The following is a 57,671-nucleotide window of genomic DNA, read 5'->3' as shown; positions in this document are numbered from 1 at the left end:
CGCAACTCATCAAAGCGCTTGAACAAGGTGGCAGTCAAGTATACACGCATGTCCTCAAAGGCATTACGGGTGGATTTCATGCCAGAAATAAAGAAGATCTAACTCCCATAGATTTAAAAGCAAAAGATGCTTTTCCGAAACAAATAAACAATGCACTAAGTATGCTGGCATTTGCTGAAGCAGCACCACTCAAACCCATTAAAGAATACACGGTCGTTAAAACCCAAAAGCGCTTGAACATGCTAAAAAAAGTAACACTTACTACTCCATCACTTGTATTAACCGACCTGAGTGGCAAGCCACACAATCTCACTGACTATCACGATAAAATCATTGTCGTCAGTTTCTGGGCTAGCTGGTGTCGTCCCTGTATCGAAGAGATGCCATCACTGGTAAAACTCAAAGAAAAATACAAACAGGATCTGGAAATACTCGCCGTCAACGTTCGCGAAGACACCGAGGTGATACAGGCATTTACCCAAACGATGGGAATCAACTTTCCTATTTTAAAAGACAGCGACTCGTCAGTAACAGAAGCCTGGAAAGTTTATGTCTATCCGAGTAATTTCATCGTCGATAAAACCGGAAAGCTCAGCTTCGCCGCAACGGGAGCAATGGATTGGCAAGAGCCTGAAATAGAGAGCGTAATAAATGGCTTAATTAAAATATCAGATAATTAGCACTGGCAAAGATTCCTTTAAGTTAAAGAATAATTAATCATTGAATACACCCCCCTACTTGGGAGGCTTTTTTTAGAACGTGGATAAACCACAAACACACAAAGCCAATCCAAAAACAAACTCTTGATTTGGCTTTTTCGACTTTTTATTCTATAAACTCTAGGTAAGGAATAAAAGAGCCACCAATTGAAACGTTTCTTAATTACTTTCGTTCTCCCTATGTGTTTGCTGTTTCACAGCAATCTTAACGCTGATGCTGCCGAAAATAATAGAAACCTGGTTGGTCATGGTGGTCCGGTTAATACCGTAGCAATTAGCCCTGATGGCAAATCTGCACTTTCTGGCAGCCTCGATTATGCTGTAATGCTGTGGGATCTAGACGCATCCCTGAACGCATCCACAGACGCATCCACAGACGCATCAAAAGATGCTAAAAAAACCAAACCAAATAGCCAACACCACCGTTTTATTGCACACAAAGGCGCAGTAAGTGCGATTCAGTTTTTCCCATCAGGTGACAAAGCCATATCATCTGGCGATCATGGCAATGTGTACGTTTGGGACTTGAAAGAAAAGAAGGTCATCGCTCAGCTAGAAGGACATCTCGCCAAAGTCGTTTCCATCGATATCTCCAATGATGCCAAAGTTGCCGCAACTTCCAGCTGGGATGGTCATGTGATTTTATGGGATTTAGCGACTCATAAGCTGATCCATAAAATCCATGTGCAGAATCATCCTGTCAATGCTGTGTTGATTTCAGAGGATGCAAAAACACTTTATTCCGCAGGTTACGATGGCAAGATTCGCTCGTGGGATGCAACCACAGGAGATTTCATTAAAGTACTCCATTCTCACGGCTGGCCGATCAATATCATGCGTTGGTTACCGGAGCAAAAACAACTCATCTTTGGCACTACCAATGGCGATGTTCAAATATTCGATCCTACCGCAGAAAAAATCGTCAAGGTGTTGATTCCGCATGAAAAACCTGTCCTTGGCTTAGCCGTATCTAAACAGCATAATTTGATTGCCAGCGGTGGAAATGACGGAATAATTCGGGTCTGGGATATTACTAATTGGGAGTTAAAAGGACAAACCATAACCATCCTGGGTCCTGTCTGGGCATTGGCATTTAATCATGATGGTAAATCGCTCTATTATGGTTCACTCGATGACGAAGTGAAATATTGGAAAATCACCGATAAAGACGATGAAAACCTATGGATAGACCACAAGCCCAGACGCTTTCAGGTTAAAACAGGTTTGCCATTGGGAGAATTACAATTCGCACGCAAGTGCAGTGTCTGTCACACCTTGAATGAAGATGATGCAAATCGTGCTGGACCTACATTGCATAATGTATTTGGGCGTAAGGCAGGTAGTCTTGCAGGGTACAATTACTCGGACAGTTTGAAGGATTCCCCCATTATATGGGATGAAAAAACCATCGATGAATTATTTGTGGAAGGGCCAGCGAAAGTGGTACCTGGTACTAAAATGCCACTGCAAAAAGTAGCGGATGATAAACAAAGAAAAGCGTTAATTGCTTTTTTAAAGAAAGCGACACAATAACAACAGAGTAATTAGTTAGCAGTTAGCAGGTTTTTACGATTTCTTATTTGCGAATTCTTATTTACGATCTCTTATAACGACTTGAAGACTAAAGTCTTTGCCATCACGACTGCATCTTCACGGCCATTATCCGCAGGGTAATAACCTTTTCTTAAACCAATTTCATTATAACCTTCGCTTTGGTAAAGATTGATTCCCGCTTTATTCGAGGGCCTGACTTCTAAAAATACAGTTTCTGCGTCGTGCTTTTCAGCGATAGCTTCAGCTTCTGCAAGTAACTTTCTTCCCCACCCTTTTCCCTGTAATTCTGGGTAAACGCAGATATTCAAGATATGCGCTTCTTTGACCACCGCGGAAATTACGACATGTCCGTTGAGCTGTTTACCCTGTTGAAACACCCAGCAAGAATATGCCTTATTATCGATACAGTCTTTAAAGTTACCCAGAGTCCATGGGTATGGATAAGAGGCAAGTTCACCCTCCATAACCTCTGTTAAATCCTCATGTTGCATGGGGCGAAGGTATTGAAGTTGAGTGGGTTGAGTAGATTGTTTCATTCCGTAATCAAACTCATTTTAATCAATCAAACTGATTGCCAGCTTCAAGTCTTCCCAGGCTTTACGCTTATCCGAGGGTTTACTCAATAAGTAACTTGGGTAGTAAGTAACGACAATGTGTATATTTGTTTCTGGCAAGGTAAACGGTTTGCCCCTTAAACGTGCTAAAGGCTCATCGCTATGTAATATATTCTGCGCTGCCAACTGCCCGACAATGACTATGATTTCTGGCTGCACTTGCTTGATACATTCTTGAAGAATGACGTTCAGTTCTGCTTTCGAGACTTTAGCATCAGTTTCATTCTGCTGTGAATTTCGTAATACGTTGACTAAATAGGCATCGTTTCTCGGGTTTGGAATTCCTACTGCTCGCAGCATGTTTTCCATCAACACACCTTCTTCTTTATTATACGGCTGCCCGTGTTCGTGCTCTATAAACTCGGGATTTTGCCCAATAATCATCCACTTAGCGTCTAAACTTCCTTCTGCGTAAACAGTATGTTCGACGGTTTTATTGAAAACATTGGGGAGATTTGTTGGTGCTTGCTTAGAGGCTGTTGGCTCAGACTCAAGTGTTTCAGTGATCTGTCTTATGGTTTCACTGGCCGCCTGTGATGCCTCACTAGTTCTAGCTCTCGCGGTTCTGCTTTTGTCTTCTTTTTGCTCCAGATCTTGCAGAATATTTTCTATGGCATTTGAGCCACTAGAAGAATTATCCGCAGTACGTTCTGCAGACTGACTAGGTACTGCATTGCTTGATGCTGAGCTAGTTGATGCTGATCGCCCTTCATCAATCACCAATGCTTCATCAATGACTAGCTCACGGGAAACCCAAACAGGGATTCCCATGGCATTTAGATAGTTTAATTGTGCAGGACTAGTCATAGATTATGTGTGACATTATTTATAATGCTGTCTGTTAAGCAATGTCTGTTAAACACTGTGCTGAGGGTGAGCTCGGCTTTCGTCACTTGCTAACTTGTTCAGCGCATCAAGGTAAGAATAAGCAGACGCTATGACTATATCAGGATCAGACCCATTTCCATAAAACTGGCGCCCTGCTTTCTCAATGCGTACTGTCACTTCACCCTGTGCATCGGTTCCGCTAGTGATGCTATTGACAGAATACAGTTCAAGTGTGCCATGGTCTTCAACAATGGTTTTAATTGCAGAGAATACCGCATCAACTGACCCACCGCCTTCTGCTTCGCCAGCGACTTCTTTACCATCAATATTTAACACGACTTTAGCTCTTGGTGTTTCACCTGTTTCAGAGCAGACAAAAGAAGAGACTAGATGGTAACGAGTATGTTCCAAAGCAGCCTGTGATTCAGATGCAATTGCAATTAAATCTTCATCAAAAATTTCATGTTTGCGATCTGCAACATCCTTAAAGCGCGAAAATGCAGCATTCAAAGCTTCTTCATTATCAAGAATGATACCGATCTCTTCTAAACGCGATTTCAAAGCGTTGCGACCTGAGTGTTTACCCAAGACGATTTTATTGTCTGACCAGCCTACATCCTGTGCACGCATGATTTCATAGGTTTCTCTTGATTTAAGAACGCCATCCTGATGAATGCCAGACTCATGTGCAAAAGCATTCTTACCGACAATGGCTTTATTCGGTTGAACAGGAAAACCTGTAACAGAAGACACTAAGCGTGATGCCGGAACGATAAAGGAAGTATCGATATTAGTATGACAATCGAATACATCATGACGGGTACGAATAGCCATTACGATTTCTTCTAAAGACGCATTCCCTGCTCTCTCGCCCAAACCATTGATAGTACATTCAACCTGACGCGCACCATTTAACACCGAAGACAAAGAATTACTTACTGCCAAACCTAAATCATTATGACAATGAACTGAAATAACAGCTTTATCAGCATTAGGGACTGCTTCGATTAAACGACGAATCAAATCACCAAATTGATGCGGAATATTATATCCAACAGTATCAGGGATGTTGATGGTAGTTGCGCCTGCATCGATGGCGGCTTCTACAACACGGCATAAAAAATCGAACTCTGTTCTGCCCGCATCTTCTGCTGAAAACTCAACGTTATCTGTGTATTGGCGCGCTTTTTTAACGGCACGAATAGCTTGCGCGAGTACATCATCCGGCTGCATACGAAGCTTTTCTTTCATATGTATCGGTGATGTCGCAATAAAGGTATGAATACGACCCGAGTTAGCTGGCTTTAGCGCTTCGCCAGCGCGTTCGATATCTGCATCCAACGATCTAGCCAGACCACAGACAGTACTGTCTTTTACAGCAGTAGCCACGGCTTTTACTGACTCAAAATCACCGGGACTGGCAATCGGGAAACCCGCTTCGATAACATCTACACGCATTTGTTCCAGCATTTTGCCTATACGCACCTTTTCTTCCAACGTCATGGAAGCCCCTGGGCTTTGCTCGCCATCGCGCAAAGTTGTATCAAAAACGATCAAACGATCGTTAGAATTAGTATTAGTTGTCATTGGTATTTACTCCATTCTCTGGGCGCGAATAATAGCCAATTATAGGTCTAAAGAAGGCTTCAGAGAAAGTTTACAAAAAAATAAATGGAAGTTGCGTTTAGCCTCGCAAAGGCAATTATCAGCTGCCCAAAGGCAGAAGGAGTAACAAACTGAGCAGTAGAAGTGAAACAAGCGTTGCTAACACGATCAAATCCGAAGATTGATTTTTTGTAATTGCCTTGGCTTTTGACGCAATAATGTTATTGGTCTTGGCAAAATGAACTCTATTATGTCGTTGCTTCATGTTTCGAATATAATTTCATTTCTTAATTTATTCAAGCAAATCACATTTAATGATGTGCTTTTACGCATCATCACCCGTTTTTTTACTTTGTGTTTCAGATAAACGCTTCAATGCTTTCCTTCTGGTTTGTAACCAGTTGAAAGGTCCAGATAAGGCATAGATAAAAAACACAAAAAACAGCACTATTGGAGGTGCAACCTGCACTAAAGCAAAGATCAAAATAATGACTAATATCGCCAGATGCGGCACTTTACTTTTCAAGTCAAAGTCTTTGAAACTATTGTATTTAACATTACTTACCATCAATAATCCTGCGAAGATGGTTATCAGCAATGCCGGAATCTGAAGTGCTTTACCTTCAAATTCCAAATCGTGAAGCATCCATACCATTCCTACAACAATCGCTGCAGATGCTGGACTTGGTAAACCGATGAAATGTCTTTTATCGACTTCATGTATTTGAGAATTAAAACGAGCCAATCTTAATGCCGCACAAGCCACATAGATAAACGCAGCCATCCAGCCTAGTTTGCCCCACGATACACTCGTGTCTCGCATGAAAATTAATGACCATTGATAGATGACCAATGCAGGTGCCAAACCAAATGAAACCAGATCTGATAGGCTATCGTATTGCTCACCGAATTCGGAAGAAGTATTGGTCCAGCGTGCAACTCTGCCGTCCAGTCCGTCTAGGATCATGGCCACAAAAACAGCGATACAGGCTTTTTCGAATTGACCATTCATCGCAGCTAGAATGGCAAAGAATCCGCTGAATAAAGCCGCTGTAGTGACCAAATTAGGTAAGAGATAAATACCTTTACGAGGAGATGGTTTGGTTGTTTCATTCATGGACGCATTCTTACATAGTTTTAGAGAGTGTCACAGAAATCTTACAAATTTTAGGCGAAAAAAAACGGGCACTAGGCCCGTTGAATGTGATCGCTCAAGCGATTTCTTGTTGTTAGCGTCGTCTATAATACCGAGGTTTAGCTGTCTAAAAGCTGAACCACATAATTTATTTATGATTTTTTATTCATTCTAATCTAAATAATAAGGTGAGACTTTTGCAAACCACTTGTAAAAAAGCATAAGTAACCGCATTTTAAGAAAAACCACAATGAGCAAGTAATCATTTACCAATAAATTTAACGGCGTATTAAATTCTTATGAATAATGAAGTACAAACAAAAAAACCAGAAACAAATATGGAACCACTGCAAAAGCAGGTTCGTATTGTAGGCAACCTTCTTGGTGAGGTTTTGAAAGAACAAGAAGGTGAAGCGATTTTTGATACGGTTGAATACTTAAGAACAGGTTATATCAGCTTGCGTCATAAAGATGATCCGCAAAAACGTTTGGATCTCATGGCATATATCGAAACACTTGACGAACACACACTGAAACAAGTGACCCGTGCTTTCAATACCTTTTATGTACTTTCCAATATTGTTGAAGAAGATTATTTGCACCGCGAACGGCGTAACCTCTATAAACAAGACGATCGAAAACTCTGGCAAGGCTCATTCCTGAGAACGGTCGATGAAATTGCAGAATCTGGAATCTCTGCAGAAGATATGCAAAGAATTATCGATGAGTTACGTTACACCCCGGTTTTTACGGCCCACCCTACTGAAGCGCGCCGAAGAACGATGATGACATTACAGCGTCGTATCTTTCTTATAATTGATCAACTGAATAGAGACGAACTCACTTCAGAAGAAAGAGGCTCACTGCAAAACCAGCTCAAATCGCAAATTCAATTATTATGGCGCACTAAAGAAGTCAGGTTAAACAAACCAACGGTAGAAGATGAAGTGCGCTACGGGCTGTTTTATTTTCAGGCAAGCCTGTTTGAAGCAATACCCATGGTTTATCGTTATTTTGAACGAGCAACGCGTAAAGTGTATGGCTCTGGAAAAATTAACATACCCAGCCTATTAAAATTCGGTTCCTGGATTGGTGGTGATAGAGATGGCAACCCTTTTGTAACCCCTGCCGTCACTCGAAATGCCATTCGCCTGCATATGCAAGAAGCACTCAATGAATATCATTGTCGTATTGTGAAACTGCGTAGTATTTTATCTCACGATATAGAATACATAACACCAAGTGCAGAATTTATAACTTCACTGAAAGCGGATGAAGCAGAACTAAAAGAATTTATTTCTAAACGAAAAACCGAGCTGTTTGAAAATGAGCCCTATAGACAGAAACTTGACTATATGGCGCATAGGTTAAATGCAAACTTTCTCATCGTAAGAAGTTATATCAGTGGAGAAAAAGCTGATATGTCCTCTGGCGCGTTAAAAGGCGCCTACAAAGAAGTTACTGAGTTTCTCAATGAGCTCTATTTAATACGCGACTCACTAATCAGTCACAACGATCAGTATATTGCTAACAGAGAACTTAAAGATTTAATCCGCTTAGTAGAAACCTGTGGTTTCACCTTGTATAAATTAGATCTTCGACAAGAATCAACCGTGCATACACGAACGGTTACCGAAGTGCTTAAGCAATTTACCCCAGATCAGGATTACGAGACATTATCTGAAACACAACGCGTTGAAACTCTGGCAAATTTAATATCGCGGGTTAATTTACCAAAACCCAATCCGGAATCACTATCTGCAGAATCTATCGAGGCATTAGAATTATTTGATACGATGGAGGAAATGCGCGCCGAAACAGGCGATAGCATTTTTGGTACGTATGTCATTTCAATGACGCATACCGCCAGCCATGTTTTAGAAGTGATGTTCCTGGCGAGACTGGCAGGCATCGTTGGCACAGATGCCGATGGCAAACCATTCTGTAATATTCAAATCTCCCCCCTATTTGAAACTATTGAAGATTTACGTCACATCAGTGAAGTACTCACCAATCTATTCGAAAACCCGGTGTATATGGAATTACTTAAAGCGTCGGGGAATTTACAGGAAGTCATGCTGGGCTATTCAGATTCCTGTAAAGACGGAGGCATCCTCGCGTCGCAATGGAATTTATACAATGCCCAGAAACAGGTTATCGCACTAACAGATTCCTATGGCGTTAAATGCCGTATGTTCCATGGTCGTGGAGGGACTGTAGGACGTGGCGGCGGTCCAACGCATGAAGCGATAATTTCGCAACCGCCTGATACCGTTCATGGTCAAATCAAATTCACCGAGCAAGGTGAAGTCTTATCAAACAAATACAGTAATACCGAAACCGCAGTGTATGAATTGGGTGTGGGAATCACAGGGCTGTTAAAAGCGAGTCAATCTATCGTCAAAAAGCATGGGAAATATGCAGATAATTATCTTCAGGCAATGGCAGATATCGCCATTTCAGGAGAGGAAAGTTATCGAGACTTGACGGATAACACCGAAGGTTTTCAGGATTATTTCTACGAAAATACGCCCGTTACCGAAATTGGGCAGATGAATATCGGATCACGCCCTTCACACCGTAAAACAGATCGCTCCAAATCATCTATTCGCGCTATTCCCTGGGTATTTGGCTGGTCCCTATCACGACACACGCTACCTGCCTGGTATGGTATTGGAACAGCCCTCGAAACATTCCGTAAAGAACATGGCGAGTTATTGTTAAGAGAAATGTACCAGAAATGGCCATTCTTCAAAGCGTTGTTGAGTAATGTGCAAATGTCTTTATTCAAAGCGCAAATGGATATCGCCAAGGAATATTCAAACCTGTGGAAAGACAAGAAACGCTCAGCCTTTATCTACGACAAAATAGCCGCTGAATATCACCTAACCGTTAGAGAATTATTATCCGTTGCACAGATCGATAATCTTCTTCAAGAAACACCATTGTTGCAATATTCACTGGAACGTCGCGAACCTTATCTTGATCCATTAAACCATATCCAGATAACGGTACTAGGAAGACACCGGGAATTTATCAGCAAGTCCGATGAAGAATCACCCTGGATTGATGAGCTATTGCTAACAATTAATGCCATTGCGGCGGGTATGCGTAATACAGGATAAAGTATTACAGTATGAATAGTTCTGAAAAAAACGCCTGTAAGTAGGGGGGTGTGTTTTGGTTTTTGATTATTGGCGTTAGCTAAAAATATTAGTGCTATTAATCATAAATCGAACCACCCTGCTCCAACTGAATAAGCATCAAACGCATTTCAAATTCCAATTGATGATAATCAGGCAGCATGTGTAAACACAGTCTATAAAATGCTTTGTTATGCTCTTTCTCTTTCAAATGGGCTAGCTCGTGCACGACAATCATATTTAATAATGCTTCGGATGATTGCTTAAACACCGCACTAACGCGCAATTCGTTTTTTGCCTTAAGCTTACTCCCTTGTTTGCGCGAGACATAACTGTGCAAACCCAAAGCATTGTGTACCACATGAATTTTGCTGTCATAAATCACCTTGCTCAACGGTGAAGATTTCTTCATATGCTGATTTTTCAACCCTATTGCATACTCACGTAACTCGTGATCATTATAAATAGTATGTGGCACAGGATGCCGCTGTAATAAAAATTCAGTCAACTTGTCATTGGCCACCAATGACCTAACTTGTTGAACAACTGTAGCGGGATAACTACCAAGATATTTTTGAATCGAGGCATCGATCCCCGTAGCTGATGATAATTTAGACATGGTTTACAAAATATCAGAAAGGTATAAATATGACATCCTTTCTATTACTAAATGACACCCCCCTACTTTGAGCCACTTTTTTCATCAATTGATTTTCCAATAATTAAAATTGCTTTTCCAGTATGAAAACGATCTGAATTGACATCACTTAACAGGAAAGATAATTTGTATCTGGTTCATAATTGAAACTTTTGCTGTGATTGTCAGCTTTTTTTCCTATTATGATGGTAGTATCCCTCCTGAAATAAATTTTCAGTTTTTAATCATTAATTCAAGAACACTCTATAAATATGGATAATTCTTTAATAGAACAAGGGTTTAATCTCATGCTTTTTGGCATGGGGACAGTATTTATTTTCCTTACGATACTTATTTTCGCTACCGCGGGCATGTCTAAAACGATATTACGCTGGTTTCCTGAAAAAATTATTGAACCACCTACCCCAAAAAAGAGAGCTACGGCAGCTAGTGGGGCCAGTATTGCTCCTGCTACCTTAAAAATACTTCAAGCAGCCATAGACCAACACCGTAAAGGTAAATAAACGAATTCCCATTTTTTGTTGGGGTAAACGATAACCTAAATGAAATAGTTAAAGCACTATGAGTCAAAAACAAAATACAAGCAACAACCCCAATAAACTTCAAATCACTGATGTGGTTTTACGTGATGGGCATCAATCTTTATTCGCGACTAGAATGAGACTTGCAGACATGTTACCTATTGCTGAAAAGCTAGATAATGTGGGTTATTGGTCAGTTGAAACATGGGGCGGAGCGACGTTTGACTCTTGCATACGCTTCCTCGGTGAAGATCCATGGGATCGTATTCGCCAACTTAAAGCAGCAATGCCTAAAACGCCTCAACAAATGCTGTTTCGTGCTCAAAATATCCTCGGTTACCGTCATTATGCAGACGATGTTGTTAATAAATTCGTAGAACGAGCAGCCATAAACGGCGTAGATGTTTTCCGTGTTTTTGATGCGATGAATGATACCCGCAATATGGAAACAGCGTTAAAAGCGGTCAAGGAAACAGGTAAACACGCTCAAGCTACCATGTCTTATACAGTTAGCCCTGTTCACGATCTACAAGGCTGGCTCGATATGGCTAAACGCCTTGAAGACATCGGCAGTGATTCACTCTGTATCAAAGATATGGCGGGATTACTAAAACCTTATGCTGGCTTTGAATTAGTTTCTGAATTAAAGAAGGTTGTTGATTTAGACATTCACGTGCATTGTCATGCCACGACTGGCTTATCTTGCATGACCAATCTTAAATGTGCTGAAGCTGGTGCGGCTCGCGTTGATACGTCAATATCTTCAATGTCGATGACCTACGGCCATTCTTCTACAGAATCAATGGTTGCGACCATGCAAGGCACAGACCGCGATACGGGTCTTGATTTAGTCCTTATTGAAGAAATTTCTGCTTACTTCCGTGAAGTTCGTAAAAAATATGCAAAGTGGGAAGGTTCCTTAAAAGGTATCGATTCACGTATATTACTGGCTCAAGTTCCTGGTGGCATGCTTACCAATATGGAAGGTCAACTCAAAGAACAAGGTGCTGGCGACAAGCTAGACGAAGTATTAGCGGAAATTCCTAGAGTACGAAAGGATCTAGGTTATATTCCACTGGTTACACCGACTTCTCAAATCGTTGGAACACAGGCTGTTCTCAATGTATTAACAGGTGAGCGTTATAAAAAGCTTACCGGTGAGGCTGCCGGTGTTCTTCGTGGCGAATATGGCGCAACGCCTTCTAATGTGAATGAAGAGTTACAAAAGGAGGCTTTAGCTGGAGACGAACTAGTCACTTGCCGACCTGCTGATTTACTCGAATCTGAATTAGATAAGATCAAAGACGAACTTGTCGCAATAGCAAAAGAGAAGTCCATAGAACTTACTGAAGGCGAAGGTTTGATCGATGATGTTCTGACCTATGCTCTATTCCCTCAGGTGGGATTGAAATTCCTTGAAAACAGAAACAACCCTGATGCATTTGAGCCTATCCCAACAGGTAAAGAAGGTTCAACAGTAACATCAGCGACGGGCGAAGAGGTTTATACCGTAACCGTTGATGGTGTTGATCATGTCGTTACCGTAGGCAATGGTGGTGATATCACGGGTGTAGTTCCTACTTCTGGCGGATCTGCTGCAGGCGCATCAGCAGCTGGCGCGGGTGCCGCACCAAGCTCTTCGGAAGGGGAAGGTTTCCCAGCACCGATGGCAGGAAACGTATTTAAGGTTCAGGTCGCTCCGGGAGATCTCGTTGATGAAGGTGATGTAATGATCATTCTTGAGGCAATGAAAATGGAGATTACGGTGATCGCACCTAAGTCCGCTACTGTCGTAGATGTCGCAGTAAAAGAAGGCGACGATGTAGCCCTCGGCGATATATTAGTGACACTGGCCTAGGACTCGCTCATGGAAACTCTATTAAAATTATGGGGCGATTCTGGTATCGCTCAATTACAATTTGGCCAGGCAGCTATGATGCTTGTTGCCTTGGTGTTGCTCTATCTTGCGATTAAAAAGGGGTTTGAACCTCTACTTTTAGTGCCTATCGCTATTGGTACACTTCTGGTTAATGTGCCAGGTGGCGGTTTTGAAGCGGCCCCCGTTTATGATTCGCTTGGACACATGACGAGTCCTGGCGGCATGATGTATTACATCTATAACGTTGGTATCGCCTCAGGTATGTTCCCGCTTATTATCTTTATGGGCGTGGGCGCGATGACTGATTTTGGTCCGCTACTTGCTAATCCTAAAACCTTATTATTAGGCGCTGCAGCTCAGTTCGGCATCTTCGCAACGGTCATAGGCGCAGTAAGCTTAAGCTACTTTGGTATCCTTGATTTTAGTCTGAATGATGCTGCAGCTATTGGTATTATCGGTGGTGCAGATGGCCCAACAGCTATCTTCGTAACCAGTAAACTGGCCCCGGATATTCTCGGACCTGTAGCGGTTGCTGCTTATTCATATATGGCATTGGTTCCGATTATTCAGCCGCCTATTATGCGTGCATTAACCACTGAAAAAGAACGTTCTATTCAAATGGTTCAGTTACGCCATGTAACGAAAACAGAAAAAATCGTATTCCCATTATTACTACTTGGACTTGTCGCAATGGTATTACCTAGCGCGGCTCCTCTTTTAGGGATGTTCTGTTTTGGTAACTTAATGCGTGAAGCGGGTGTGGTAGATCGCTTGAGTGATACTGCTCAAAACTCATTGATCAATATTGTCACAATCTTCCTTGGTCTGGGTGTTGGATCAAAAATGAGCGCAGATAAATTCCTTAACTGGGAAACACTGGGTATTCTTGCATTAGGCGCAGTTGCTTTCTGTATTGGTACTGCTTCGGGTATCTTACTCGCTAAACTAATGAATAAATTCAGCGAGAATCCAATCAACCCATTGATCGGTTCTGCAGGTGTTTCTGCTGTGCCTATGGCGGCTCGTGTATCGAATAAAGTTGGACTAGAATCAAACCCACACAACCATTTACTTATGCACGCTATGGGACCAAATGTTGCTGGTGTTATTGGATCTGCTATTGCAGCAGGTGTGATGATTAGTATGGTTAGCTAAGCAAAAACACGACTATTACTTCATTTTAATCAGAAGCTAACTTCAACGAATAGCTTCTGATTAAAATGACACCCCCTACTTTGAGGCAGTTTTTCTGCTGTCTTTTACGCCAAACGCTTAGTTCACTATAGATTTAATCTTAATCTAGTTCTCTCTTTGATTATTGGCTTCGCTTGTCCTCTAGTTGTGAAGTGATAAGTCGTTTCGTATCGTTTACTTTAATCAGCTTCTCATCCTTTTCTGAATGAACTCCAGTCTTACATAGTGAATTCATATCTAGATAACAAAATAAATGATTGTAAATTGAGGTCTTCAACTCAAATTATCTGACGAGATACAATGCATTTCTTAAGGCAAAAACAGATGTTAGATTGATGGAATCTCAGAGATGCGAGACTGGATATTTTCAATACAAAGAGACTGTTGTTTTTGATGAAAGGCACCCCCCTACTTTGGGGCACTTTTTTACAGGGTTTTACAGAGATTAAAATATCTTTGAATTAATTCATTGTGAGTTTAATTTTGACTAGATGGAGTTCTACATAGCTCTCAATACATAGCTCTCAATACATAGCTCTCAATACATGACTAAACACTAACTAATAAACTATTAACTCAGATCATTACCTAGTGAATACTAAGTAATGAGTTTTTAAGAATGATCTGGGTCTACACTCGCATCTGCCAACGTCGTTGGTAACAACCGGAAGATTTTCATTCCGATAATCAGGAAACAAATGGCAAGACCTACTCCACCTATACCTAAAAGATATTCTGGCAAGGTAGCTGAGTATGCATTGAAAACACCATCAGAGAATGTACTACTGGTTTCCGAGTTTGGGAACAACACCAATGGATACGATTGTCCGCCAATCAAGATCACATAAATCTGGGCAAGACCGCCAAAAACAGCTAATGCTGCGGCCACAGCCAATGCCGTTCTATTATTTCTAAGGAAGGTACACCAAACCAGAAACATAGGTACCAAGCTCCCAAAAAGGATTTGGCCGTACCAGAATAGATTAGAGAACGGACCACCATTAAGGATATAGGACTCAACACCATGATGTTCTGTGGCATAGAGATTGGTTAAGTGCCTCACTAATTCCAGGAACAATACCAAGGCAATAAAAATCGCCAAGCTATAACGTAAACGATTTAATACGGCATCACCTAATTCACGACCCGTCATTTTGAAACTTGCCATCAGCACTAATGTGTAGATCGCAGTACCATATACGTAGGATGCTACGATAAATAATGGCGCTAGAATTGCGGCATCGTAATACTGTCTCGCAACCAGAAAACCGAAGATTGAGCCAGTACCCATAGTCAGCACAAAGCGCCAGATCATATTGATGATACCAACAGGCTTATACAGTTTTTTAGACGCTTTACTGCGATCCATCATCGTCCATAGATAGACGGCAATAATTGCTATGAAACCGGAATAAAGGATAATGTTCCACGCAAATATCGATTTAAAATTAATATAACCAAATGCCATTTCGATAACGTGTCCTATGCTTCCTAAATCAAGCAATAAAACGACCAAACCACCAATCAGTAGCGCTACTGCGAGAAAAGCAGATAAACGCCCTAATGGCTGATATATTTTTTTACCAAAGACCGTACCAACAGTCGCCACGTTAGCAGCACCTGATGCAGCAACGATTAAGAATATCGCAAACACATGAGGCATCCCCCATACGATTTGATTATTCATCCCGGTAACATAATGACCATGATGATGTATGTAGTAAAACGCAGCGATACCAGCCAAAGCCAATAAACCAAAGAAACCCAAAACAGCCCAGTAGCCGAAACCACTGTTTTTAACTTCACTGAATACGGTATTTGTAGCCATTTTATATACCCCAGTAACGCACGCCAGTATTCAACTCGAGATCAGCACGAATCTGCGTTCCACCATATTGTTTTAATACTTTGCTGATTTGGCTGTTTTCGTCGTTTAAATCACCGAATAACATTGCCTCAGGCGCTGCATCAACACACGCTGGATTCTTTCCTGCATCGACGCGATTAACACACATATTGCAAGATTCAACCGTACCCTTACCACGTGGAGTGCCTGGTCGTTGATCTACCAGAGTTTCATGAACGAAACTTCTGGCTTTGTAAGGACACGCCATCATGCAGTAACGACAACCAATACAGATGTGCTTATTCACCTGGACGATTCCATCAGCACGCTTCATTGATGCGCCAGTAGGGCATACATCGACGCAAGGCGCAGTCTCACAATGTTGACACATAACGGGTAAACTCATTGTTTTACCTGTCATTTTTTCTGTGACTTTTACTTTACGTACCCATTGTGCATCTTGTTGATCGTTTGAGTGTTTTTCATCACCCCAACCATGTTCTTTTTTACAGGCTTCAATACAGGCATCACCGCCATCGCTCAGCTTATTAATATCTATCAGCATGCCCCAACGTACTTTATCGCTGATTGGCTCATCGGCAGGTTTAGCCTGCACTTCGCGCAAGAATACACCCGGCGCAATTGTTACAGCTGCTGCTGTACCTGCTAGACCAGAGAGAAAATTTCGGCGGTATGAATCTATCTTACTCACTGATCACTCCCTTTTTTAGAGCTCGCTTTATTACTTTGATCTGTTTTTACATCTGAAATTTCATGGGTTTCAACAGTGACGTTTTTAGCCAATGACAGTGTTGCAATTTCATCGCTTACATTTGCCTGAATATAACTATTAATTTCAGTATGTCCTTTAGAATTATGATAATTCTGTATTGAATTGGATATTGCTGTCGCTTGTTGCTTTACAGGGTGATCAACATGACATTCAAAACAATCTAATTTAGCAGCTACATAGCCATGACACGTCGAGCAGAAATGCTCGGGGTTGGTATGCCGTAAAACTTCACCATTATGCTGTTCTGGCACATGACAATTAATGCAGGCATTCAAACTATACTTTTGCGTTCGAATTCCATTGTAGACAGTTTCATCTCGCTTATGCATAAGCTCGTCCATGTGATTCTTACGCATGTGAGCTACATGTTTATCGCGGATTTCATCAGAATCAAACTGCTTTGATGCTTTCATCAATGCAGGCGGCTCACTATCACAGGCACTTAAGCTTAGAAGTGTTACCGATAAAAACGATAATAAAACAGCCAAACGTACTGACTGTTTTAAAAACCGTGTAAATGTAGATTGAATTCTCAACATATTGTTCTCTGAAAATTGCTGATATCCAGCATTAACCGCCTAGGCCCATTTCAATGTAGCCTGTAGGACAAACATCAGAACAGATATGACAACCAATGCATTTGTTGTAATCAGTATCAACATATCTTCCCGTAGTAGATTGGTCTTTTTTGACTCTGAAGACAGCATCTTGAGGGCAGTAAATAACACAGTTATCGCACTCAAAACACATACCACAACTCATGCAACGTTCCGCTTCATCGACAACTTGTTGCTCTTCAAGTGCGTTCATACGCTCTACAAAGTGACCAAGTACCTGATTCTCATTTGGCACATCTTCAGTACGTTTATTTCGCTCTACATTTTCGAAATGACCCAGGAATAGTTCGCTGGAAGCGACAATTTCATGCTCAGAACGATCATCAAAGTTATGTACTGCAAAATCGTCTTTATCTGTACCACGAAGATCTTCTTCTTTACCCTCTTCATAAGAAACCGGGCTCAAGTTAAATTCTTTTAGTTTGTCTAATAAGTCAAAATGGTGTTTATCGACTTTTGGACGTTTGCTTAACTTTTCTTCGTTATGAACAAGATAGTGATCAATGGTTTCAGCAGCTATTGAAGCCTGACCGATTGCAGTCGTTAATAAGTGAGGACGAACAATATCACCAGCAACGAAGTGACCTTCTTTTCCAGGAACCTGATAAAAGTTATCAGCATCGATAGCGTTACGGTCATTACCGTACTCCTCAACACCTTCTAAGTCACCAAACTGTCCGATAGCAGAAACGATAAGATCAGCTTCGATTAGTGTCTCTTTACCGCCCTCTTTTGGCTTAGGCATATTGCCTTCCATAACAGCTTCAACCACTTTAAGTCCAATGGCTCTGCCATTTTCGTCAACAACGATTTCAGAAGGCATTACTTCGGTTAAAATTGTGACGCCTTCGATTAGTGCGTCTTGAACTTCATGCTCGGCTGCGGTCATTTGATCCAATGGAAACAATGACGTTAAGGTAACTTCCGCAGGTACTTTATTCGCAGGTTCTGCATCATGCTTCACTTTACCCGTTGCAACATCTTCAGCGTGCTCTGTGTAATTAGCTAATGAACCGATACGACGAGAGACAGAAACCACATCGATAGAAGTATCACCACCACCCACACAAACAACTTTAGGTGCAGTGTATTTCATATCACCAAGATTAAAGGCTTCCAGAAATTTTACTGCCGTAACAGCATTAGGAACTTGATCCCAGTTATCTACAAATAAACCACGACCATTTTTACAACCTAATGCCCAAAGAATGGCATCATATTCACTTTCAAGATCAGCAACGGCAACATCTTTACCAACACGCGTGTTTAGTTTTACTTCAACGCCATCCATATTTGTAATTCGTGCGATTTCAGCATCCATGCTGTCACGTGGTACACGATATCCCGGTATACCGTAACGAGCCATGCCACCCAATTGTGCATGATCGTCAAAAATTGTTGAGTAATGCCCCATTTTTCGTAATTGATACGCTGCCGCCATTCCAGCAACTCCGCCACCAATAATGGCAACTTTTTTACCTGTTGGCGTTGCAGAATCATCGAAAGTTAAGCCTGCCGCTGTCGCTTGATCACCAATGTACTGTTCTACAGAGTTGATTCCTACAAACTCGTCAACATCATTTCGGTTACAACCTTCTTCACAAGGTGCAGGACAAACTCTACCCATCATAGAAGGAAATGGATTCGCATCGGTAGAACGACGGAATGCATATTCCTGCATGGTCATGTCTCCTGTTGGCTTTTCTATGCCACGGACAATCTGTAGCCAGCCACGGATATCTTCACCAGAAGGACAACTTCCCTGACATGGTGGAGTTTTCTGAATATAGGTAGGACATTTATACGATGTATCTTCCTGGAAGATATGGTCTCCCATGCTGCTCCACGTATCATCGCCATCATCGTAACGACGAAATGTGTGGGTCTGTGCCAATTTCTTATCATCAGGTGAAGTTGCCATGCTTATATCTCCATTACTCTATCCAGAAAATTCTAGATAATTTAATTTCTAAAACGCTGTTAAAAATTTTCAACTCTTAATAGTCAAAATTAGCGTAATTTACTTATCGCTAGTTTCTTTCTCAGCTTCTGCGGATTCTTTTGCCGCCTTTTCTGCGGCTGCTTTTTCTCTTGCAGCTGCCCACTCTGCTTCTTCAGCAGCTTCTTTTGCTTCTATTTCTTCTTCAGTAAGTTGGCCTGTCAAGAAAATCGCGTTACTCACCAACTGGTGCACACTGACAATCATATCCATACTGAATCCATAGTAAGGAACGACCTTTGTGAATTGGGATTTACAAATAGCGCAGATCGCCGCCATGTGTGTTACCTGATGCTTATCAGTAACGTGTTTAAGTGCTTCCATTCTTGGCTGCGCACCTTTGATACGAATATCCATCAGATCATCAGTCAGGATTCCGCCACCGCCGCCACAACAGAATGTTGCGTCATGAATTGTGTCCGCCGGCATATCTACAAAGTTATTACAAACTGCTCTAATCACATTACGGGGAATATCGAACTGACCACCGGGTTTTGCTCCCATACGACTACCACGTGCAATATTACAAGAGTCATGAAAAGTCAGAACCATGTCGTCATTCTTTGACTTATCAATATTCAGCTTACCAGCCGCTAATGCGGGCTCAGTAATTTCTAATACGTGTTGTGGAATCGGGTAATTCTGATCGAGGAAATCAAAGGGTCCAGCAAGTGTATTTAAGAAGCTATACGCCACACGCCACGCGTGACCGCATTCGCCAAATACAATACGTTTAACACCCAAGTCTTGAGCTGCCTTACGAATACGCAAAGATATTTTACGCATATTCTCGTAACTGCCGATAAACATCCCGAAGTTAGCACCTTCAGATGCATAAGAGCTTAATGTCCAATCGAGTCCTAGCTCATGAAATACTTTTGCATAACCCATCAAACCATCAACATGAGGTTCTGCAAAGAAATCAGCGGAAGGGGTAATCAGAAGAATTTCTGCGCCTTTTTTATCCAAAGGTAATTTAACTTCGACGCCTGTTTCATCGTAAATATCCTCTTCCAGACCTTCTAAGGTATCAGCTAATGCTGCTTCTGGTAGACCAAGATTATTACCAATCTTATTAAGCTTACCCATGATCTCAGTACAGTACTTCTGCCCCATACCAATATGATCAAGAATCTCACGCGCTGCCATTGATATTTCAGCAGTATCGATACCATAAGGACAAAAAACCGAGCAACGACGACATTGTGAACACTGGTGATAGTAGTTATACCAATCTTTAACCACATCTTCGTCTAATTCAGCCGCACCAACAAATCCGGGCATACCCATTTTGCCGAAGAACTTACCAGCAAAGGTAAAGTAACGACGATACACTTTGCGTAATAAATCTTGTCTGGCGACTGGCATGTTCTTAGGATCAGTTGTTCCTAAGTAGTAATGACACTTATCTGTGCACGCACCACACTTTACACAAATGTCTAAAAATACCTGAAGCGATCGGTAGCGCCCCTTTAGGTCCGCCATTTTGTCTAGCGCACGTTCTTTCCAATTCTCAACTAAGGTATCAGTATTTCCGTATGCAGAAACATCTTCAGGCATATTGAAGTCTGTTGGAAAATGCATTGCTTCCTGAAATTCAGGTTTAGAAACCCAGGGCCCATGAGATTTCATTGCATCAGGCTGCAAAGCTGGCACATCTACTATGCCATCTTCACCGGTTATATCAGGAACATCATAATCAGCCACAATGATTCTCCCATACTTTATTCTCGATTTTAGACGCCAATTTGCTGCTTAGTTTCGGGTTTATTAGCATCGTTTAATCCAACTCATCCAGGAATATTTTATTTTGCTTTTCTAACTCTTCAGCCCACGGAGCTACATGTCGTTTTTCACGCGGGTTATCTACTTGATTTCGAGTAGGACTAAAGAAAATACCAGGTGCATGCAATAATTTACTGATTGGAAAAATCAGCATCAAAATGGCGACTAGCCCTAAATGTAATAGTAATAGCCCATCAGTAGGAAGCGGTTGCCAATCGAAGGTAATTAGCCCTCTAAAGAATGCTTTAACCATTACTATGTCAGTATGACTAACAAAGGACATTAGCAAACCTGAAATACCAATCATGATTAGCAATAACAGCATGGCGATGTCAGAGGGTGCTGAAATATAACGAACGCGGTCGATAAAAAGTCGACGGGCTAATAAACCTAACAAACCAATGATAAACAGGAATCCAGCATACTTACCAAACGGCTGCATAAACTGAACGAAACCCCAAATTGGTTCTTGCACGTATCTGAAGTGGCGAATCACAATCAGCAACATTGCATAGTGAAACAGAAAACCCAATGCCCACAACAATTTGTCCGAACGGAAGAGGCTCTTAAATAAGAATACTTCTTGCATCATTCGAATCACTACCCCGCCCTGTGTGACAGGTGCTGGTGTTGTAGGGATTTTGAGTGGTGCTGGGACTTTAGCGTATATTCGGATTTTATTTGCAACACCTAGTACCAATACAAGTGTCGCAGCCCAAAATAATACGGCATAAATAACACCAATGGTCATTTGCACTATGTAGCTCCTAAAATTCTTCTATCTCTATAACTTATTGTAATTCTTAATTTTTTATACTTTGCTTCTCTTTCTAAAATTCACAAAAGTGCTCGGGACTTATAAAAAAGACCAACTTTGATGAGTTTGAGAAAAAGAATTCGGAGATATTACGCTCCGAAATCTTTCAGACCACGTTATAAGCTCTGGGCTTACACACAACCCGTAGGCTTTGGAAGACCAGCATACTTACACGCTTGCTTACCAGGACCGTATGGGAATAAAGAGTAAAGGTACTTAGAGTTGCCTTTGTCTTTGCCTAAACGTTTACCAACAGCTTTTGTTAGTACACGAACTGCAGGAGCAATTTGATACTCTTCGTAATATTCACGAAGGAAGTTTATGATATCCCAGTGCTCATCTGTTAATTCTACGTCTTCACCTGATGCTAATGCTTTAGCAATTTCTGGTGTCCAAGCACTAAGGTCAACTAAATAACCTTCTTCATCTAATTCAATTGATTGACCATCTAATTCGAGTGCCATGTGAGCTCTCCTCTTGTTTATATACAAAAAATATAAAAATAAAAAATATCAGCTAAAAATCGTATTTCAGATCACTTGGAAAATCCAAGTTAATGTCATACAGGTTATAGCCAGCTTTGTGTCGTCTCGTTTTCTACGGTCAAGTCGACAAAACCTGCATAATCAACAGCTTTAATACCATCGATCATACGATCTTCACTTAAACCACGTGCTGCAAGATCACCACCTAAAACATACACTGACTTATCTGCCAATGCTGCCTTAAGTTTCTCAGAAAATGATGTTCCATCGATTGCACCAACGGTTGCATCTTCGATCATCAAAATTGAGTCACCTGCTTTAGCATGATTTAAACAACTTCTAAAAGCCACCTTTTCAAACGGTGACTTGTTTACAATATGTAGCATTGCCATTCTAGTATTCTCCGTTAGGTGATTAGAAGCTAAGAGTAACTTCTTGTTCGGCCATAACATCAGCCATTTCAGAACGACTTACCATGATAATTGATGGCTTTTCTGCCCAATCCTCATCTTCGTCTTCCCAAACAAGATCCATAAGATCATCTTGAGTTAAACCACGTTCTTCCAAAGACTCTTTCTCGACATAAAGCTTATTCACTTCATAGTCTCCTAGAGCTTTATAAGTATTAGAGAAGTTTTTTTGTCCAATACCTGTTGTATCTTGACCCTTAGTGATCTGATAAACACCGTCATCTATAAAAGCAAGTGAAACATCTTGCTCGAATGCTGCAGATATCAACACAACTTCCAGAGACTCTAGTGCATAAGCTGTACCGTAAGGCGCTTTGCGATTAACAAACATGAATTTCTTAGTAGCCATTTCGTTTAATCTCCAAATACAACAGTGCGATCAGCTTCAATTCCACCTTCGATCAATTGACCCAAACCAGAAATACGGAAGCCTTCAATTATATTGTTAGCATCCAAGCCCTGTCGCTTGGCTTCATCTTCATCCATGATACCGCGTCGTTGCGCAGCAGCAATACAGATCACCAAGTCAAGATCGTGCTCTTTTGCAAGTTCTGACCACTCTTTCTGGATCAAACGATCATCTGCTGGCGGAACACTTAAACGTGTGCCGTTGTTTACGCCATCGTGATAAAAGAAGATTCGAAAAATTTCGTGCCCTTGCGCCAATACTGCGCGAGCGAACTGAAGTGCCGAATCAGCAGACTGATGCTGATAAGGCCCTTCGTTAACCATAATTGTAAATTTCATCTATAAATCCTAATTGATAACTATGTAAAAACGATCTAGAAACGAATGTGCGTAGACGAATTCAAATTCGCACGCGCTCCGCGCCAGTTATCAATGTGGTACTTAGTGAAAGGCAAACCTGTCACTTCAAAGAAACGCGGCCATCCGATACGCTCAACCCATTCGTTGATACGTTCCCAATCACGAGCGCCTTCTTTGTAGCTCTCAAGAATCTTCTTAACTACTGCAGTCGCTTCAGGCCAGCGTGGTGGATTATTTGGAATACCAGCCGCAACTAAACGTTGGAATGTTGGCTTACCACGAGCATTAGAGTGATTACCACCGATCCAGATTGCAAGCTGAGTAAACTCATGATCATTAATCTGCATCGGAGGACATGGAGGGTAACAAGCACCACAACAAATACACTTCTTCTCATCCACTTCCAGCGAAGGCTTACCGTCAACCATGGCAGGACGAATCGCCGCAACAGGACAACGAGCAACAACCGATGGACGTTCACACACGTTACCTACAAGAGAGTGATCTATCTTAGGTGGCTTAGTGTGTTGTACATTGATCGCGATATCACCTTGACCACCACAGTTGATTTGACAACATGAAGTCGTGATATGAACACGGTTAGGCATATTCCAGTTTGTGAATTCGTCGTATAACTCATCCATCATCGATTTAACAACGCCCGATGCATCAGTACCAGGAATATCACAATGCAACCAACCCTGTGTATGCGAGATCGACGCAACCGAGTTACGTGTACCACCTACTGCATAACCTTTATCTTTCAAGGCATCGACTAGTGGCTGAACTTTTTCTTCGTGATCGGTATAGAATTCGATATTACTACGAATAGTGAAACGTACGTGTCCGTCTGCATATTCATCAGCGATATCCATAAGATCGCGCAGAGTGAACACGTCAAGGATACGTTGAGTACCCGCTTTTACTGTATAGAGTTTGTCACCATTCTTAGCGACATGGACCATTACACCTGGCTGCGTATCTTCGTGGTAATCCCACATGCCGAAGTTACGACGCATCGTCGGGTGCATATATTGAAAGCCATCAGGACAACCTGATTCTATCGGTTCACGCATCTGTGGTTTTGACATGGTATTGCTCCTAAAATCTGTTAATTAGACGAGACATAAACTGCATCTCGCCAATTAGTCATTCATCATGTAATAAGGTTAGAGTTAAACAGCTACTAGCTAGCAGCTTTCTCTTCACGCTTGCGGTTAAACCACTCTTCAGCAGCCTCATCCCAACCATCTGTTCGCACATAAGATACGTTTCGTGGTTGCGCAATCATGTTTGGATCTGGATCAACGCCAATACCTTCTAGGAAATTAACTAAGCCAATACGCTCAATCATCTCACCTGTACGCTCATGCTCAAGACCATTCTCAGCCCAGAAATCAATGATCTCTTCAGCAAGCTCAACAATCTGCTCATAATCTTCCGCAGTTTCCAGCTTCATGAATGGAACCAGCACTGTTCCCATCAAGTCACCAATCTTCAGCGTACGCTTACCACCACAAAGAATCGTTACACCTTTGTCATCACCAGGACTGATAGCCTTTGGCACAACATTCATGCAGTGCATAGAACGAACACAGTTGCTTTCATCCGCAATCAATGAATTGTCTTCGCCTAAAGAAAGTGATTTAGAATGACAACGTGAAATAACGTTATCCATCACATACTCAACACCTTTGTCAGCAACAAATGCTTTCCAATGGTCCTGATTGATTTTCTTGTGATCTCTCCAGGTACCGATAACGGCAAAGTCAGCACGCTCGATAGCATTTTGACAATCGTTAGGACAACCAGAAACTTTAAATTTGAATTTGTAAGGAAGCGCTGGACGGTGAACATCGTCAGTAAAGTTATTCACTAGATGACGGTGAACCGCGTGCTCGTTTGCACAAGATTGCTCACAACGTGCTGCACCCACACATGACATCGCTGTACGTACACAGGGACCTGCTCCACCAAGATCCCAACCATAGTCGTTGATCTCGTCAAAGAAGTGCTGAAAACTATCATTATCAGCACCGATAAACATGATGTTACCTGTCTGACCGTGGAAAGTTTGAAGGCCTGAACCCCATTTTTCCCAACTGTCTGCAAGCTTGCGCATCATGTCAGTTGTGTAGTAGTTACCCGGAGTTGGCTGCACACGTAATGTATGAAACTCTCTAGACTCAGGGAATTTATCCCCTACTTCAGAGAAACGAGGAATAATACCGCCGCCATATCCGAATACCGAGATCGTGCCACCTTTCCAGTAACCCATCTTGGTCTCGTATGAATGCTCAAGCTGACCGAGTAATCCGTTCGTTACATTATTGATACGCTCATCAGGGTGATTGTCACGTAGGTTTTTAATGCCACTGATGAAGCTTGGCCAAGGACCATCTTCTAAAACGTCTAGCATCGGCGTAGGATACTTCTTAATATCAGCCATTATTGCCTCCTCATAATTTTGATTATCTAACAGAGAATAAAATCACTCTGTCACTCAATTTAAGCCGCACTACACCGTCTTTGATATTGGTATATTTACGATATAAGCATATTCTAATAGTTAAGCGCTGATATAAGAATCTCACCCATGGGATGCTATGAAATAATTATCCTATCCCTTAGTGGGTAGGTGTTTTTTTCGACAAAATTTGCGTTAATACAAATGTGCCCTAGAAAAGCAGTAAAGAATATTCGAATATGCTTAAATAGCAAGTAAATATTACGAAATCTCAAGAGCAAATAAACCGGTAAAACTATGCCTTCACCCTTTTCCTTAGCCAATCAAGAAAGTTATCTACGCTGGAGAGATGCCAAGCTTGCAAGGGTTGAAAGTGCTTATCAAAAGTCACCCCCCCACTTTCAGGGCATAATTCAAAATGGTCTTTCGCCTACTGAGAATGAATTAAATAACATCATCAAACAATGCAATGATTATTGTCTCTCTCTGTATCAAATCAGAGACCATGAAAGCTACGATATCAAGCAGACGAAACGTATGATTTTGTCACTTGCCAATAAATTGGGACTTTCACAATTAGATGGCAATATCTGTGCTGACGAAGATAGCCTGACCTCAATCACACAGACAAGCCGAGCGGGTCAACACGAGTACATTCCCTATTCCACAAAGCGACTAAGCTGGCACACAGACGGATACTATAATTTACCGCAGAACACTATACATTCGATGCTATTGCATTGTGCTCGACAAGCCGAAGAAGGCGGCGAGTCCAAATTTATGGATCACGAAATTGCCTATATATTGCTGCGTGATAAGAACCCCGACTATATCGAAGCCTTAATGAAGAAAAATGTTCTAACCATTCCCGCCAACATACAGAATGGAAAGGAAATCAGAGCAGCGCAAACAGGTCCGGTTTTTTCATTGAATACTCAAGGGCAGTTACACATGCGTTACTCGGCTCGTAAAAGAAATATTGAATGGAAGCAAGATGCCACCACACTAGATGCTGTGGGATTTATAGAAAAAATGTTTGAAAGTGAGTCAAAGTACATCATTAAACATAGATTAAAAGCGGGAGAAGGAATCATTTGTCGAAACGTGCTTCATTGCCGTACGGCTTATGTGGATTCTGATCATCCAGAGGAAAAACGTTTACTCTTTCGTGGTCGTTTTTATGACGAACTACCGCTTTTAGATGCAAGCAAACCCTCATAAAAGCAACCATATTTATTAATTAGAACAAGGTATACACTATGCTATCACTCAGTGAATTACTGCTAAAAGAAAGCGATAACATATCCAATTTTGAAGAACTTAAAAGCTGCATCCAAAAAACGGCAATAGAAACTCGCGAGCTACATTTTCAGGTGGATATCGAGCCGCCAGCTTATGATGATCGTCCTAGTGACTGGCACGATCAACTCAATTTAGCGTTTGAATCAGCACGCTAAAAACTTGCAATCTAGAGAGATTAGAAATGTTCTGGGAAGAAGATGAAGATAAAACATTACCCTATCAAGCGCCTGATGACGTAATTGATATGGTGTTTGCGATGCAAAGCAAAACGCTTCCCTTAAATCATGCCTGGCCATTATCGAGAGAGATTATTAAACACCTGCCATGGCTGACAGACTATGACTTTGCAGGTATCCATCAAATCCATGTCGCCGAGAGCAATAACGGCTGGATGCGCCCAGAGGATGATGAAATAGGCGCCGTGCTATACCCTTCAAAAAGAACCAAACTCACAATCAGAATCCCCTTAGAAAAATATGACGAAGCAAGCAATATCATTGGGCAAACGCTGAATATCGATGGCCATGAACTCGTTGTTGGCAAAGCAAAAAAGAAAATATTTACCAATGTCGGCGTACTCTTCGCACGTTACGTTTTGTGCGAACCTAACGAAGATGAAAATACCTTTCTCACCCGAATGGCTGCTGAAATCAACACTAAAACTGGTTTTAAAGTAAAGAAAATGCTCTGCGGAAAAAGCCATAACATTACAACGCCAGACCTTGATTTACATACCAAGCATCTCATGATTGCTGACTTAGACAGCGATACCTCTATCAAAATTCAGCAACTAGGATTAGGTGGTTCAAGAGAATTAGGATGCGGTTTATTCTTGCCACATAAAAGCATCAAGACGTTAAAACCCACCGAATAATTGTGTAGCAATACCCCGACTTTGAATAATATTACGTCTTTTATTAACGTAGCTTGAAATGGAATCTGAGTACTTTTCACAGCTTGTACTACTATTAGTTAATCCTTTATTTTAAAAAACCTGTAAACGCTCACCTCCTCAATGGAGTTCAAAATGCAAATCGAAAAACTCGATCACGTCAATATACGAACCACTCAACTTGATAACATGATCAATTGGTATAGTCATGTTCTAGGCATGAAAACCGGAGATCGACCTAACTTTCCTTTCCCTGGAGCCTGGCTGTATTCAAACGACACCGTGATGGTGCATTTAATTGGTATTGATGGCCCAGAAGGTATTGGCTCTGAAGCTTACTTAAAACTGGAGCATTTTGCGTTTAGCGCCTCAGGACTCAATGAATTTGAAGCACAATTAAATGAATTGAAGGAAGAATACCGTCGCGTTGACCTATCTGCAGTCAACTTAGTACAAATCAATATCTGGGACCCTGACGGAAATCATATACATGTTGATTTTGCTGCTGACGAGTAGAGATCAACATAGCTAATAACTGACTAAACGAGTTTACTCGGTATCATCTTTATTTTTATCTTTATTTTTTTAGCTATTCAACAAACAATAGTCACCCCCCTACTTACAGCGAGTTTTTTTAGTCTGATTAAAAAAAGCGGTAAAAACGCTCACTTATGTAAAATCTGTCTTGAAGTGATTACGACTTAAATCTGCCTACTTTTTGCCCAATATAGCACTCCCAATAAAATCAGCGATTCCACCTGAAAAAGTGAATTTATCAGCAAGCTTAATTAGCAACCGCTCATCAGCGAAAACTACCAAAAATGAACCTAGGGTGTATAAATAAGTTCGTGAATGGCTAACCGCTGATGCTTACTCACGATTCACTCTAATATAATAAACATAAAATAGGGGCAATACATGGCTGCAATTCACACCGTTTTAATCGCTGATGATTCAGATACACAACTATTGCATTTGAAATCGATTCTGGAAGCCGCTGGTTACCAAACAATTACTGCAAATTCAGGAAACGAAGCAATCTCCTTGAGCCAAACATTATCTCCGGATGCAATTATGTTAGATATTGTGATGGAAGATGGTGACGGTTATAAAGCGTGTCGCACGATTAAAAAGAACCCGGAAACAATCAACACACCTATCATTATGGTGTCCAGTAAATCAAACCCGGTTGATAAACAATGGGCGCGACAATTAGGCGCGACAGATTACATCGTAAAGCCCTATGAAAACTCTGAAGTTTTAGAAAAATTACAGGCTATTTAATTAAAATCACAGACATACTCAATAACTAAAAATAACAATAAACGACGCTTTTAATTCAGTACTTTTCGTATGATAACTTTTGAGCAATTTGGAGCAATAAGTGACCACACTTGAGATTGAAAACAACCTAGAAAATGAAGTAGAAATGGGAGCAGTTACTCAGTTAGAAACATCTCTAACAAATAGCGCATTCTATGACACAAATACATTCACTAAACACAGTGACGAATCATTTTCTGCAACGCTTCAAAAAGCCATTGATTTTAGTACCAATACGTCGCAAAACGGACACGAAGATGCCGAACTTAACGATAAGCAATTTTATTATTCAAGCGGCTCAAACTACTTCCTTTTAGAAAAAAACTTAAAGGCGGAAACAATAAAAAATATGCCTATCAACCAGATTCCTTTTACACCCAACTGGTTTATGGGAATCGTAAATATACGCGGGATAATTATGCCCGTTATCAATATACAGCAGTTTGTCAATTTTCAAACTAATGCTGTGAGTCAAGATAACAGTGACTCAGATGAAACACAGCAAAATGAAAGTTATCTTTTAAAACTAGAACACCAAAATCATTCGCCGATTGTGTTCAAAGTAGATAGCCTTCCTAGACAGATCAGTATTAATAAGGTTAAGAAAAGAACCAAAATAAACAATAAACCTGTCTGGATGTTAAATACGTTAGACAATGATACAAACTCGATCATTGAGATAGATCATCATCAATTATTGAGCCAGATAAAAGAGCTTAGCTAGATTCAAGTAAATAAAAAATAAAATAAAAAATGCGTAAAACGCGCCTAAAACAACAATAAAAAACAAAGGAAAAACCATGTTAAATAGACTATCCATCGGTATGAGAATGCTAGTATTCATCATGCTGCCAGTTATCATATTCTTCGTGATTGGGATTATTTCTTTAAATGGTATTGACCAGGATCATCGCGCATTAAAAACGGGTGACCAAAACCTAAAGACGGTTTTAGCGTCATCTAACGTCAACTACAATATCAATCAACATTACAGCCTACTCCTATCGAATATAAACATGGGATTTATTCCATGGTCTGAAGGTGAATCTAAAACCAGAAAAGGCATTCAGACTATTCAATCTAGCTTCTCAAAGTTTAATAGTGCGCTTTCTTCAGAAGAAAAAAGAACACCCGAAGTTAAAGAGCTTTTCAACGCACAGGACGATCTAATCGCAGGTTACGTATCGATCAAGAAATTCTTTAGCGATGGTTACGGTGAAGCAGAAAAAATTGCTTTGAATAACTACGCTCAAACCAAGATGCTCCCTCTTGCGAAAACTGTGGAAGACAAAATCAACAATATTGTTGATGAAAAATTTGCTGAAACATCGGCCATCAGCAGCACCGCATTAGAACAAGCCGGCTTTACGCGTAACAACGTACTTATCGCTTTATTTAGTGGCGTATTAGTTATGATCATTTTTGGTAATTTGATTATGCAATCAATCACCATCCCGACTAAGAACCTGACAGACGTTGTTCATCGTTTAGCGTCTGGTGAATACGATGCCCGTGTAACCACACGAGGTAAGGATGAATTCTTTAGTTTAGGTACTGCATTCAACTCGCTTCTCGATGACCGTGCTGTCACACTTAACACTATAGACTCAGAGCATAAGGAATTAAACCAATCAGTATTTGGTCTTCTGCAAGCGGTTGCTGAGTTAAGTGAACGTAACCTCACGATCCGCGCCAACGTAACAGAAGATGCAACAGGCCCTGTAGCGGATGCGATCAACTTACTTGCTGAAGAAACTTCAGCGACACTTTTCGAAGTTCGTAATGTTGCCACAGAAGTTAACGAAACGTCGCAGAAGGTAAATACTCACTTAATGTCGGTAAATAAACTCGCTATGAAAGAGCAGGAACGTGCGATAGAAACAACCGATCAAATGAATAAAATGTTACTACGCCTTGATTCCATTGCAGAGTCTGCTGCGGCCACCAACACCATGGCTGACAATACCTCTATTTCAACCAAGAGAGCGCATGAGTCAGTATCAGACACGCTAAACGGAATGTCCGTCATCCGTGAAACCGTTCAAGAAACAGGTAAACGTATTAAACAATTGGGTGAGCGTTCTCAAGAAATCTCTCATGTTATAGAAATTATCAACACCATCGCTGAAAGAACAACAGTATTGGCACTTAATGCCAGTATGCAGGCAGTTGCAGCCGGTGATGCAGGACGTGGCTTCTCTGTTATCGCGGAAGAAATCCAGCGACTGGCAGAAAGTTCTCGCGAATCTACCAGCCAGATTTCAACATTGGTACGAAACATTCAGCAAGAAACCAATACCACCATTGCCACCATGGATCAGACTATCGAGCAAGTAATCGACGGATCAACAAAAGCCGAAGATGCTGCAGAGCAGATGAAACGCGTACTTGAGACGACTTCTGAGCTTGTACATTCGGTTGACCAGATCGCCATCGCATCTAAAGATCAGGTGAGTATCAGTGAGGGTCTTAAACACAAAGCCGAAGGTATTCTTAAATCTACCCAATCTACCGGACAAGAATTACTCTCGTTAACAGGTTTAAGCCGCAATATGGCCGAATATGCACAACAACTCGTGAAGTCTGTAAATGTCTTTAAGATTGACGAAGAAGACTCCGCCAAAACTATACATAACGCAAAAGTATAAGGTTTAGTTAAGGAACTCATGGAAATGACTGATATGACTGACACCATAGAAAAACAGCAATTAATTGCTGATGAGCTTGAAGATATCGTACTTGTTTTTTCCATGCTGGAAAAAAACAACCTTACACAATCGTTGCAAACCGTTGAGAAGGGTTTGGAGCGCATTGACGCTATTTCTCAAGAGCACGATGCCGTTGCCTTAAGAGTAATCTCTCACTGGATGGGGATGAATCTTGAATTAAACGATGATACCCATGAGCAGATCACAACGTTGCTCAGGGAAGATCATTTTTCTATATGGATTGATATTTTAGCGTCAGTGTTACGTCACTACGACCCTGTATTACTTCCTCAATTACACCAGAGTTTAACCTCTCCAGCATGGCCCATTAAACCATCAGCTCCCCTGCTAAAAAGTATTGCCGTCTGGATTGAGGAAGGCCGCACGCCCTCTCAAGATGTTGATGAAAAGTCGCAGTTAGAAGCAGAAACATCAACAGATGTTTTAACTGAGACATCAAAGAAACAACCGACCAAAGAGACCAAAGACGAAAGCTCAGATGACGTATTTATAGATACTGAAGAAGAGGAGTTTCTTCAAAAACATGTCTTTGAAGAAGTAGACCTGTCGATATTACATAAAAATTACAACCACAACACGGCAGCAATTCTAAAGGAATTAAAAGAACACCCTGATTTTAAAGTATCGCTGATTGAGATAGATAAAACGGGCTTGTCTGATACTCCCCCGATCAATGAAAACAACTCTGTTCCAGAATCAGATAACAACGATGAGATGGATTTTCCTGATTTTGACGACAATGATCGATCTGACTTTGCCTTAGAAGTTGACGATATTGTAATGAATCTCTCAGCGAGTTCATCAACATCAACCAAACCTTTAGAAGATATTGATTCTTATCTAAAAGAATTATCGCGTTTGACACAACTTGCTGAAATTTCCAATTATGAAGGTGTCTCAAATGCATCAAACTGGTGTCAAAGAAACATTCGTTTATTTAAAGAAAATCAAAATGGAATCAATGAGCACTTTGTGAAGTCAGGTGAATGTTGGTCCTGGATTGAGTTGCTAAACATCAGCATGAGCGATCCTGACGAAACCATTCACTTAAATAATCTAACAAAAGAATTAAATCGAAAAGAATGGTTGGAGTCATTTGAGGAAGAAGATCTAGAGAGACTGCTGATAGATATAAATCAAAATACTGAAGACCATACTCATCAATATGACTTAAATAACGACTTTGATCAGACCCTTAATAGTAATGATAATAATGATTTCAACTCGTTACAGACTAACAATGATCTTGAATTTCCTTTATTAGAAATACCCGAATTACTTGATTCCGCAGTAGTCACAGATCTAGTTTCAGAAATTCCTCTTTTTGACGATAACGCTGATGATGGCTCCGGAAAAAGCTATGAGACATCAGGATTAGAAACGAGCTGGAATGACGATATTCATCCTGAGTTGCTATCTGTTTATTTAGCGGAAACACCAGACCAAATTACCAAACTCACCCCCCTACTTTCAGCCATTAACGAAAACAAAGCTGACAATGATGAAAAATATACGGCAGCCAGATTGGCGCATACCATTAAGGGTGGAAGCGCTGTTGTAGGTATCAGCGCACTCTCTGAATATGCACACCGACTAGAAACATTACTGGATTTTTCTGTAGAGCACCCGTTACCAGACGAACTGTTGTCGATATTGCCTAACGCTGCAAACTGCTTAGAACGCTTATTTGATGCGATTCAAAGCAAGCAAAATGAACCTCAAGAATTTTTAGGTATTTATAATAAATTATCATATTTTGTTGATCATCTTGAAGATTACCAAACTGTTGGCGACACGTCACAACAGGACATCAGTAATCAAGAAGAAGAGCTTGAAGCATTAAATATCAATGATTTACCAGATTTTATTCAATCTCAGAATTCCTTAAATGATTCACTCGAAACTGAGATTTTTAAAGGTTTGGCCGATGAGTCTGAAGAAGCATTAGAAGATGCCATTCTGAAAAATGAACAGGCATTCTTTGAAGAAAGCACCAATGCAAATAATCAAGAAGACGCTACAAGTAATTATGAAATAATTACATCAGCCGCACATTCCCTCGAAGAGATAAGACTCCCTGACGAAATACCTAACGCTTTAGAAAAAATAGATAACTTCGTTGATGATAAGCAGAACAACGATTTTGCCAACCTCGATCATTTCGATATCGCAGATGACAGCAATGACATCACGGTCGAGATAGATGACATTGTTATGACCTTGGCGAGTATTACAGCAAACTCGGAAGATGTTTTCCAAAACATCGAAAAATACAATCTCGAGTTAGATCGTTTTGAAATGCTGGCTGAAATTTCGGGCTATCCTGAACTTGCAAAATTAAGCCAGTGGTGTCAAAGCAACTTATTTGAATTCACAAATATTCAAACAGAATCAAGCGAGCAATTTATCTCTACAGGTGAATGCTGGGCATGGTTAGAGCATCTTGGAATCTGTCTTAATGATCCAGAAGACCCTTCGAATCTATCATTTCTTACAGCCGAGCTGATACGCGAAGAATGGACCGAAACGCTAGATATTAATGAGTTACAAAATGTTCTGTTAGCGATTAGAAAAGAAGCATCTATTGATGATTCTATTGACGACGCCTCTAGTGACGGCTCTAGTAAAGATTCTTATAAAGATTCAGCTAATGATGACATTAATAATCCTGAAGAGGATGGTTACAATTTAAATTCAGACACAAATACCGACATAACATCAAACATAGAACCTATAGAAAACACCCTACAATTTACAACAGATAATAATGAAATTACGGCAAATCAGCTCCCCAAAGTAGACGACGTAAGTGATTTAGAAAACCCTAACCCTTTTGAAGACAGTACACAGGAGAACATTAATAGCGACAATAGTGATAACAGTAATAGCAGTGACAACAAGCAATCCGAAGAAGTAATCAGTTGGGATAGTGATATACACCCTGAATTACTATCCACTTACTTTCAGGAAACCCCAGATCAAGTCGCTGAAGTTGCAGGATTACTGCATAAAATATCAAACAACAAAGCAAGCAAGGATGACTATAAAAAAGCATCACGCATCGCTCACACCATCAAAGGTGCGAGCGGCATTGTTGGCTTAACGTCACTGGTAGATTTAACCCACAGACTTGAAGATATTCTGGATTTTTCAGTCAACAATGAACTCCCCAAAGATACTGCTGACTTTTTAGCTGACACTTCAGATTGTCTGGAAAGCCTGTTTGAAACAATTCAGCAAAAGCGACAAGCTCCAGAGGAGTTATCATTTGTACTCGACAAATTAACCAATTTTACCGAAGAACTAGACGCTTTAGAAAACAGCTCAACAGACACCAGTAGCTCGGACGACCTCGAATTTGACAGCCCAGAATTACCTGATTTTATAGAGTCTGTGTCTGATTCTATGTCTAATACCGTGTCTAATACTGTGGCTAATACATTATCGACACCGTCAGCAACATCAAATTCAGGCAACACCGTTGATACAAACTTATCCGTTTCTGAAACACATATACGTGTTCCCGTTGATATTATTGATAAGCTACTCAATCTGGCGGGTGAACTGGTAACAACCTCAACGAAAGTATCTGACCAACTGAAACAAACAGAAATCACCAATAAAGACATTCAAACACAAGATACCCATGTGCATAAGATGTTGAATGAGTTGAATGACACGATCTATCAGCAAGAAAAAGATCAACATAAAATGCTATCCAGTCTTCAGGAAAGTGATTTTGACTCATTGGAAATGGACACTTATAACGAACTTCATAGTGTTGTTGGTTTATTAACAGAAAGTATTCTGGATAGTGAAACGATAGAAAATAATCTGTCGAAACAGTTACGTGATATTCAGGAAGACTTGCAGTCGCTGGATAAATTAAACAAAGAATTAAGTGATGTTATTCTGAGTTCACGCATGGTTTCTTTGAATACATTGATTCCTCGATTAGAAAGAATTGTGCGCGAAACCTGTCGTAAAACGGGCAAGAAAGCTGAATTGATAGTGACCGGTAATGATATCAATATTGATACTGATATTCTTAACGGACTTGTAGATCCGCTACTGCATTTATTGCGCAATGCAATTGATCACGGCATCGAATCACCCGAAGAAAGAGCGACTAAAAACAAAGATGAGGTTGGTTTTATCCAGCTCGACTTTAGCCGTGAAGGAAATCATATCTTGATGCAGTTGCAGGATGATGGAGCGGGTATTGACCCAGAATTCATCTACCAACGCGCGATCGATAAAGCCATCATCACGCCCGATCAGGAATTCTCCCCTGCTGAAACATTAAAACTCATTTTACACCCAGGTTTTAGCACACAGGAAAGTGTCAGCGAAGTGTCAGGCCGCGGTGTCGGCATGGACGTCGTAAACACATCTGTAGAAAACCTCAAAGGTGAATTGCAGATCAACAGCGAGATGAATCAAGGCACGCGCTTTAACGTCAGGATTCCGCTAACACTGATTACCAATACTACATTGTTGGTTAAGGCGTCCGATAATCCAGTCGCGATAGCCTCAGAAAACATAGATCAAATTCTGTATCTGGCGCCAGAACGCGTTATTGAAAAGAAGGGCAAACATTATGTAAGCCATAATGACACAGAACTGCTTATCCACTCCTTATCGGAGTTACTAGATTGGTCCGACGAGGCAATCGATTTCAGTAAACCACATACGCTACTGTTAATTAAAACAGGTGACCATTTACAAGCCGTGCAAATAGAAGAAATTATCTATTCACGCGAAGTGGTAGTTAAAAACCTAGAGCCTTGGGTTAACGCCAGAAAAGGCATAACAGGTGCCTGTCACTTGAATGATGGTGGCGTTGCTCCGGTAATTAATCTGGTCACTATTTTAAAGAATGCGGCTACAGAAACCTCCACTAAGAAGACCCATAAAGTCAAAACCAAACAGCCTGAAGCAGAAATCAAAGCTGCACAAAAGATTCTCGTGGTCGACGATTCGATGAGCAATCGTAAAGCCTTGAGTCTGATTATCGAACAAACCGAATACGAAGTACTAACAGCGGTAGATGGTCTTGATGCACTTCAGGTGATGAACGACAACGACATTGATATGGTCTTCACCGATCTTGAAATGCCCCGTATGAATGGTTTGGAATTCACGCAAGCCGTTCGAGCATGGAATGATAAAAGAGACACTCCAGTAATCATGATTACCTCGCGAACCACCGCAAAACATAGAAACCTTGCAGCAAAAGCCGGTGTCGATGATTACCTAACAAAACCCGTTGTTACCGAGACCTTGCTCGAATCAATGAATACCTGGCTAAAACAGAAAGAAGCGACTGAATAATAGAAACACACCCCCCTACTTATAGGCACTTTTTTAACTAAATCAATTAAACAAGATTTAAGCCAGATTAAGATGTAAGTAGTCTATTCAGCACATACAAGTACGCTAGACGATAAGAAGACAAGAAGACAAGAAGACAAGAAGACAAGAAGACAAGAAGACAAGAAGACAAAATTAGTTAAAAAAATGGATAACTAAAAGATGAATGACACAAGCCCCGAAAACGAAACTAATGATATGAATACTGAAAAAAGTATTGGCATTCACATGATTGGCTTAGATGCTAGAGAGCTGGCCATCTTCGATCGTGTGGTAGCTTTCAATATCACGCATGGATTGGTTGCGCATAAAACAACAAATAGCAAAGAAGCAGATCTCATCATTGTTAGTCAGAATGAGTATCCTTCACTCCAATCAACACTACTGAATAATAAAACCGTTTTCCTGGTCTCTGATAAACCATCCAATGAAAGCGTAGATGCTCAAATTCAACGTCCGTTATTAATCACCAAAGTCATGAATGCCTTAGGTGAAGCGATTGAAATCGTAAAACAAAAACGCTTATCAATGCCTGCTGCAAACCTACAGGAAGATATTGCATCAGAAGTCGACCTATCTGAAAACGTAACATCATTAACTGCTGATCACCAAACCAGCACAGATACGATCATTGATAACAGCATCACCACGTTAAGCGCATCAAGCGAAACAGAAATAAAAATAGAAACTGAAGCAGAAAGCAGATCAGAAAAATCCCATCATGCTTTAGTCATCGACGACAGTGCCTCAATTAGAAAACAGCTTGAATTAGAATTGCGCGATGCTGGTGTTACATCAGACTTTGCAGAATCGGGTGAAGATGCTTTGGAGAAAGTTAAAGAAGGACAGTTCGATCTGATCTTCCTCGATATTATTATGCCTGGCATCGACGGTTATGAAACCTGCAAGCAAATTCGTGCGATGGCGGAATACAAAAAAACACCAATCATTATGCTCAGTGGTAAAACCTCTCCTCTGGATGAAGTACAGGGAGTGATCGCAGGTGCTACAACGTATCTGACCAAACCTGCGCAACGAGACAAACTGCAAGAAACACTGAATAGAGTAACTAAATGGATTGATAATTTTTCTCAACCCAAACACACAGAAACGGTCTGATAGTTAAGCTATCAAACCGTTATCAACTGTTCAACACTTAAGGGAGGCTTAGTAACCGCCTTTGCGTGTTGTCGCTGGCAAACCAGATACTTTTAAGCCTTGTTTGCTAGGCGCACCCGGGAATAGATTATACAAATCTTTACCCTTTAATTTTTCGCCCCAAACGCCGGACATGTGCTTGGTAATGGCACGTTCCATGGGCTGATTTCCACCGTTATTGATATATTCATCTCGCAAAAAAGCGACAACATCCATGTGTTTATCGGTTAGCTCGATACCTTCTGCGTCGGCAAGTGCCTTACACACATCTTCATTCCAGTCATTTAAATCTACTAAATATCCCGCTTCAGTCGTCGCGATAGAATTACCATTAACTTCAAGTGCCATCTATTAACTCCTCTCTTTTTTTGGATAGACAAAAGATGAAAATGCCCACTAAAACCAATTCAGCATTTTCTAATATAGAAATACAATGTCATAGCTAAAATCGATTGTCACCCCCTCCTATACTAAGGAAATAAATATTAATCAATTCTAATATCCTTAAATGGGTATACCCCTTAAACGGCGCTACAGGTATATTATTGAACATATAATTCATCCAAAATATATCTCTGGAGACGACACATGAGCAACAAAGCAGAACTCATCCAAGAAATGCTTGATATGCAGGCTAAGTTTATTAAATACGAGCAAAGTGGCGAGTTTGATGCCGAAGATTATTATGTTGGTGAATGGAAAGCTTATCGTGAGCGTTACCAGGAATTAACCAATCAGGTTCGTGACCTAGCATCTGAAGAAGCTAATTTCTGGAAATAGTCGCTTAGCGATAATCAGCAATAAATCATTTTAAAAAAACCGCTTGTATAGCGGTTTTTTTGTAGGTGTTTGTTAAACATTTAAGTGACTAAGTCACCCCCCTACTTACAGGCCGTTTTTTTCAACTCCTATTTCTATTAATTGACTTATCTACATTTATTGACTTATCTAGATTACTAAACTATTTCTAAGGTTGCATTAGTGCAAAAACTCACTTGAATCTACTCAGGAATATTCATGCTAGAACAAGCCAAACTTCGCACCGCCGAATTTCAACAACGACTCGCAAACGCAAATATTGATATCGCAGTCATCACCGATGAAAGTTCAATCGCGTATCTTGCAGGTTTTTGGGGATATCTTTCAGTAGAATTTGGACGCCCTACTTTCTTAATTGTTCGACCAGATTCAGACCCAATTGTGATTACCCCATTGATGGAAAGCGAAATGGTTTCTGCAATGACCTGGGTTGAAAACATTATGACCTGGGAAGATTCAGGACCAAATCGCTGGGGAAATATTTTAACTAAAGCACTAGCTTTAAACAGCGATCAAAGTAAACAGCAATCGATTGCTGTCGAGGCTGCAGCATTGCCCCCCATAGTCAGAAACTGGTTTGATGAAGTTTTGCCTGATAATAAACTCATCAATGTCTCACCGTTACTGGGTGAAATGCGCATGATTAAATCCGCCGAAGAAATCGAAGTTATGAAACAGGCAGGCAGTATCGCTGGTTCGATGATGCAAGCTGCATCGGATAGTCTTGCAGAAGGACTTCCGGAATACGAAGCCGCGCTCGCGGTGATTAATGCCGGCACACGCAAAGCAGCGGGGTTTCTCACGGACAAAGGCTGGGAAGCATTTATCTCACCAATGATTCATAATTTACAAATTATGCAATCTGGCAAAGACACTTCCATGGTGCACCGACGCGCTAGTGTTAAAGCTCTGGAATTGGGTGATCCGGTGTATTTCTGCTTTTGTAATATGGCGCAATTTAAGCAATATAAACTTGGCTTTGACCGTATGTTTTTTATCAAAGAAGTCTCAGATGAAGCGGCCAAAGTGCAGCAAGTTGCGATTGACGCACAACAAGCGGCGATTGCAGCGATACGCCCAGGCGTCACTGCAGAATCTATCGCAGCAGCGGCGAATGCAGTTTATGACAAACAGGGTTATGAAACCGGTTATCGAACCGGACGCTCGATTGGTATGGCCTATCTGGAAACGCCCGAACTCAAAACGGGTGATAAAACCATTTTACAAGCGGGAATGACTTTCGCTGTCGATGGAGGTATCTCTGTTGATGGTGAGCTTGGTGGCCGCATAGGCGATTCGGTGGTGGTAACTTCTACAGGCTCTGAATACTTAACCAACTTCTCCCGCGAAATTCTCATTTCAGACCGATAAACGATGTCACTAAACGTTGCCATATTCCAAAGTGATGCCGATGAGTCGGACGTTAGGCACCGGGTTAATAAACTAGAAAAGGCGTTAGTAAACGTACCTGAGTCGACTGATTTGCTAGTCTGTCCTGAACTTTTTACTTCTGGATATAATATGGGTGAGCAACTCAAACACCGGGCTGAATCCCAGTTAGGCGAGACTGCGAAGCACGTTGCAGAATTAGCAAAGCACTTTAATACTGCCATTGTATACGGTTACCCAGAACAGGAAGAAGAGCGGATATATAATTCTGCATTGTGTATCGACAAGCACGGTGAGACCTTAATCAATCACCGTAAATTATTATTACCCCCGGGTTTTGAGGCTGATCATTTTGACTCGGGCAAAAACATGAGTTACTTCAATATCGGTGCATTTAAATGCTGTGTGTTGATTTGTTACGACGCCGAATTTCCAGAATCAATTCGTGCCGCTGCCTTGGCAGGCGTGCATGCGGTGATTATTCCTACAGCACTTTCGGAAAACTGGGGAGTCGTTTCCGAAAAAGTCATGCCCACCAGAGCCTTTGAAAATGGAATCTGGGTCATCTATGCCAATCATTCAGGCACTGAAAATAACTTACGTTACTATGGGGGGAGTTGTATTGTTCAACCCGATGGGATTGATGCTGCCAGAGCTGGTGCGGGTGAAGAAACGATTTTTGCGAAAATAAGCATCAACGCTGTAGAAGCTGCACAGACACGTTTGCCCTACTTATCTCAAATACAAACGCTTAAGGCATTAATTTCTGATTAGAATAAGTAACTAAGATATAAAGCCACCCCCCTACTTTGAGGCGTTTTTTTATTTCTTAATTACAATTCAATTATCACTCAATTATAACTCACTCCAACGACGCACCAGATTTGCATAAACGTTGCTGACTTTAGAAGTTTCATCGCTATTTGGATTTTTCTCTAACAGCGTTTCTCGCGCCTGACCTAATTCATACAATAACTCGCGTTGGCTATTATCCTTGATCATACTTTGTGCCCAAGTGACAGCGACCAAACGCTCACCCTTGGTAACCTCGGTTACCTTATGCAAACTGCTGGATGGATAGACAACCGCATCGCCTGCGGATAACTTAATGCTTTGTTCACCAAACGCGGTTTTAATGATGAGTTCTCCGCCGTCATAATCATCATTCAGGAAAACGGTTGTGGAAATATCAGATCGATAACGATTTTGCATTCCCCCGGAAGCGGCTCCCATGACCGGGTCATCCACATGAAATCCATATTCCATACCTTTTGCATAACGAGCATAAAAAGGAGTCGCTACTTTAAGCGGAAAAACACTCGCCTGATACTCAGGATGCTGTAGCAGAGATGTCATTACCATTTGGTTAAGCTGATCATGCAGTGGACTTTGCTGTGCTAATTCCACATTATTTTTTACTTTTACCGCTTCTTTTCCCGCTGATAATTTACCATCCACAAAATCAGCCTGCTTAAGCAAGGTAGAAATGACTTTTAGTTGATTTTGCTTAAGGACATTTTTAATTATTAATAACATAATGATCAGGTTACCATACTTTAAATAGCGTATTTTTAATCGACGTTTTCCAGTATTCTTTACCCCCCTTTTGTAGGAAGTAGCTTCATGATACTTAAAATCTTTGTTGATGAACACGAACAGGATATACACGTGCCAGATGAAATCATTACGGATGCTCGTGAGTATTTCGACATGATAGACAAAGACATGGATCAAGGCTATCAAATGAGCCGTTCGTGGATCGAAAAACCTGACTTAATGCAACGTTGCCAAATCGTCGGCGATAGAATTCTAACTGCGTTAGAAACGGGCAATAAAGAAACCGGAACGTTGATGGCTGGATATATTTTATCGCGAGTCCCTAATGCTTATGCGCTGCATCTTAATACCGAAGGCGACATGACACTCTATGATCTGGAAACCCGATAAGACTTTCATTGGCTGTTTAGTTATTTCAAGATTAATCAATAAGTCACCCCCCTACTTTGAGGCACTTTTTTTAGGATACTGCTTTGAAGGTTGAGTCAAAATCGTTGAATACATACTTTCAAAATAAGCAATCAACGTAACAAAAAATGTAAACTTATGTCCCCAATCTGAGACTTATGTCTCCATGTGTCTATTTGTAAAAACCCGGCACTCATTCTAATCCCCGCCCAAGTCATTGAAACCCTTGTATATAGGGCTTTGTCCAATTATTTCTATTGGCACAATAGTTGCTTAATTGATAAGTAACTAAGCGAGTCAATAATTAACAAACAAAATAAAAAGTAGATCACATTATTCAATGAATGCAGCGAGTCCTAATTTTTTTAATCCGAATATCTCTTCCAAAATCGGCAGAGCATTTCTATTGCGGGTATTGCTGTTTAGTTCATTGGTCACGCTATTACTCTCTGGAATTCAACTGTATATCGAGTATAAAAAAGATTTGAATCAAATCAATGAAGTACGGGAGCAGATCAATAAGAGTTATTTAAAGAGTATTGAAAACGCGGTTTGGGGTATTAACAAACGCCAAATCGAAGCGTTACTGGAAGGAATTACGGCATTACCTACCGTTACCCAAGCCAGCATCAAAGCGGATAGCCAAGTCAACACACTGTTTAAACACTCAAAAATAGACTTTAAGCATCACAGTAAAAATATCAACACATTTACTCAAAAAATATTATCCCCGACGAGCAATAGACGCCATGTCATCGGTGTTTTGGAAGTCGCCCAAAACAGTCAATATGTCTATAACAACCTTAAAAATCGTTTATTAATTGTTCTCTCTGCTAATTTTGTTAAGACCTTTCTGGTTGCCTTATTCATTCTGTATATTTTCCAGAAACTCGTTGCGAGACACTTAAGTACGATTAGTGAATTCTTACAAAATCCCAGCGCTTTTAAAGATAAAAAACAGTTAGTACTCAATCGACCTTCAAGTAATAACACCATTAATGACGAACTGGATGTTTTCACACAATCATTCAATAAACTTTGTGGAGAATTACACTCGTCCATGAATGAAGTTGAAACCAGTGAAAGACGCTATCGAGCATTGGTCGAAGGTTCCCTACAAGGGATTATCATTGTCGATAAAAACTGGAAATTCATCTACGGCAATAAACAAGCGTTCAATATTCTGGAATATACAAATGACAATAACATCATTGGTGATTTACTTATTCATTTCCCAAATGAAATCATCCCCAAAGACATACATAACACCTTAAAAACAATCAGCTTCGAACCCGTTGTTTATAACGAAATAAAGTTAATCACAAAGAAGAATACCGCCAAATATGTAAAGGCGATGTTTATGCTTATCACTCAAGAAGAAGATGACGATGAAGTCATCCAGATTGTGTTTAACGATATTACCAATGAGTTGGAATTAAAGAAGAAACAACAAGACTACGAGTTACAACTCATCCAGAAAAACAAAATGGCTTCTATTGGAACAATGTTGTCCGGTGTAACGCATGAAATTAATAACCCTAATCACATCATTAAACAGAACTCTATCGTTTTAAAGGAAACGTTTAATGCAATGCAACCTGAGCTAAATGCCTATGCAGAAAAACATCCGGATATTACTTTTAACAATATAAGCCTTAACGAATTAATCAAAATCATCCCTGAGCTTATTAATGATATACATTATGGCAGTGACCAGATAACCAACATCATTAATGATCTAAAGTCTTTTGTTCGACAGGACAAAGATCAGGACATCAGCGTGTGTTCTTTGAACGATCTGATTGAAGAAGTCAGATACACCTTGAGAACGCAAATTAATACACGCTGTAATAATTTTGAATTGGATTTACAAGCTTCCCCTTCTGATATCTGGTGCTATAAAAGACGTATTTCACAAGTGCTTATTAACCTGATTATCAACGCACTTGAAGCAATCGATAATCCATCAGAAAAAATTAGTATCCACACATCAAACGATAAAGAAAACTTCGTAACAGTACGAGTGAGAGATTACGGTGATGGCATCCCGTTAGAAAATCTTCATAAGATTTTTGATGCTTTCTTCTCAACCAAACTGGATACCGGCGGTACAGGCTTAGGTTTAGCCATTTCCCAGAGTATTGCGGCACAACACCATACCGAAATCAGAATCAATCAAGCATTCACACAAGGCACAGAATTTACCATTGATTTTCCAATCGATGTGAAGCCGATGGATGTTCAACTAGGGATTAATTAAACAGATAGCCAATAACCAGACTGTCATAAACCAGTTAGTTATTTACTAGTGCGTTATTAAAAAAGCATAAAAACGAAAACACTATAAAGAAAACCAACAGAAACAGAACAATAAAAAAACTAAAATATTAGCGAGCATGTGAACATGAAAATATTAATAGTAGACGATCAGGAAATGATTACCCGGAGTACATCCACGTATTTAAAAACTAAAGGTTTTAAAGATGTATCCACCTTAACCGATAGCCGCGAAGTACTCGAAGCAGTATCAGCCACCAAATTTAATGTGGTATTGCTCGACCTCAATATTCCGCATTTATCGGGTAAAGATCTAATTACCCCTCTTTTGGTAATCGACCCTGACCTGAGCATCATCATCATTTCTGCCATGGATCACCGGGATACCATTAAGGAATGCAAAGCGTTAGGCGCACTCGACTACTTCATTAAGCCTTTAGACAACATCAGGCTTTTAGAGATATTACACAAAGTTGACCAGACAGAAGTAACGACTAAAACGAGCTCCGATCAAGCTTAAGAAAACCTCAGTAGAAATGGTTAAGACATATTTTAAGGAAACACAGAGTGAATAAAGATATATCAATTATGATGGTAGACGATGACGAGAAGACCTTGCTCGGCTTATCGATCATATTAAAAACTAAGGGTTATACCAAACAACAAATACTCACAGATGCTGAAAAAGTGATACCGGAAATAATCACTAATAAGCCTGATATTATTCTACTTGATTTGCATATGCCTAACGTTTGTGGACTCGATTTATTATCAAAAATAAAAAAAGATTTTCCGGAAAAAATAGTCATCATGATTACAGGTGATGATACTGTCGACGTTGCTATCAAATGTACCAGACTCGGTGCCTCCGACTATTTTGTTAAGCCAATTGATCATGAGCGCTTATTTCACGTCATTGAAAATTCAATCGAAGAGAAAAATCACAAACAGGAACTGTTAGAAATCCAGCAACACCTTCTTGATAATACAGTCACTCAATCCGCACACTTTTCCAATATTTTGACTGAAAATACAGGAATGAAGAAGCTGTTTAAATACATCGAGGCGATTGCACAATCTAATAGACCTGTCTTAATTTTGGGAGAAACCGGCACAGGTAAAGAGCTTTTTGCACATGCAGTTCACAATGTTTCGAATAGCACGGGTAACATCGTTACCGTAAACGCTGCCGGACTTGATGACACCGCGTTTTCTGATAGCCTCTTCGGGCACAAAAAAGGCGCTTTTACAGGGGCGCTTCAGAATCGAGAAGGTCTGATTAAAAAAGCTAAAAACGGTTCCATCTTCCTTGATGAAATAGGTGATTTAAAACCACAATCACAAATCAAATTATTACGTTTGATTCAGGAAAATACCTATTACCCGTTAGGCTCTGATATATCAGAAACGAATACGGCTCGGATTATCACCGCTACGCATCAAAACCTGGAAGCGCTAATTTCTGAAGGAAGTTTCCGTAATGATTTATATTTCCGACTGCAAATACACACCATCAAAATTCCGCCACTAAGAGAAAGACGGGATGACATTCCGGTATTAACAAAATTCTTCCTGAAACGTGCTTGTGAAGAACTTGGCAAAGAATCACCTGAAATTCCCAATGAATTATATGATCTTTTCAATAATCATTTGTTTTTAGGCAATGTGCGTGAATTGGAAATGTTGTTGTATGACGCCGCTATCCATACCACGGGTGATACCTTGAGCCTTGATCATATCAAAAAACATTTAGCATTAACTTCCTCTGGTGATAGTGCAAAAGCCAAAGAAGTATGGGGGGATTTTGTAAGTATGTATGAGTTACCGACAATAAAGAATTCAACCAACAATCTTATTGATGAAGCGTTAAAACGCTGCGATAACAATCAGAAGAAAGCATCCAGCATTTTAGGTATCACACGCCAGGCTTTGAATAAACGTTTGTCTCGAAGGGATGAGCCTTCTACGTCTTAAACTGTTAGAACTGTTAGAACTGTTAGAACTGTCTTTAAGTAAGCTTTGTAGCCTAGTTTTAGCCAGCTTTATTTATTTAAAGGTTATCCAGGTAGTCGCTATATATTTAACGCCTTGCTCAACCACCGCTGCACGATGTTCGTGTGTCCAGAATGGTGGAAATAAAACCAGTTTACCTTTCTCTGGAGTGACTGATACGTGTTGATGCATAAAATCAGTCTGTCCACCCTGCTCCACATCATTTAAATACCACAAGGCAACCAATTGGCGCGATGCCAGTTCCAGATTATCCGCATCCACATGCCAGTGATAGTACTCGCCCGGTTGATAACGCTGTAAGTTATAGCCCATATCTTTATATCGACTCATATCGGCAAAATAGGGATAGCTCTCCTTAAAGCTTTTTAATGCCATCGCCAGTGATCTAAACAGATTATTATCGACGTCTTTCCAGTGCTCTTTGCCACTGGCAACTAAATCTGTGGTTTTCTTTAACTGGGTATTGTCTGTCATCGCCGACCCTACACGTCCGGCATATTGGTCGGATTGATTTTCTTCAAAACGGGCAACCATGTCATCGCATAAGAAATCAGGTAAAGCATTCTTGATTTCAAAAATAAAACTTCCTGATTTTACTTCTACTATTTTACTCATACTAATTTATTGTCATTCACTAATGCTTCGATTGCGGTTGCATCTTTTCCGGCTTGATACTGTTCAATTAATTTTCTGGAAAGACCTAACCAATGATTTTGCGAATATTCAAGCACCCGCTGAATTTGATCTAGCTGTCCCGCTTTATTCCAATGCTGATACGCATGCATCAGCTTTGGCGCTAAGTGCTTTCGCATGGCTGTCAAATTACCAAAATAAAAATGTATGGATGCGCTGTTTTGATCAATATAGCCGTCTTCTAACAACTTAATTAAGGTGGTTATAGAGTCAGCCAGATGATCCCGTATTGCTCGTAACATGATTTCTGCATGTGTACGGGCGTAGTTATTGAGCATCTCATTCCAGATTTCATCGCCTGCTATTTGAGCCAATAGCTCACCGGCTTTAACTTCACCTATTTCATGTTGAATTACGTGTTCGATTTCAGACTCTGTCATCTGGTTGATTGCAACTTCCGGGTCTGATTCGAAATCATAAAAACTCATTGCTCTGGTCAAGGGATTATCTAAACCAGACACCCTCGCATCATCCAGAATTTCCCAAATAACACGCCTTAATGATTCACGCCGAATAAAGATATGTTTACCCTGAGCCATTGCTGGTGGAGCGGCCATATCCCGTGCATATTCTTTGTTAGAAATGCTAATTGTGTAGTCATCGTGCCGAATGGACTTTTCAAGTTCTGCAATAAAAAAGTGTGGTCTGCTACGAATACCCAGACCCGCGTTATACACGAGATTCTGTTTACCTAATACAGCGTTGATTGCTTTATTATCGAATACTTTAAAGTGCTGCTGTTCGATATTCAGAGGTTTATACTCCTGTTCTTCCAGCTCATCCCAGACACCTTCCCGATGCGTTAACCAGTCCCCAACATCATCGGTTGTTAGCATGGTCTTAAAATTAATCCCCTGCTCCCAGCGGTACATTTCGCGCATTTTCAGCAAATATACACACAAGGTGTAATCACCCGCATGTCTGGCATCCGCTATATGGCAGTTGTGTTGCACTGTTTTTACGAGTTCTTTTAACTGGCTATTCATAAAGGCATAATACAAGGTTTTAAAGAGGTATTCGCTTTTCCTAAAGAGATACCTATAATTCTAATAACTATCCTTTGGAAATCATTATGCGAATTCGTATCAAAACAAAGTGGAGCAAAGAAGAGCGCGAAGTAACGGTTGAAGATGCCGTCAGTGTGCTTGCTTTTAATAGCTGGAAAATCGGCATGCAAACCTTGTTAGAAATTGAAAATGAAAATTTTCAGGTAGATTCGCAAGTACAACGCATCGAAGTCATCGAAGAAGTGATGGCATTCATGATTCAATCATTGGATCGCGTGGTGCATGAAACGATGAGCGATGAAGATCGCGCCACACTCATCAGCCTTTACGCGAAAAAAGTAGCGGACCATGTGCAAGACAATGCGAGAGACTTTAGTGGCCCAGGTGATTACAGAACCCCCTTTATCGAAAAGCTAAATAGTCGCTTTGAATCTTATTCCGACACCAAGTGGAATGAAGAAAAGCACGAGCCTGGTTTCTCTATGGGGCGTGAATTCGGTAATAATATTGCTGATGTACTTGGCCCCAAAGATAGAAAATGGGCGCTGGATTATATTCAACAGGTACTTATGCCGGAGTTTTACGGACTTTTTAAAAAGACAGTAAAATCGGTAGGATTAGTGGACGAAGAAATTAAAGATGTAGGCGGCGAAGCGCTAGATTCTCGTCATGTCTTACTAAGGGATAAACCAGCTTAAAAACAGTTAAAAAGTATACCTCTATAAATACGGGTATAAGTGGGGGGGTGGCTTTTAGATAATTTACCCATAAAACCGAAACATAAAAAAAGCAGGTTTAACCTGCTTTTTTTATGTTGTCTAAATGGTTAGAACGAAATGATTATTTAATCCACTCTTTGTAGCCATCCATATTTTTTTCAGTACCATCTGCATATCCTGCTTCGTATGCTTCGGTCACACGCTGTTCTTCGCGCTCAGGATTTACAAGGTATCCTCCCTGCCAGCCTTGTAGATATTCAGCATCTACGCCTGCTTTTTCCATTGCAACAACTGCATCGTAATATTCCTGATTCATTGACTATTCCTCTAACATCTTTTTTAAATTTATATAAATATCACTAAGCAATACGTTAGATACACTTTTGATAACATATTGATTGAAATTTGATTCACAAAGTATACGTGTATATTAGAGTTTCTGAATATCCCTATTGGGGTAAAATACGATCAAAAAAACGGCTTATAAGTAGGGGGGTGTATATATTTTTATTTTAAATCAATAAAAAAGCCCACATTTCTGTGGGCCATTATTGATTAAACTTAAAGCGCAGTTTGGATTAGAATTTACCCACCAAGTTGATAAACCACCCTTCTGCATCTCCACTTGTATTGCTTAAGTCATCGTCAAAGTTAGTAAAGTTATAACCGATTCCAACCTTCATGTTTTCATTAATATGACGATCAACGGAAATCATGGCACCATGCTGTGTGTCTTGTGACTCATCAGAATTCATCCAATGATACTGAGCCATTGCATCCCATTTTTTATTCAGGTGATAAGTAACACTTGCAGCCACTAGGGTCGCATCATTTTTCTCCCAAGAACCTGAATCTCGATCAGTGCGAATTTCTCCTAATTTGTGAGCCATTTTTCCACCAACTTGCCACTTTTGATTGAGTTGATAGGTTGTTTCCAGACTCGCTATTAACGATTTTTCATCAGCCTCGGTACTTTGCGAGATAGGTTGTAAATCATAAAGATAGGTTAAACGACCAAGAATATTTAGTCGGTCATTATCAACAGGTCTGAATGCAAACCCAAAACCTACTTCTGCAAATTTGGCATCATTACTATTGCCGATAATATCTTTGGTTACCGAGTAATTCACTTTACCCTGCAAGCGTAACGAAGGGCTTAACTGATAATTTAATCGATTAGTTGTGACCCATTGTTCCGTATCTTCAGGGACAAGATTAGTTTGTCCTTTGTCTCTACGATATTCTAATCGTGAGCTTCCTGTACTTTTACCTTTTTCATACGTCAAACCGACTGAGAATGCATCACGATCTGTAATTCCGCCGTCTTCTTTATCAAGTCGAGCCGTTTGGACAGATGCGCTTAGCGTAATATCATCGTCATACTCGTGATCAATACCGAAGGTATGACCGAGTCCCGACTGCTTGTCTTCATGAGTAAATTGATGCTCACTAAAAACTTTCAATCGATTACTGATAGATTTGCGTTGACCGACCGTGAATAGGTTTCCTTGATCACTGCTATCGTCTGTCGATAGGGTGTAATTGGTATAAACCGTATGATCTTTACTCACTTTGTAATCAGCACCTAAAGTAACCGCTTCGCCACGATCACCTGTACTGAATTCTGCGTTAAGATCAATTTTGTCGTTTAATTTGGCTTTAGTTCCAAGTGTAATCAGATCATTAGAGGTATAAGCGCCGCTCTTGCTCAAGGTGCTTTGTGCGATAACATAAAGATTGATATCTTTATTCACATCGTAGCCCACTCTGAATGCAGCTAATGTGCCTTCCCCATCAATCGATTCGGAGGTGTTTACATTTTCGCTTTGATCTTCTTCTTTGATGTGCCTGACTTCAGCACTCAATGTCACTTTATCATTCAAGGTATAGTCGGCTTGAACACTTGCGGTGGTGACTTTGCTGATATCTTTTTTATCTAATAAAGTGGATTTAGCGGATAATTTCATCGCTTTCATTGTTTCGATGATTGCTTCTACACCAGCTCCAACCGTTTCAGTGCCCTGTTCTAATCGCGCACTTGAAAACCCTGCGTCACGATGGCTGTACCAGGCACCTAAAACCCCTGTATGTTTACTAAAGTCTTCAAGGTTTGCACGCGCCTCAAAACTATAAGCAGTTCCCTTTTTATCTGTTAATCCATCATCGGAAATCAAGTCATTAAAATTGAGACCACCATCGATAGACTTAAAACTACCCGCAGTTTGCAAAGATTCACTTTCAGCATATTCTGCCGTGAAATATGTGCCTTTGGATTTCTTCAGTGTGATATCAACGCCCTGTAAATCGTAATCATCGTTATCGCGATTTTCATGAGCGTAAGTGCCACCAACGGCAAAATGATCATTTAACCAGACTTTGCCACGTGTTCCGTAACTGGCTTTATCGCTTTCAAAATCATCCGGCACATACTCGTAATCAACCATTAGATAAACTTGGTCGCCATCTAAGGGATTGTCTTTAACTAAAGATGGGCTTGCTTGTTCTGCAATTTGCAATAACGGACGATGCAGAATGATGCGACCTTGGTAGTCATCAATTTCATAATCTCGCCCCTCTTCCATCACGATGGTTTCGATGGCGCGTTCACTGTTTCGATCGCGCACTTCTACCCAGACTTTCTCTGAACCCACCACAATGTCTGTGTCTTTTAAATAGTAGAGACTTCCACCAGTTCCTAGAAACTGATTATGTCTAAAGGCGCTTTGAGCCTCTGATGCAAACACCGTAACATCCGTTTTATGATCACCATCGCTAGTGACCTGAGTACTTTTATGGCTTAACTTTGCTCCGTATAAACTGCGGTTGAATGAACTCAACTCGGTGCCAGTCATGTCCGTATTAAAGTTACCCCAGAGTGCACGTGACTTATCCCAATCGACACGTACATACATCTTACCCTGACTGTCTGTGTCATCGATGATGGTTGAATCGTCACCATAGACGGGGTAATACTGGTCTGGATCTAAACGTCTGAATAGACTTTGTGAGTCTTTCTTATGAATATCATCAAACAAATCTTCAATGTCTGCGGTACCTGTATCCATCTGAGCCGTAACCAGGTATTTACCTTTTACTTTTCCTTTCAGGTAAAAAGCGATACGACCATCAACAAAAATATCACCTTCCAGGTACTTATCCCCATCGGTTAAGGTTTCCAGATTATCAGAAACGCTACCTTCCCCAATAGTGACATCAGCCAGCCCCACCATAAACATATAGCGACCATCTACATCAACATTGAGTTTTTTACTGTAGCTGGCTTCATTATTTTCAGTGATTTCAACATTAAACTCGTGTTTACCTTCTGGGAGTAATCGTTCAACGACAAAACGATTTTCGGTGATTGTTACCTTTTCCCCATCAATAGATATTTGATTGTGATCGAAGATATCGTTGCCAAACAGACGAATTCTAGACCCGTATAAAGGAATCGTCTGTCTATCGAGATTATTTTCAACACTTTGTGTACTTACAGTATCGGTATCGAAATTACGACCCGGTCCTTGAAGGGTAATTGTGCGAGCATTGGTTGTATCACTGTGCCCCGTTTTATTACGAACGGTTAATATATATTTTAATTCATCACCTGCTGTGAGTTTTTCTCCTTTTTTGACATCACCATTCCACGCGATTGTCTGACCGTTGATGAGGTTTGAACCACTAAAACTTTTTAAAGGTCGACGCTCGTCGTCATCAGTGGCTCTGTATATATCTAATTCCCAGCTATCGATAAATGCTGCATAGTTTGTATTTAACGTAAATGTGACGTCTGATTCAAATTCATTGCCTGAAAATTTCACATCTTTATTTGTTGATACATTCAACAGTGGCGTCAGGGAAACAGGATCATTACTGACCCAGATGATTCCGCCTTCTCCTAATCGAATAGTCCTTGCATCATTTGAATCCGCTGACTTTAAAGGGTCTGTTTTTTCAGGCTTAACTGTGTAAGAGACAGTTTTATCTGCAGCCTGCTTTTTTACCACTTTAATCGAATAAGAATCGTTGGTGTTTTCATCACTTTCAGTGGCATGTGTGATCACACAAACACTACACATAACAAGACCAAACAACGCTTTACCAAATTTTGGTGCGCTATTGAATGGCTTCCTGGTATCAACATTAGTGCCTAGATTGATACCTAAATCATTGCCCGACTTGGTGCTCAAATTGGTAATTAAATCAGTCTTTACTGTTAGTCTTGTATTCATTATTAAACCTGTTCATCGTTGGTCTTATTTTTATATTTTTGAAATAGCAGACATCCATGTCTTATGCTTTTTATATGTTCTCTGAGTGTTCTATTTAATGAGCTTCCACTTTTACCTGTCCCATAAGATTTCCTAATTTCTTATGAAGTGCTTTTCTCACTACATTTGCCCGCAACTTAGTCAGAGCCTTATTCTTACCTGATTTGATTTGAATGATTGCGCTTCCATGTTCTTTTACGGTTGCAGCGATCTCATCCAACACTTTTAGATTACCCGGTAAGATATTCACTTGATTGTTCACAAAGAAGTCACTTTTAAGAATAACTTCGACAGTCATCTCGCTTTCAATCACACCCCCCACCTTTGGGGCACTTTTTTCTGTTGATTGTGTGTTTGAAGACTGTTGATTTGGTAATTGAATACCAAAGTTAATCTTACTCAGCGCAGAGCTCGTGACACGAAGCACCCTTGGATTCTCAGTAGTGAAACGAGAGCCTTTAGGTAAGGTAGTCACATCAACTTTAATAATAAAGTTTTTACCCAAGCCACGACGACCACCATCTACATCCGGTATGTGATAACGACCGTAACTATCGGTTTCAATAAGGAGACCTTCAGCTGTAGCAAGACGCACACCTGGAATACCTTCTTCATTAATTCCGTAGTTTGTCATCGTAATTTCAAGAACATCTGTGTCTTTTGCAGGAACACGTTTCGATTTGATTGGTGTCTGCGTTGGCACACCTCGGATTCTACGTGTCGTTACACGAATATCCTGAGCGGTAAGACCTCTCCTCTTCTCACCTCTATGAGCTGTCTTAACCCGACCTTGGTTATCCACCGTAATTACCGTGCCTTGTTGAGTCGTAACCTTGAAGTCATTCTTCTTCGAATAAGGCATGCGAACAACTCTACGGTATTTACCGGGATCATCGTTGGCGCTGATACGACCGTTAAGTCTGCCAAGGTTTAAACTATTCCAACCAAAGTAATCACTTTTCACCGTAAGACCAGTGACATTTGCCGGATCTTGATAGCCATCACCATCCCGGTCATGGAACACTTTACCTATCAAGGTAGATTGATCCAATACACTGTCAGCAACGACCGCAACGGTCGCGGTAGCGATATTACTAGCAACATCACTGTCAGAGTCTGTAGCAAATGCCTGACCTGTATTCACAGCATTCCCCTGGTTTGCTGTAGTACCTATTTTAGCGATATAGCCTATCTGTACGACTTCTTTACCATCCAATGCTAATGGGCCAAAACTTATTGCGTCAGTACCTGTTGCTTTAATTGTTGTAACAATATCGTCATCAGTACCTATGCTTTTGTCTTCTCCTGCTCTTGTCAGTTTTGCTTCATTTGATACAAATTTAAAACCTTTAGGTAAATCATTTCGAACGTCGACATCAATACCATCTTCCTCAGTATTCTCAGCACGTATCGTGTAGTAAAGCTGGTCTCCCACACTGACTTGCTTTTTGCTCGCAGATATACTCATTAATATAGTGTCATCAGCTATGTCTGCTTGACGTGCTATCTCTGAATCCAGAGCGATATGGTTATAGATCACATTGCTGTCACCCGAACTCATTGAGAAATTCATATAGTAGGTTTTATCTTGATCACCTTTTGGAGCATCAGGCTGACCCTGCACTTCACATCTGCCGCTATTATTAATTACATCAACAGTACAACGAGACTCATTTGAATCACTGTCATAAACACCTGCTTGCGGAGGTATTATCGTACTATTTGTGAAGTAACCAGCGGGAGCAGATAGCACCTTGATCGTATAGGTTTCATTATTTTGACAACTTGAGTGCGCAGCTGGGTTTACATCAAAAGCGTATATTCCATCTTCTGTTGTCACCTGATTTTGCTGGCCTTCTCCCAGACAACTATCACTCACCGCAGTACCTTGAGAGTTAACTAGTTGTATGGTTACATCAGCTAACTCCTCACTAGTTGCACTGTCATACATGATACCGCTGGGGTCTACTGATAAGAGTAAGTTGAGTACTTGTCCTGATGTTAAAGAACCTTGTGTAAACTTGACTCCAATCAACGTGCCATTGGTATTAAAGAGCTCAATTGAGTATTCCTGTGGAATTAAACCTGTTACTGAATAACCACCCTGACTATTTGTAGTAGTCGATGCTACGACTTCACTATCGTCATTCTTGATCTTTAGTGTCCATCCGGCCTTGAGTGTCTCACTAGCGTCAATCGTATTATCTTGATCGCTGTCTAGCCAAACAGCCCCTTCTAGTGCAGCTGGGTCTTCATAATCAATTGTTACCGTTGCTACATTTGACTCAAGTCCAGTTGTATCTTTGACTGTATAACTGATAGGTGTAGGATCTAACAAATAACCAGTTATTGGGGTAAATGTAATATCACCAGTTGTTGCATCCACTGTCCAGTTACCCTCGCCGTTCATTACTAGCGAAGTGACAGAAGTACCAGATGTATCACGCAACGTTACTGTTTTAGGATCAAGGTTATTATCCGCATCAATATCGTTACCAACAGTATGAATAGTTACTGTTTGCCCTAAAGGTTGATCATCCATTTTGTCATTATTAGCAACAGGAGCAGATTCAGCATCTATAGAACCTGAAGCAGAAATACTGGTGCTGTTACCATAAGCATCAGCAACCGTTGCATTAACTGTATAATCACCATTCGCCATCGATGATGGAACTTCAACTGAATACGAACCGTTAGGAAGAACTGTTGCAGATATTGTTTGTATAACACCTGAACTATCTCTAACCATTATAGAAACTACCGCCCCTATTTCATCACTGCTACCAGTAAGTCCAGGTGTTGCATCCGATGAATTACTTGGTGCTGTAATTGTCAAACTCGGTGCTACAGAGTCTGTATTCAAAGCTACTGAAGCACTATCACCTTTGTTACCTGATTCATCAGTAATCTGAGCTTCAATCGTAAATGTGCCGTTAGCAGGAATATCTAAAGGATCTACAATGACATTAACTGTACCACCTGAAGATTGTTCTGTTGTCAGTACGATCGTGTGATCAGCTAAGCTGTCTCCATCTGTATCAACCGTCAAGATATCACCTGCAACAGTCCCCGCTGGTGTTGTAATCACAGCTGTAACACCTGACGAAATTTCACTAGCCGACAAATAACCATCTGCGCCATCTACAACGTTTATCGTAGGAGCTGAAGGAGACAAGTTATCCGTATAATAATCAGTTACAGGAGGAGAAATTTTTCCTTCGTCATCTGTTTGGTTCGTTGATACCGTTCCCGACGGTTGTGTTGCCACTGAGGTCACTGGGCCAAACGTACCATCTGGTTGAATTGTCGCTGTACCCGTAGTGTTGTCAGGGAACGTCACGGTAGCCGTATTTCCAGGTTCACCGGTTCCAGTGATACTTATCGTACCGTCAGGGTTTACCGTAATCACTTGCGTTGGTGCGTCAGGCGCTGATAGATCTGTGAACAAGTCAGTAGTCGGTAATGAAGTATTCCCACTCGGATCTGTTTGTGTGGTTGTAACTTCACCTGAAGTTTGTGGATTTGTAGATGTCACTGGACCGAACGTGCCATCTGGTTGAACTATTGCTGTATCAGTCGTTCCATCTGGATATGTAACAGTCGCAGTAGCACCCGGCTCACCCGAACCTGTAATGGTTAAAGTACCATCAGGATTAAGTTCTATAGTCTGCGTTGGTGCATCGGGTGCTGTGGTGTCTGTATAGGTATCCGTTACCGCTGGCGAGATGTTATTCGCTGGATCGGTTTGGGTTGTTGAGACATCTCCCGAAGGCTGTGTTGCCGTCGAGGTTACTGGACCAAAGCTACCGTCTGGTTGAATTGTCGCTGTACCGGTAGTGTTATC

Annotated in this window: 47 protein-coding genes (1 of these 47 running past the window's edge); 23 read left to right on the top strand and 24 right to left on the bottom strand. The window is 40.7% G+C overall.

Annotated features, from left to right (window positions below; genetic code table 11):
• Positions 1-680 carry the 3' portion of a TlpA family protein disulfide reductase gene (locus tag OO007_RS16020; protein ID WP_325809545.1) on the top strand. 619 nt of this gene lie to the left of the window's left edge, so only the last 680 of its 1,299 coding nucleotides appear in the window; its start codon lies off the left edge, out of view; its stop codon occupies positions 678-680.
• Positions 681-866: 186 nt separating this feature from the next.
• Entirely contained in the window at positions 867-2,252 is a 1,386-nt protein-coding gene (locus OO007_RS16015; RefSeq protein WP_325809544.1) for a c-type cytochrome, read from the top strand.
• A 71-nt stretch (positions 2,253-2,323) separates the two neighbouring features.
• Here OO007_RS16015 and rimI read toward each other — a convergent pair whose 3' ends face one another.
• The 4 genes from rimI to pssA form a co-directional block, all read right to left on the bottom strand.
• Positions 2,324-2,809: a ribosomal protein S18-alanine N-acetyltransferase gene (rimI, locus tag OO007_RS16010; RefSeq protein ID WP_325809543.1), complete on the bottom strand. Its 486-nt coding sequence runs from the start codon at positions 2,807-2,809 to the stop codon at positions 2,324-2,326.
• An 18-nt stretch (positions 2,810-2,827) separates the two neighbouring features.
• Positions 2,828-3,694: a uracil-DNA glycosylase gene (locus OO007_RS16005; RefSeq protein ID WP_325809542.1), complete on the bottom strand. Its 867-nt coding sequence runs from the start codon at positions 3,692-3,694 to the stop codon at positions 2,828-2,830.
• 48 nt (positions 3,695-3,742) lie between these two features.
• On the bottom strand, positions 3,743-5,302 hold the full coding sequence (locus tag OO007_RS16000; RefSeq protein WP_325809541.1) for a 2-isopropylmalate synthase: 1,560 nt from the start codon (positions 5,300-5,302) through the stop codon (positions 3,743-3,745).
• Between the two features lie 343 nt (positions 5,303-5,645).
• Complete coding sequence (gene pssA / locus OO007_RS15995) at positions 5,646-6,437, bottom strand: CDP-diacylglycerol--serine O-phosphatidyltransferase (RefSeq protein ID WP_325809540.1); 792 nt, start codon at positions 6,435-6,437, stop codon at positions 5,646-5,648.
• Between the two features lie 317 nt (positions 6,438-6,754).
• On the opposite strand from pssA, the gene ppc reads away from it, so the two are divergent.
• Complete coding sequence (gene ppc, locus OO007_RS15990) at positions 6,755-9,580, top strand: phosphoenolpyruvate carboxylase (RefSeq protein WP_325809539.1); 2,826 nt, start codon at positions 6,755-6,757, stop codon at positions 9,578-9,580.
• Between the two features lie 97 nt (positions 9,581-9,677).
• Here ppc and OO007_RS15985 read toward each other — a convergent pair whose 3' ends face one another.
• Entirely contained in the window at positions 9,678-10,217 is a 540-nt protein-coding gene (locus OO007_RS15985) for a YgjP-like metallopeptidase domain-containing protein (protein ID WP_325809538.1), read from the bottom strand.
• 290 nt (positions 10,218-10,507) lie between these two features.
• Here OO007_RS15985 and OO007_RS15980 point away from each other — a divergent pair, with 290 nt between their 5' ends.
• From OO007_RS15980 to OO007_RS15970, 3 genes are read left to right on the top strand one after another with little or no spacing between them, the layout of a single operon-like run.
• Positions 10,508-10,759: an OadG family protein gene (locus tag OO007_RS15980; protein WP_131906663.1), complete on the top strand. Its 252-nt coding sequence runs from the start codon at positions 10,508-10,510 to the stop codon at positions 10,757-10,759.
• Positions 10,760-10,817: 58 nt separating this feature from the next.
• Positions 10,818-12,635 (top strand): sodium-extruding oxaloacetate decarboxylase subunit alpha, encoded by a 1,818-nt coding sequence (gene oadA / locus OO007_RS15975; protein ID WP_325809537.1) that lies wholly within the window; start codon positions 10,818-10,820, stop codon positions 12,633-12,635.
• 9 nt (positions 12,636-12,644) lie between these two features.
• Complete coding sequence (locus OO007_RS15970) at positions 12,645-13,811, top strand: sodium ion-translocating decarboxylase subunit beta (RefSeq protein ID WP_131906665.1); 1,167 nt, start codon at positions 12,645-12,647, stop codon at positions 13,809-13,811.
• Positions 13,812-14,463: 652 nt separating this feature from the next.
• On the opposite strand, the gene nrfD is transcribed toward OO007_RS15970, so the two are convergent.
• From nrfD to dsrA, 12 genes are all read right to left on the bottom strand, one after another.
• The gene (gene nrfD, locus OO007_RS15965) at positions 14,464-15,678 is read right to left on the bottom strand and encodes an NrfD/PsrC family molybdoenzyme membrane anchor subunit (RefSeq protein WP_325809536.1); all 1,215 of its coding nucleotides are present in this window, start codon (positions 15,676-15,678) and stop codon (positions 14,464-14,466) included.
• 1 nt (position 15,679) lies between these two features.
• Positions 15,680-16,408 carry a sulfate reduction electron transfer complex DsrMKJOP subunit DsrO gene (gene dsrO / locus OO007_RS15960; protein ID WP_325809535.1) on the bottom strand — a complete coding sequence of 243 codons (729 nt, stop codon included), beginning with the start codon at positions 16,406-16,408 and terminating at the stop codon, positions 15,680-15,682.
• On the bottom strand, positions 16,405-17,028 hold the full coding sequence (locus OO007_RS15955) for a hypothetical protein (protein WP_325809534.1): 624 nt from the start codon (positions 17,026-17,028) through the stop codon (positions 16,405-16,407). Before OO007_RS15955 ends, dsrO begins: the two co-directional genes overlap by 4 nt.
• 31 nt (positions 17,029-17,059) lie before the next feature.
• The gene (locus tag OO007_RS15950; RefSeq protein ID WP_131906669.1) at positions 17,060-19,027 is read right to left on the bottom strand and encodes an NAD(P)-binding protein; all 1,968 of its coding nucleotides are present in this window, start codon (positions 19,025-19,027) and stop codon (positions 17,060-17,062) included.
• A gap of 99 nt (positions 19,028-19,126) precedes the next feature.
• Positions 19,127-20,812, bottom strand: a complete 1,686-nt coding sequence (gene dsrK / locus OO007_RS15945; RefSeq protein WP_325809533.1) for a sulfate reduction electron transfer complex DsrMKJOP subunit DsrK — start codon at positions 20,810-20,812, stop codon at positions 19,127-19,129.
• 73 nt (positions 20,813-20,885) lie between these two features.
• Positions 20,886-21,641 (bottom strand): respiratory nitrate reductase subunit gamma, encoded by a 756-nt coding sequence (locus tag OO007_RS15940; RefSeq protein ID WP_325809785.1) that lies wholly within the window; start codon positions 21,639-21,641, stop codon positions 20,886-20,888.
• Positions 21,642-21,838: 197 nt separating this feature from the next.
• Positions 21,839-22,171, bottom strand: a complete 333-nt coding sequence (locus OO007_RS15935) for a TusE/DsrC/DsvC family sulfur relay protein (protein WP_131906670.1) — start codon at positions 22,169-22,171, stop codon at positions 21,839-21,841.
• Between the two features lie 104 nt (positions 22,172-22,275).
• Positions 22,276-22,584, bottom strand: coding sequence for a sulfurtransferase complex subunit TusB (tusB, locus tag OO007_RS15930; RefSeq protein ID WP_131906671.1), 309 nt, complete (start codon positions 22,582-22,584; stop codon positions 22,276-22,278).
• 22 nt (positions 22,585-22,606) lie between these two features.
• Positions 22,607-23,011, bottom strand: coding sequence for a sulfurtransferase complex subunit TusC (gene tusC, locus OO007_RS15925; protein ID WP_325809532.1), 405 nt, complete (start codon positions 23,009-23,011; stop codon positions 22,607-22,609).
• 5 nt (positions 23,012-23,016) lie between these two features.
• Positions 23,017-23,409 (bottom strand): sulfurtransferase complex subunit TusD, encoded by a 393-nt coding sequence (gene tusD, locus OO007_RS15920; protein WP_131906673.1) that lies wholly within the window; start codon positions 23,407-23,409, stop codon positions 23,017-23,019.
• Positions 23,410-23,444: 35 nt separating this feature from the next.
• A complete protein-coding gene (gene dsrB, locus OO007_RS15915; protein WP_131906674.1) occupies positions 23,445-24,521 on the bottom strand; it encodes a dissimilatory-type sulfite reductase subunit beta in 1,077 nt (358 codons plus the stop codon).
• 95 nt (positions 24,522-24,616) lie between these two features.
• Positions 24,617-25,879 (bottom strand): dissimilatory-type sulfite reductase subunit alpha, encoded by a 1,263-nt coding sequence (gene dsrA / locus OO007_RS15910; protein WP_131906675.1) that lies wholly within the window; start codon positions 25,877-25,879, stop codon positions 24,617-24,619.
• Between the two features lie 315 nt (positions 25,880-26,194).
• On the opposite strand from dsrA, the gene OO007_RS15905 reads away from it, so the two are divergent.
• From OO007_RS15905 to OO007_RS15865, 9 genes are all read left to right on the top strand, one after another.
• Positions 26,195-27,118: a TauD/TfdA family dioxygenase gene (locus OO007_RS15905; RefSeq protein WP_325809531.1), complete on the top strand. Its 924-nt coding sequence runs from the start codon at positions 26,195-26,197 to the stop codon at positions 27,116-27,118.
• A 38-nt stretch (positions 27,119-27,156) separates the two neighbouring features.
• Positions 27,157-27,354: a hypothetical protein gene (locus OO007_RS15900; protein ID WP_131906677.1), complete on the top strand. Its 198-nt coding sequence runs from the start codon at positions 27,157-27,159 to the stop codon at positions 27,352-27,354.
• 26 nt (positions 27,355-27,380) lie between these two features.
• Positions 27,381-28,073 (top strand): type I-MYXAN CRISPR-associated protein Cas6/Cmx6, encoded by a 693-nt coding sequence (gene cas6, locus OO007_RS15895; RefSeq protein ID WP_131906678.1) that lies wholly within the window; start codon positions 27,381-27,383, stop codon positions 28,071-28,073.
• A gap of 153 nt (positions 28,074-28,226) precedes the next feature.
• Complete coding sequence (locus OO007_RS15890; RefSeq protein ID WP_325809530.1) at positions 28,227-28,607, top strand: VOC family protein; 381 nt, start codon at positions 28,227-28,229, stop codon at positions 28,605-28,607.
• A gap of 402 nt (positions 28,608-29,009) precedes the next feature.
• Positions 29,010-29,375 (top strand): response regulator, encoded by a 366-nt coding sequence (locus OO007_RS15885; RefSeq protein ID WP_131906680.1) that lies wholly within the window; start codon positions 29,010-29,012, stop codon positions 29,373-29,375.
• 100 nt (positions 29,376-29,475) lie between these two features.
• Positions 29,476-30,138, top strand: a complete 663-nt coding sequence (locus tag OO007_RS15880; protein WP_325809529.1) for a chemotaxis protein CheW — start codon at positions 29,476-29,478, stop codon at positions 30,136-30,138.
• Positions 30,139-30,214: 76 nt separating this feature from the next.
• The gene (locus tag OO007_RS15875; RefSeq protein WP_325809528.1) at positions 30,215-32,062 is read left to right on the top strand and encodes a methyl-accepting chemotaxis protein; all 1,848 of its coding nucleotides are present in this window, start codon (positions 30,215-30,217) and stop codon (positions 32,060-32,062) included.
• A 24-nt stretch (positions 32,063-32,086) separates the two neighbouring features.
• A complete protein-coding gene (locus OO007_RS15870; protein WP_325809527.1) occupies positions 32,087-37,477 on the top strand; it encodes an Hpt domain-containing protein in 5,391 nt (1,796 codons plus the stop codon).
• Between the two features lie 201 nt (positions 37,478-37,678).
• A complete protein-coding gene (locus OO007_RS15865; RefSeq protein ID WP_325809526.1) occupies positions 37,679-38,635 on the top strand; it encodes a response regulator in 957 nt (318 codons plus the stop codon).
• A 48-nt stretch (positions 38,636-38,683) separates the two neighbouring features.
• On the opposite strand, the gene OO007_RS15860 is transcribed toward OO007_RS15865, so the two are convergent.
• Positions 38,684-39,022 carry a TusE/DsrC/DsvC family sulfur relay protein gene (locus OO007_RS15860; RefSeq protein WP_131906685.1) on the bottom strand — a complete coding sequence of 113 codons (339 nt, stop codon included), beginning with the start codon at positions 39,020-39,022 and terminating at the stop codon, positions 38,684-38,686.
• Positions 39,023-39,262: 240 nt separating this feature from the next.
• Between OO007_RS15860 and OO007_RS15855 the strand changes: the two genes are divergently transcribed.
• The 3 genes from OO007_RS15855 to OO007_RS15845 all read left to right on the top strand — a co-directional run bounded on the left by OO007_RS15855 (position 39,263) and on the right by OO007_RS15845 (position 41,656).
• Positions 39,263-39,454 (top strand): hypothetical protein, encoded by a 192-nt coding sequence (locus tag OO007_RS15855; protein ID WP_131906686.1) that lies wholly within the window; start codon positions 39,263-39,265, stop codon positions 39,452-39,454.
• 237 nt (positions 39,455-39,691) lie between these two features.
• A complete protein-coding gene (locus tag OO007_RS15850) occupies positions 39,692-40,864 on the top strand; it encodes a M24 family metallopeptidase (RefSeq protein ID WP_325809525.1) in 1,173 nt (390 codons plus the stop codon).
• A gap of 3 nt (positions 40,865-40,867) precedes the next feature.
• Complete coding sequence (locus OO007_RS15845; protein ID WP_325809524.1) at positions 40,868-41,656, top strand: carbon-nitrogen hydrolase family protein; 789 nt, start codon at positions 40,868-40,870, stop codon at positions 41,654-41,656.
• An 81-nt stretch (positions 41,657-41,737) separates the two neighbouring features.
• On the opposite strand, the gene OO007_RS15840 is transcribed toward OO007_RS15845, so the two are convergent.
• Positions 41,738-42,418 carry a Fe2+-dependent dioxygenase gene (locus OO007_RS15840; RefSeq protein ID WP_325809523.1) on the bottom strand — a complete coding sequence of 227 codons (681 nt, stop codon included), beginning with the start codon at positions 42,416-42,418 and terminating at the stop codon, positions 41,738-41,740.
• An 87-nt stretch (positions 42,419-42,505) separates the two neighbouring features.
• On the opposite strand from OO007_RS15840, the gene OO007_RS15835 reads away from it, so the two are divergent.
• From OO007_RS15835 to OO007_RS15820, 4 genes are all read left to right on the top strand, one after another.
• Complete coding sequence (locus OO007_RS15835; RefSeq protein ID WP_131906690.1) at positions 42,506-42,829, top strand: hypothetical protein; 324 nt, start codon at positions 42,506-42,508, stop codon at positions 42,827-42,829.
• 358 nt (positions 42,830-43,187) lie between these two features.
• The gene (locus OO007_RS15830; protein WP_325809522.1) at positions 43,188-45,107 is read left to right on the top strand and encodes an ATP-binding protein; all 1,920 of its coding nucleotides are present in this window, start codon (positions 43,188-43,190) and stop codon (positions 45,105-45,107) included.
• A gap of 144 nt (positions 45,108-45,251) precedes the next feature.
• Complete coding sequence (locus tag OO007_RS15825; protein WP_325809521.1) at positions 45,252-45,644, top strand: response regulator; 393 nt, start codon at positions 45,252-45,254, stop codon at positions 45,642-45,644.
• A gap of 47 nt (positions 45,645-45,691) precedes the next feature.
• Positions 45,692-47,098 carry a sigma-54-dependent transcriptional regulator gene (locus OO007_RS15820; RefSeq protein ID WP_325809520.1) on the top strand — a complete coding sequence of 469 codons (1,407 nt, stop codon included), beginning with the start codon at positions 45,692-45,694 and terminating at the stop codon, positions 47,096-47,098.
• Positions 47,099-47,170: 72 nt separating this feature from the next.
• On the opposite strand, the gene OO007_RS15815 is transcribed toward OO007_RS15820, so the two are convergent.
• Entirely contained in the window at positions 47,171-47,752 is a 582-nt protein-coding gene (locus OO007_RS15815) for a prolyl hydroxylase family protein (protein WP_325809519.1), read from the bottom strand.
• Entirely contained in the window at positions 47,749-48,816 is a 1,068-nt protein-coding gene (locus OO007_RS15810; protein WP_325809518.1) for an Sfum_1244 family protein, read from the bottom strand. The genes OO007_RS15815 and OO007_RS15810 overlap by 4 nt, the downstream gene beginning before the upstream one ends.
• A gap of 86 nt (positions 48,817-48,902) precedes the next feature.
• Between OO007_RS15810 and OO007_RS15805 the strand changes: the two genes are divergently transcribed.
• The gene (locus OO007_RS15805) at positions 48,903-49,535 is read left to right on the top strand and encodes a hypothetical protein (RefSeq protein WP_325809517.1); all 633 of its coding nucleotides are present in this window, start codon (positions 48,903-48,905) and stop codon (positions 49,533-49,535) included.
• A 142-nt stretch (positions 49,536-49,677) separates the two neighbouring features.
• On the opposite strand, the gene OO007_RS15800 is transcribed toward OO007_RS15805, so the two are convergent.
• The 3 genes from OO007_RS15800 to OO007_RS15790 form a co-directional block, all read right to left on the bottom strand.
• Positions 49,678-49,872, bottom strand: coding sequence for an Alvin_2107 family globule sulfur oxidation protein (locus tag OO007_RS15800; protein ID WP_131906697.1), 195 nt, complete (start codon positions 49,870-49,872; stop codon positions 49,678-49,680).
• Between the two features lie 262 nt (positions 49,873-50,134).
• Positions 50,135-53,788 (bottom strand): hypothetical protein, encoded by a 3,654-nt coding sequence (locus tag OO007_RS15795; RefSeq protein WP_325809516.1) that lies wholly within the window; start codon positions 53,786-53,788, stop codon positions 50,135-50,137.
• A gap of 94 nt (positions 53,789-53,882) precedes the next feature.
• Positions 53,883-57,671 (bottom strand): Ig-like domain-containing protein (locus OO007_RS15790; protein ID WP_325809515.1); only part of this gene is annotated, 3,789 nt, incomplete at its 5' end.

The sequence above is a fragment of the Cocleimonas sp. KMM 6892 genome, assembly GCF_035798195.1.
Classification (GTDB): domain Bacteria; phylum Pseudomonadota; class Gammaproteobacteria; order Thiotrichales; family Thiotrichaceae; genus Cocleimonas; species Cocleimonas flava.
Note: the sequence above shows the minus strand (reverse complement) of the source record. Positions and strands in the feature narration are given on the sequence as shown.

Coding starts and splice junctions, on each gene's coding strand:
- rimI (WP_325809543.1), bottom strand. CDS start 2,809: ATGAAACAATCTACTCAACCCACTCAACTTCAATACCTTCGCCCCATG.
- OO007_RS16005 (WP_325809542.1), bottom strand. CDS start 3,694: ATGACTAGTCCTGCACAATTAAACTATCTAAATGCCATGGGAATCCCT.
- OO007_RS16000 (WP_325809541.1), bottom strand. CDS start 5,302: ATGACAACTAATACTAATTCTAACGATCGTTTGATCGTTTTTGATACA.
- pssA (WP_325809540.1), bottom strand. CDS start 6,437: ATGAATGAAACAACCAAACCATCTCCTCGTAAAGGTATTTATCTCTTA.
- ppc (WP_325809539.1), top strand. CDS start 6,755: ATGAATAATGAAGTACAAACAAAAAAACCAGAAACAAATATGGAACCA.
- OO007_RS15985 (WP_325809538.1), bottom strand. CDS start 10,217: ATGTCTAAATTATCATCAGCTACGGGGATCGATGCCTCGATTCAAAAA.
- OO007_RS15980 (WP_131906663.1), top strand. CDS start 10,508: ATGGATAATTCTTTAATAGAACAAGGGTTTAATCTCATGCTTTTTGGC.
- oadA (WP_325809537.1), top strand. CDS start 10,818: ATGAGTCAAAAACAAAATACAAGCAACAACCCCAATAAACTTCAAATC.
- OO007_RS15970 (WP_131906665.1), top strand. CDS start 12,645: ATGGAAACTCTATTAAAATTATGGGGCGATTCTGGTATCGCTCAATTA.
- nrfD (WP_325809536.1), bottom strand. CDS start 15,678: ATGGCTACAAATACCGTATTCAGTGAAGTTAAAAACAGTGGTTTCGGC.
- OO007_RS15955 (WP_325809534.1), bottom strand. CDS start 17,028: ATGTTGAGAATTCAATCTACATTTACACGGTTTTTAAAACAGTCAGTA.
- OO007_RS15950 (WP_131906669.1), bottom strand. CDS start 19,027: ATGGCAACTTCACCTGATGATAAGAAATTGGCACAGACCCACACATTT.
- OO007_RS15940 (WP_325809785.1), bottom strand. CDS start 21,641: ATGACCATTGGTGTTATTTATGCCGTATTATTTTGGGCTGCGACACTT.
- OO007_RS15935 (WP_131906670.1), bottom strand. CDS start 22,171: ATGGCACTCGAATTAGATGGTCAATCAATTGAATTAGATGAAGAAGGT.
- tusB (WP_131906671.1), bottom strand. CDS start 22,584: ATGGCAATGCTACATATTGTAAACAAGTCACCGTTTGAAAAGGTGGCT.
- tusC (WP_325809532.1), bottom strand. CDS start 23,011: ATGGCTACTAAGAAATTCATGTTTGTTAATCGCAAAGCGCCTTACGGT.
- tusD (WP_131906673.1), bottom strand. CDS start 23,409: ATGAAATTTACAATTATGGTTAACGAAGGGCCTTATCAGCATCAGTCT.
- dsrB (WP_131906674.1), bottom strand. CDS start 24,521: ATGTCAAAACCACAGATGCGTGAACCGATAGAATCAGGTTGTCCTGAT.
- dsrA (WP_131906675.1), bottom strand. CDS start 25,879: ATGGCTGATATTAAGAAGTATCCTACGCCGATGCTAGACGTTTTAGAA.
- OO007_RS15905 (WP_325809531.1), top strand. CDS start 26,195: ATGCCTTCACCCTTTTCCTTAGCCAATCAAGAAAGTTATCTACGCTGG.
- OO007_RS15900 (WP_131906677.1), top strand. CDS start 27,157: ATGCTATCACTCAGTGAATTACTGCTAAAAGAAAGCGATAACATATCC.
- cas6 (WP_131906678.1), top strand. CDS start 27,381: ATGTTCTGGGAAGAAGATGAAGATAAAACATTACCCTATCAAGCGCCT.
- OO007_RS15890 (WP_325809530.1), top strand. CDS start 28,227: ATGCAAATCGAAAAACTCGATCACGTCAATATACGAACCACTCAACTT.
- OO007_RS15885 (WP_131906680.1), top strand. CDS start 29,010: ATGGCTGCAATTCACACCGTTTTAATCGCTGATGATTCAGATACACAA.
- OO007_RS15875 (WP_325809528.1), top strand. CDS start 30,215: ATGTTAAATAGACTATCCATCGGTATGAGAATGCTAGTATTCATCATG.
- OO007_RS15870 (WP_325809527.1), top strand. CDS start 32,087: ATGACTGATATGACTGACACCATAGAAAAACAGCAATTAATTGCTGAT.
- OO007_RS15865 (WP_325809526.1), top strand. CDS start 37,679: ATGAATGACACAAGCCCCGAAAACGAAACTAATGATATGAATACTGAA.
- OO007_RS15860 (WP_131906685.1), bottom strand. CDS start 39,022: ATGGCACTTGAAGTTAATGGTAATTCTATCGCGACGACTGAAGCGGGA.
- OO007_RS15855 (WP_131906686.1), top strand. CDS start 39,263: ATGAGCAACAAAGCAGAACTCATCCAAGAAATGCTTGATATGCAGGCT.
- OO007_RS15850 (WP_325809525.1), top strand. CDS start 39,692: ATGCTAGAACAAGCCAAACTTCGCACCGCCGAATTTCAACAACGACTC.
- OO007_RS15845 (WP_325809524.1), top strand. CDS start 40,868: ATGTCACTAAACGTTGCCATATTCCAAAGTGATGCCGATGAGTCGGAC.
- OO007_RS15840 (WP_325809523.1), bottom strand. CDS start 42,418: ATGTTATTAATAATTAAAAATGTCCTTAAGCAAAATCAACTAAAAGTC.
- OO007_RS15835 (WP_131906690.1), top strand. CDS start 42,506: ATGATACTTAAAATCTTTGTTGATGAACACGAACAGGATATACACGTG.
- OO007_RS15830 (WP_325809522.1), top strand. CDS start 43,188: ATGAATGCAGCGAGTCCTAATTTTTTTAATCCGAATATCTCTTCCAAA.
- OO007_RS15825 (WP_325809521.1), top strand. CDS start 45,252: ATGAAAATATTAATAGTAGACGATCAGGAAATGATTACCCGGAGTACA.
- OO007_RS15815 (WP_325809519.1), bottom strand. CDS start 47,752: ATGAGTAAAATAGTAGAAGTAAAATCAGGAAGTTTTATTTTTGAAATC.
- OO007_RS15810 (WP_325809518.1), bottom strand. CDS start 48,816: ATGAATAGCCAGTTAAAAGAACTCGTAAAAACAGTGCAACACAACTGC.
- OO007_RS15805 (WP_325809517.1), top strand. CDS start 48,903: ATGCGAATTCGTATCAAAACAAAGTGGAGCAAAGAAGAGCGCGAAGTA.
- OO007_RS15800 (WP_131906697.1), bottom strand. CDS start 49,872: ATGAATCAGGAATATTACGATGCAGTTGTTGCAATGGAAAAAGCAGGC.
- OO007_RS15795 (WP_325809516.1), bottom strand. CDS start 53,788: ATGAATACAAGACTAACAGTAAAGACTGATTTAATTACCAATTTGAGC.